41 protein-coding genes are annotated in these 57,671 nt (G+C 41.4%); 30 read left to right on the forward strand and 11 right to left on the reverse strand.

From position 1 onward, the window contains the following. Positions 1-538 precede the first annotated feature (538 nt). The 25 genes from ACYQ2C_RS04170 to ACYQ2C_RS04290 all read left to right on the forward strand — a co-directional run bounded on the left by ACYQ2C_RS04170 (position 539) and on the right by ACYQ2C_RS04290 (position 36,726). Complete coding sequence (locus tag ACYQ2C_RS04170; protein WP_460099959.1) at positions 539-817, forward strand: STAS domain-containing protein; 279 nt, start codon at positions 539-541, stop codon at positions 815-817. Between the two features lie 56 nt (positions 818-873). Continuing rightward, positions 874-1,236 carry a response regulator gene (locus ACYQ2C_RS04175; protein ID WP_460051053.1) on the forward strand — a complete coding sequence of 121 codons (363 nt, stop codon included), beginning with the start codon at positions 874-876 and terminating at the stop codon, positions 1,234-1,236. 16 nt (positions 1,237-1,252) lie between these two features. Beyond that, positions 1,253-3,571 carry a chemotaxis protein CheA gene (locus tag ACYQ2C_RS04180; protein ID WP_460099955.1) on the forward strand — a complete coding sequence of 773 codons (2,319 nt, stop codon included), beginning with the start codon at positions 1,253-1,255 and terminating at the stop codon, positions 3,569-3,571. Positions 3,572-3,583: 12 nt separating this feature from the next. After that, positions 3,584-4,120, forward strand: coding sequence for a chemotaxis protein CheW (locus ACYQ2C_RS04185; RefSeq protein WP_460051057.1), 537 nt, complete (start codon positions 3,584-3,586; stop codon positions 4,118-4,120). Then, positions 4,113-4,613, forward strand: a complete 501-nt coding sequence (locus ACYQ2C_RS04190) for a chemotaxis protein CheW (protein ID WP_460099952.1) — start codon at positions 4,113-4,115, stop codon at positions 4,611-4,613. Before ACYQ2C_RS04185 ends, ACYQ2C_RS04190 begins: the two co-directional genes overlap by 8 nt. 347 nt (positions 4,614-4,960) lie before the next feature. After that, entirely contained in the window at positions 4,961-7,270 is a 2,310-nt protein-coding gene (locus ACYQ2C_RS04195; protein WP_460099949.1) for a methyl-accepting chemotaxis protein, read from the forward strand. A gap of 346 nt (positions 7,271-7,616) precedes the next feature. Further along, the gene (locus ACYQ2C_RS04200) at positions 7,617-10,487 is read left to right on the forward strand and encodes a methyl-accepting chemotaxis protein (protein ID WP_460099946.1); all 2,871 of its coding nucleotides are present in this window, start codon (positions 7,617-7,619) and stop codon (positions 10,485-10,487) included. A gap of 262 nt (positions 10,488-10,749) precedes the next feature. Next, on the forward strand, positions 10,750-11,595 hold the full coding sequence (locus tag ACYQ2C_RS04205; RefSeq protein WP_460099943.1) for a CheR family methyltransferase: 846 nt from the start codon (positions 10,750-10,752) through the stop codon (positions 11,593-11,595). A gap of 79 nt (positions 11,596-11,674) precedes the next feature. Continuing rightward, the gene (gene cheD / locus ACYQ2C_RS04210; protein ID WP_460051066.1) at positions 11,675-12,328 is read left to right on the forward strand and encodes a chemoreceptor glutamine deamidase CheD; all 654 of its coding nucleotides are present in this window, start codon (positions 11,675-11,677) and stop codon (positions 12,326-12,328) included. Between the two features lie 2 nt (positions 12,329-12,330). After that, positions 12,331-13,380 (forward strand): protein-glutamate methylesterase/protein-glutamine glutaminase, encoded by a 1,050-nt coding sequence (locus ACYQ2C_RS04215; protein ID WP_460099939.1) that lies wholly within the window; start codon positions 12,331-12,333, stop codon positions 13,378-13,380. A gap of 605 nt (positions 13,381-13,985) precedes the next feature. Further along, positions 13,986-15,200 (forward strand): methyl-accepting chemotaxis protein, encoded by a 1,215-nt coding sequence (locus ACYQ2C_RS04220; RefSeq protein ID WP_460099936.1) that lies wholly within the window; start codon positions 13,986-13,988, stop codon positions 15,198-15,200. A 65-nt stretch (positions 15,201-15,265) separates the two neighbouring features. After that, a complete protein-coding gene (locus ACYQ2C_RS04225) occupies positions 15,266-15,559 on the forward strand; it encodes an STAS domain-containing protein (RefSeq protein WP_460099934.1) in 294 nt (97 codons plus the stop codon). 1 nt (position 15,560) lies between these two features. Then, positions 15,561-17,204, forward strand: a complete 1,644-nt coding sequence (locus ACYQ2C_RS04230; protein ID WP_460099930.1) for a SpoIIE family protein phosphatase — start codon at positions 15,561-15,563, stop codon at positions 17,202-17,204. Positions 17,205-18,700: 1,496 nt separating this feature from the next. After that, positions 18,701-21,352, forward strand: coding sequence for a TonB-dependent receptor plug domain-containing protein (locus ACYQ2C_RS04235; protein WP_460099927.1), 2,652 nt, complete (start codon positions 18,701-18,703; stop codon positions 21,350-21,352). 842 nt (positions 21,353-22,194) lie between these two features. Further along, entirely contained in the window at positions 22,195-23,334 is a 1,140-nt protein-coding gene (locus ACYQ2C_RS04240; protein ID WP_460051077.1) for an efflux RND transporter periplasmic adaptor subunit, read from the forward strand. A 104-nt stretch (positions 23,335-23,438) separates the two neighbouring features. Beyond that, the gene (locus tag ACYQ2C_RS04245; protein ID WP_460099923.1) at positions 23,439-26,555 is read left to right on the forward strand and encodes an efflux RND transporter permease subunit; all 3,117 of its coding nucleotides are present in this window, start codon (positions 23,439-23,441) and stop codon (positions 26,553-26,555) included. A 424-nt stretch (positions 26,556-26,979) separates the two neighbouring features. Then, complete coding sequence (gene ggt / locus ACYQ2C_RS04250; RefSeq protein WP_460051081.1) at positions 26,980-28,773, forward strand: gamma-glutamyltransferase; 1,794 nt, start codon at positions 26,980-26,982, stop codon at positions 28,771-28,773. Between the two features lie 281 nt (positions 28,774-29,054). Further along, complete coding sequence (locus ACYQ2C_RS04255) at positions 29,055-30,437, forward strand: dipeptidase (protein ID WP_460099919.1); 1,383 nt, start codon at positions 29,055-29,057, stop codon at positions 30,435-30,437. 104 nt (positions 30,438-30,541) lie between these two features. Then, positions 30,542-31,255, forward strand: coding sequence for a YebC/PmpR family DNA-binding transcriptional regulator (locus ACYQ2C_RS04260; protein WP_460051085.1), 714 nt, complete (start codon positions 30,542-30,544; stop codon positions 31,253-31,255). A 1,070-nt stretch (positions 31,256-32,325) separates the two neighbouring features. Continuing rightward, positions 32,326-33,093, forward strand: coding sequence for an oxygen-binding di-iron domain-containing protein (locus tag ACYQ2C_RS04265; protein ID WP_460051087.1), 768 nt, complete (start codon positions 32,326-32,328; stop codon positions 33,091-33,093). 1,039 nt (positions 33,094-34,132) lie between these two features. Then, entirely contained in the window at positions 34,133-34,423 is a 291-nt protein-coding gene (locus tag ACYQ2C_RS04270) for a hypothetical protein (RefSeq protein WP_460099915.1), read from the forward strand. Next, positions 34,420-34,887: a DUF3106 domain-containing protein gene (locus tag ACYQ2C_RS04275; RefSeq protein WP_460099912.1), complete on the forward strand. Its 468-nt coding sequence runs from the start codon at positions 34,420-34,422 to the stop codon at positions 34,885-34,887. Before ACYQ2C_RS04270 ends, ACYQ2C_RS04275 begins: the two co-directional genes overlap by 4 nt. 10 nt (positions 34,888-34,897) lie before the next feature. Beyond that, positions 34,898-35,746 (forward strand): hypothetical protein, encoded by an 849-nt coding sequence (locus ACYQ2C_RS04280; RefSeq protein WP_460099909.1) that lies wholly within the window; start codon positions 34,898-34,900, stop codon positions 35,744-35,746. Positions 35,747-35,758: 12 nt separating this feature from the next. After that, positions 35,759-36,301 (forward strand): RNA polymerase sigma factor, encoded by a 543-nt coding sequence (locus ACYQ2C_RS04285; protein ID WP_460099906.1) that lies wholly within the window; start codon positions 35,759-35,761, stop codon positions 36,299-36,301. Beyond that, on the forward strand, positions 36,298-36,726 hold the full coding sequence (locus tag ACYQ2C_RS04290) for a DUF3619 family protein (RefSeq protein WP_460099903.1): 429 nt from the start codon (positions 36,298-36,300) through the stop codon (positions 36,724-36,726). Before ACYQ2C_RS04285 ends, ACYQ2C_RS04290 begins: the two co-directional genes overlap by 4 nt. 599 nt (positions 36,727-37,325) lie before the next feature. Here ACYQ2C_RS04290 and ACYQ2C_RS04295 read toward each other — a convergent pair. The 4 genes from ACYQ2C_RS04295 to ACYQ2C_RS04310 form a co-directional block, all read right to left on the reverse strand. Continuing rightward, complete coding sequence (locus ACYQ2C_RS04295; protein ID WP_460051098.1) at positions 37,326-37,640, reverse strand: ArsR/SmtB family transcription factor; 315 nt, start codon at positions 37,638-37,640, stop codon at positions 37,326-37,328. Positions 37,641-37,902: 262 nt separating this feature from the next. Then, on the reverse strand, positions 37,903-39,216 hold the full coding sequence (locus tag ACYQ2C_RS04300; protein WP_460051100.1) for a hypothetical protein: 1,314 nt from the start codon (positions 39,214-39,216) through the stop codon (positions 37,903-37,905). Positions 39,217-39,228: 12 nt separating this feature from the next. Continuing rightward, on the reverse strand, positions 39,229-40,053 hold the full coding sequence (locus ACYQ2C_RS04305; RefSeq protein ID WP_460099898.1) for an outer membrane lipoprotein-sorting protein: 825 nt from the start codon (positions 40,051-40,053) through the stop codon (positions 39,229-39,231). A 52-nt stretch (positions 40,054-40,105) separates the two neighbouring features. After that, positions 40,106-42,715, reverse strand: coding sequence for an efflux RND transporter permease subunit (locus ACYQ2C_RS04310; protein ID WP_460099895.1), 2,610 nt, complete (start codon positions 42,713-42,715; stop codon positions 40,106-40,108). 324 nt (positions 42,716-43,039) lie between these two features. Here ACYQ2C_RS04310 and ACYQ2C_RS04315 point away from each other — a divergent pair, with 324 nt between their 5' ends. Together ACYQ2C_RS04315 and ACYQ2C_RS04320 are read left to right on the forward strand one after the other, a co-directional pair. Then, complete coding sequence (locus ACYQ2C_RS04315; RefSeq protein ID WP_460099892.1) at positions 43,040-43,369, forward strand: low molecular weight protein tyrosine phosphatase family protein; 330 nt, start codon at positions 43,040-43,042, stop codon at positions 43,367-43,369. Between the two features lie 135 nt (positions 43,370-43,504). Further along, entirely contained in the window at positions 43,505-44,155 is a 651-nt protein-coding gene (locus ACYQ2C_RS04320) for a hypothetical protein (RefSeq protein WP_460099889.1), read from the forward strand. Between the two features lie 175 nt (positions 44,156-44,330). Here the strand turns inward: ACYQ2C_RS04320 and ACYQ2C_RS04325 are convergent, their stop codons facing one another. After that, a complete protein-coding gene (locus ACYQ2C_RS04325) occupies positions 44,331-46,511 on the reverse strand; it encodes a TonB-dependent receptor (protein WP_460099885.1) in 2,181 nt (726 codons plus the stop codon). A 541-nt stretch (positions 46,512-47,052) separates the two neighbouring features. Then, positions 47,053-47,676: a CGNR zinc finger domain-containing protein gene (locus ACYQ2C_RS04330; protein ID WP_460051111.1), complete on the reverse strand. Its 624-nt coding sequence runs from the start codon at positions 47,674-47,676 to the stop codon at positions 47,053-47,055. Between the two features lie 205 nt (positions 47,677-47,881). On the opposite strand from ACYQ2C_RS04330, the gene ACYQ2C_RS04335 reads away from it, so the two are divergent. Then, complete coding sequence (locus ACYQ2C_RS04335) at positions 47,882-48,505, forward strand: FMN-dependent NADH-azoreductase (protein ID WP_460051113.1); 624 nt, start codon at positions 47,882-47,884, stop codon at positions 48,503-48,505. A 183-nt stretch (positions 48,506-48,688) separates the two neighbouring features. On the opposite strand, the gene ACYQ2C_RS04340 is transcribed toward ACYQ2C_RS04335, so the two are convergent. Together ACYQ2C_RS04340 and ACYQ2C_RS04345 are read right to left on the reverse strand one after the other, a co-directional pair. Continuing rightward, complete coding sequence (locus tag ACYQ2C_RS04340) at positions 48,689-49,099, reverse strand: DUF2750 domain-containing protein (protein WP_460051115.1); 411 nt, start codon at positions 49,097-49,099, stop codon at positions 48,689-48,691. 352 nt (positions 49,100-49,451) lie between these two features. Then, positions 49,452-50,318 (reverse strand): alpha/beta hydrolase family protein, encoded by an 867-nt coding sequence (locus ACYQ2C_RS04345; RefSeq protein ID WP_460099881.1) that lies wholly within the window; start codon positions 50,316-50,318, stop codon positions 49,452-49,454. Positions 50,319-50,594: 276 nt separating this feature from the next. Between ACYQ2C_RS04345 and ACYQ2C_RS04350 the strand changes: the two genes are divergently transcribed. Further along, positions 50,595-52,550: a CocE/NonD family hydrolase gene (locus ACYQ2C_RS04350; protein WP_460099879.1), complete on the forward strand. Its 1,956-nt coding sequence runs from the start codon at positions 50,595-50,597 to the stop codon at positions 52,548-52,550. Positions 52,551-52,669: 119 nt separating this feature from the next. On the opposite strand, the gene ACYQ2C_RS04355 is transcribed toward ACYQ2C_RS04350, so the two are convergent. Both ACYQ2C_RS04355 and ACYQ2C_RS04360 read right to left on the reverse strand, forming a co-directional pair. Next, positions 52,670-54,256 (reverse strand): protein adenylyltransferase SelO, encoded by a 1,587-nt coding sequence (locus ACYQ2C_RS04355; RefSeq protein WP_460099876.1) that lies wholly within the window; start codon positions 54,254-54,256, stop codon positions 52,670-52,672. Positions 54,257-54,554: 298 nt separating this feature from the next. Further along, complete coding sequence (locus tag ACYQ2C_RS04360) at positions 54,555-54,869, reverse strand: hypothetical protein (protein ID WP_460099874.1); 315 nt, start codon at positions 54,867-54,869, stop codon at positions 54,555-54,557. A gap of 339 nt (positions 54,870-55,208) precedes the next feature. On the opposite strand from ACYQ2C_RS04360, the gene cysK reads away from it, so the two are divergent. Then, positions 55,209-56,171 carry a cysteine synthase A gene (cysK, locus tag ACYQ2C_RS04365; RefSeq protein WP_460051125.1) on the forward strand — a complete coding sequence of 321 codons (963 nt, stop codon included), beginning with the start codon at positions 55,209-55,211 and terminating at the stop codon, positions 56,169-56,171. 280 nt (positions 56,172-56,451) lie between these two features. Here the strand turns inward: cysK and ACYQ2C_RS04370 are convergent, their stop codons facing one another. Continuing rightward, on the reverse strand, positions 56,452-57,405 hold the full coding sequence (locus ACYQ2C_RS04370) for a bifunctional helix-turn-helix transcriptional regulator/GNAT family N-acetyltransferase (RefSeq protein ID WP_460099871.1): 954 nt from the start codon (positions 57,403-57,405) through the stop codon (positions 56,452-56,454). Positions 57,406-57,671 lie beyond the last annotated feature (266 nt).

Raw genomic sequence — 57,671 nt, forward strand, 5'->3', positions numbered from 1 at the left:
ATATATCGATTAAACAAAAAAACTTATGTAAGTATGAATTGAGAGTCTAACCGCAAGAAATTATTCATAGACATATTTCTGTTTTAATCTAAGCACAGAAAGTTAAAGATACGATTTGCAATTTAATAACGTTTTAGTCACAAATGGTTTGTAAGTCAGCAAGACCGCTTAGATTCCCACGGCTAATCCGAGTTGATGCGCAGTTAATTTATAGCAGAATATACTGATGTAAATAATTATCTTTTTTACTCTAACACTTAGTTATAAGCATTATCGTAAGTCAAATTTTTTAAGATTTAGTTTCATCCTTTTTAGGCAAAATAGCTTAGTTGAGACTAACATTAGTCTACGAGAAAACAGCGGGTTTACCTCTTGTTTCTCGGTAGGATAGACCTTGTCTTAGAGGACTGTGGAAAACCACCATAATCTAAAGCTTTTCTTTTATGCGTCGATAGCTGTAACTCAAAACGTCAGGGTCCAGCAGAAATTGTGCTGATATTAAGGCATTTTTAGTAGATTTCAAATTTTCGGAATTACGATGAGCGAGAAAACCTCCTTTTCTTGTGGTGAGCATTTAGACATTACACAAGTCGCATCTTTGCACGCTAGGTTATCAAAGGCGATAGCGAAGGCTTCTGTTATTGAGTTAAAAGCAGACAAGGTTGTTAAAGCTGATACGGCCGGACTGCAATTATTTGTTAGCTTGCAAAAAGAAATCTCTGGTAACGGCGGAAAAATTATATGGCGATCACCGAGTGATGCACTCATCAACGCAGCAAAATTGCTTGGTTTATCAAAAGTTTTAGACATTAATTAATTTACCATCCGATAAATTTTACATTTTCAACACCGAATTGCTTCAAGGAGTATTTAATGGCTCGCATTTTAATCGTTGATGATTCGGCATCTATGCGCAACATGGTTGCCGCTACGCTGCAATCGGCCGGTCACCAAATTAAAGACGCGGCAGATGGCCAGCAAGCATTAGCTGTTGCTAAAGCTGATCGCTTCGATGCTGTAGTTACCGATCTCAACATGCCCGTGATGAATGGTATTGATCTCACAAAACAGCTTCGAGCGATTCCTAATTACAAATACACACCAATCCTCCTGTTAACCACAGAATCTTCTATGGATAAGAAAAGCCTCGGAAAAACCGCTGGTGCTACAGGTTGGTTAGTTAAGCCTTTTAATCCAGAGAAATTATTAGAAACGATTAAAAAAGTTTTAGGATAGACATTGGCGGAAAATAATGAGCATCGACCTAAAGCAATTCCATCAAGCCTTTTTTGACGAAAGCTACGAAGGCTTAGACTCAATGGAGCAATCACTGCTTGCACTCAGTGATGAAGACGAAACCGATCCGGAATTAATTAATACAATTTTTCGAGCCGCACACTCCATAAAAGGTGGCAGTGCAACTTTAGGTTTTGGTGAAATCGCCAGTTTTACTCACGTACTCGAAACTCTGTTAGACGAGGTGCGTGAAGGTCAAAGAAAGTTGACAGCCGAATCCATTGATTTGTTATTGCAGTCGTGCGACGCACTTCGAGCCATGGTGCATTGCCTAGAGCAAGAGACGCCGATCGATGTTAACGACAGTAAACCGCTGCTAGACGCCTTCGAGGCGATGTTAAACGATAGTGGTCAAAGTGCTGTCTCCGAACCGCAGCAGAAAGAAGTTCAAAAAAATCCTGATGATTCCGACGCAACAGTGATCAGCTCTGCACAAGATGCTATTACCCAAACATTTTTCTCGGGTGATGACGGTGAGCAGAATGATGATCATGGCGAAAAACGCTGGAAAATCGTATTTAAACCGGAACCACAAATATTATTAACCGGGAACGAACCACTTAGAATTTTTCGCGAATTAGAAAGCATGGGCGATCTCGAGGTTCATGCGCACACCGATCAAGTTCCAAATTTTGATCAGATCACTCTCGATGAATGCTTTATTCATTGGACGTTATTTTTAACCAGCAATGTTGATCAAGACGAGATTAAATCGGCGTTTGATTGGGTTCTTGATGAGTGTGATTTAGACATCACACTTTCAGAAAGCGGTGGCGATGATACGGTCGATACCGATGACAATGTTAATACTGAGACTCGTCTACAGCAGGATCACATTAACCTCGATAACCGCGGTGATGAAATTACCGCCGAAGACGACTACGACGAATCTGTAAGTGATGATCTGGAGTTTGTTCGTGCATCGGCAAGTGTTGTTGCAGCCAAGGTTATCCCCGAAAAAACTACCACTAAAAAACCAGAGCCCAGTGCTGCCAAATCTACATCTGCAAAAACAATCTCTGAAAGCAAAGCGATTGCTGACAAAAAAGTATCCGCACCCGAATCTGCACAAAGTAGCACCACTTCCATTCGCGTGGGAATCGACAAGGTTGATAATCTCATCAATTTAGTCGGCGAGCTGGTCATTACGCAATCGATGCTTTCGGAACTGGGCAATAATTTTGATTTAGAAAAATTAGAGCGGCTTTCACACGGACTAGAACAGCTCAAACAAAATACGCGCGAATTGCAAGAAAATGTAATGCGAATTCGCATGCTACCCATCAGTTTCGCATTTAATCGATTTCCGCGCATGATTCGCGATTTGTCCAATAAAACCGGTAAAAAAGTCGATTTAATCATGTCAGGTGAGCAGACCGAACTTGATAAAACCGTTATGGAACAAATTGGCGATCCTTTGGTGCACCTTGTTCGTAATGCCATAGATCACGGTTTAGAAATGCCCGAAGAACGACGTGCCGCAGGAAAAAATGAAACCGGTAAAATTCATTTAAATGCCGAGCATAAAGGTGGAAACATCGTTATAAAAATTTCTGACGATGGCCGCGGTATGGACCCCGAAAAAATTCGTGCAAAAGCGGTTGAGAAGGGTGTTATCGACGCAGAAGCGGAGCTTTCTGTAGCAGAAATTTACGACTTAATTTTTGAGCCAGGCTTTTCTACAGCCGCCGAAGTCAGCGATTTATCTGGGCGTGGTGTGGGCATGGATGTGGTGCGACGCAATATTAAAGCACTTGGTGGTCGTATAGAAATTGACTCTGAAGTAGGGCGTGGAACCAAAATTTATGTACATTTACCATTAACCTTAGCCATTTTGGATGGGCAGTTAGTTCGAGTCGGACGAGAAGTCTACATAATTCCCTTGGTTGCAATCGTTGAATCGTTGCAAATTAAATCCGAATTAGTTAATCGCGTCTCCGGTAACATGGTTTTATATCGCCTGCGAGAAGATAACGTACCGATTATTCCCATTCACAAAGAATTTAATATTCAAGCCGATAATACTGCTTTAGATAATGCTTTGCTCGTGGTTGTTGAAGGTGAGGGATGTAAAATTGGTTTACTGGTTGATGATTTACTGGCTCAGCAACAAGTCGTTATTAAAAGCTTAGAGACAAATTATAAACGTGTTGACGGTATATCTGGCGCGACGATTCTTGGTGATGGCTCGGTGGCATTGATTCTTGATATTCCCGGTATAATTACCAACGCCTCGCGTTCGCGTCGAAGAAATGTAAGTCCGCGTGCAGCATAAACGGTGAGTTAAATGGATGCCATAATAGAAGTTGCAGAGATTAATCGACTCGATAAAAACGATATCTCATTAGAAGGAATCGATTTTATCTCCGGCGGTAATCAATACCTAACATTTCGTTTGTGCGAAGAACACTACGGTGTGGATATTTTATCGGTGACCGAAATTAGAGGATGGGATGAACCTACACTGATTCCCAATTCTCCGAACTATGTTAAAGGTGTGATTAATTTACGCGGCGTTATCGTGCCAATTTTAGATCTTCGTATTCGATTTCAAATTGGTGAGGCCAGTTATACACCCACAACCGTTGTTATTGTTTTAGCGGTAAAAAATGATCGCATGAAATGCACAATGGGTTTTGTGGTAGATGCCGTTTCCGATGTGCTCAATGCTAATTCGCAAGATATTAAATCTGCCCCAAGCTTTGGTGGCTTAGTTGCTCCTCAATACATTCAGGGTTTGGTGAATGTCGGAGCAGATGTAGTGACACTGCTAAATGTCGAGCAGCTATTAAAGTTAGATGATGAAGGTTTGCATTATGAGTAATCAATCTCAAGAATATTTAACATTCTTGCTGGATGGCGAAGAGTTCGGAGTCGATATTTTACGTGTCCAAGAAATTATGGTTTGGGCACCGGTAACAGCGATTCCCGGAACACCTGAATATTTGCGAGGTGTGATTAATTTGCGCGGCGTCATAGTCCCTATTGTTGATATGCGTCAGAGATTCAACCGCGCTCCGGTAGAATATACCGATACTACCGTTGTTATTGTGTTGCGAACCAGCGAAAGCGATTCTGGTGTAGTTGTTGGTATCGTGGTAGATGCGGTATCGGAAGTCTACAAAGTGGATCCCATTAATATCAAAAAAGCACCGGATTTTGGTAATCAAATAGACAGTCGCTTTATTTTTGGAATGGCAACTGTGGACGACAAAATTATTATTTTGCTTGATGCAAAGAAACTGCTAAATGTGAATGATTTATACAGTGTAGTTTCTCATGTTCGTCCCAAAATTGGTGAGCCTATCGCGAGCTAATTTAATGTCTTTATAACTAATTTAATGTTTCTATAAAAAGTTATTGCCAAGCAGCGCTCATTTATTAAAGTTAATTAGTAAATGATCGACATAATTAAGGCAAGGGTCTGTAAAAGTTGTTGTAAAAAACGGTTGTAAATCGGGTTTTAAAGTTTTGGTTGTTTCTTGAAGTTTGAGATCATAAGTCAACGTCTGATTTTCGATTCTTATCAATTCCGATAGTTTTTTACAAAAACTGGTAGCGCATCGTTGTAGTGTTGAAAGCTCTAGAGTGTTCAGGGTTTTCTAAGAAAAATATTTTATAATAATTTCACTGAGCTTGAGTTTAAAACTCAGGAGCCATATTTATGCAAACAGAGCAAAGCCCAGAAGTGTTAGATCAATTAAAAGAACGCTGCGTTAATGCGCTGGATAACATGATTACCGCTATCATGATGGTGGATAGAGATTTTAATGTAACGTACATTAATAAAGCAACACTCAATTTGCTCGGTGGTATAGAAGATAAATTAAAAACGGTCTGGTCGGATTTTTCTGCGTCCGAAGATTATCTGATGGGAAAATGCATTGACGGTTTCCACAAAGATCCCAGTTATCAACGCAAAATGCTAAGTGACCCATCCAAGTTGCCATTGCGAACCGATATAAAAATAGCTGACTTAACGATTGAGCTTAATGTCTCGGCAATTGTAGACGCTAATAATAACTACGTTGGTAATACGCTTGAATGGTATGATGTTACCGAAAACAGAAGTTTCAAAAATAGCGCAGTGCAAATGGCCGGGGCTATTGAGCAGTCATTAACTGCTTCCATTATGATTGATCGCGATTTTATGATTACTCATGCTAACAAGGCGACCTTCGAATTATTAAAAAAGCATGAATCTACATTTCAGAGAAAATGGCCAAGCTTTCGGGCCGATCCCGAGAAATTAATTGGCACCTGTGTGGATATGTTTCATAAAAATCCGCAGCATCAACGCCAATTTTTAGCCAACAAAAATAATCTACCCTATAAAACCGATATTAAAATAGAGCACTTAGCCTTCGAGCTCAACGTTACCGCTATCAATGACTCAAGGGGCGAATATATTGGCAACGCACTAGAGTGGCAGGATGTTACCGAGATACGCAATCGAGAAATAGAAGTAGGTCGCTTAAATTCCGCTGTTGAAGGCATGACGACCAATTTAATGATGGCAGACGAACACGGAATTATTGTTTATTTAAATCCTTCCGTAAGAGCTATGTTAGAACGGCGTGAAGCCGAAATTAAAAAAATACTTCCTGCGTTTGATACACGCACCATTGTTGGCGCAAATATAGATATCTTCCATAAAAATCCATCTCATCAGCGTAACCTGCTCGCTGATACCAGTAAATTCCCTTTAAATACCGAAATATCGGTAGGTGATTTGCGGTTTAATCTCACCGCGGTGGCTCTAAAGAATAAAGAGGGTAAAAGTTTGGGAATAGCCGTGCAATGGATCGATGTCAGCGACGAGAGAACTGCACAACGTCAAATCGAAAAATTAATAAATTCGGCAATCAATGGCGATTTGTCACACCGAATCGATGTCAGTGGTTATCAAGGGTTTATTCGCAATCTGGGTGAAGGTATAAACACTCTAATGAACGAGATTGTAAAACCATTCGATGAAGCCATATCGGTTATCAAAGGCCTGGCAGAAGGTAATTTGGAAGAAAAAATGAATGGTGAATATCGTGGACAATTTTCTGAATTGTCTGAAGCGATAAACGATTCGTTAACCAATTTGGCGTCAATGGTTGAGGCCATTCGCTCGGCATCAGGCAACGTATTTAATGCAGCTCGTGAAATTGCACAAGGTAATAATGACTTAAGCCAACGCACAGAAAGTCAAGCGTCGAGCTTAGAACAAACTGCGTCGGCGATGGAAGAATTAACGTCAACTGTGCAGCAGAACGCAAAATCAGCCACCGAGGCAACTGAGAAGGCCAACAGCGCCATGGCCCGTGCCAGAAGCGGTGGGGAGGTCGTGGGTAACGCTGTAGCGTCGATGGATGAGATTAATAAATCCAGCAAAAAAATCGCCGATATTATTGGTGTCATCGACGAGATTGCCTTCCAAACTAATTTGTTGGCTTTAAACGCGGCGGTAGAAGCTGCGCGGGCTGGAGAGCAAGGGCGTGGTTTTGCGGTAGTGGCCGCTGAGGTTAGAAATCTGGCCCAACGCAGTGCGACTGCTGCTAAAGAAATTAAAGGTTTAATTAACGATAGCGTTGAAGCGGTAACTCGCGGAGCAAAATTGGTTGATGATACCGGTGTAACCTTCAATGATTTGATTAACGTGGTGCAAGAAGTAGTGGTTATGGTATCGAATATTGATACCGCAGGTCGCGAACAATCCGCTGGCATTACTGAAGTCAGTAAAGCTGTCTCACAAATGGATGAAATGACCCAGCAAAATGCCGCATTAGTTGAAGAGGCCTCGGCATCCAGCAAATCAATGGAAGAGCAAGCCGAAGAGTTATTAAAACAGATGAGCTTCTTTAAATTAGCTGGCAACAGTGATATGCCCACAATGACAAGGAGACCTCGCCAAGGTTCACCGGCACCGGCAAAACGTGCAACAGCTCGTCCGGTAAGAAGCTCTGATGAATGGGAAGAGTTTTAATTACGACGTTTGTATATGCATTTAGCTTCGAATTGTCGTAAAACGAAGAGTTATTTTCAGAATAAACACGTTAGATTTAAGGAAACTCTGATTAACCTAGAGTTTCTCGCGACACAAGGATGTGTCGCCAATTTCAAGAACGGTAAGTGATTGAAATTGTGAAGAAATTGGAAATCACATTTTCAATTTCTGTCCTCTGATTAAATCATGGATGAGTTAATCAGAGGTTCCTTAAGTATTTTTTACTATGTACAGTATCGACCATTGATTAATCTGAACGGTTTAAACGGAAGTCGATATTTTTTCATGATGTTCAATTTTCTAAATTTTATTTTGAGTTTTCGCCATGACTACACAAGAAGTTATCGATAAACAAGATCAACTTTCTGAAATTGCCAATAACTTGCGTTCCGGTGTCATAGTGACGGATGCAAATGGAACCGTTGACTATGCTAATCGAAGCGCAGAGAAATTATTTTTTAAAAACAAAAAATTATTTCAGTCATTAGATGAAAATTTCGATGGTACTGCCCTGCAAGGTCAAAATCTCAAGAAAATTATTGATCATGAAAAAAATCTCGGGCAACTGTTTTCCTCAGCTAATGAAGAATCTGTAGTCGCAGATGTCAATTTCGGAAATCGAATATTTTCGGTCTCTGTATGTAAGCTACCAGACTCTGATCAGGTCTCCATGGAATGGTTGGATGTTACCGACCTTAGATTTGCGGATAACGATAGTCAAAGCATTGTTAACGCTGCTTCTCGATCATTCGCAACCATCGAATTCGACTTGGAAGGTAATATTTTATCGGCCAACGATAATTTTTTAACGACAATGGATTATAAAATCGATGAAATTAAGGGTAAACATCATCGTATTTTTGTTTCCGAAGATTACGCCGAGAGTAATGAATACAAAACGTTTTGGAAACAACTGGCCAAGGGTGAATTTAAATCTGGACGGTTTTTACGCCACAATAAATCGGGAGATGATATATGGATTCAAGCCTCTTATAACCCTATTTTCGACGCCAACGGTGTGCCTTATAAAGTAGTCAAATACGCTATCGACATTACTGAAGAGCAGGTCAAACTTGCAGATCTATCGGGGCAATTAAACGCGATAAATCGCTCGTTGGCGGTTATCGAGTTTGATTTAGACGGTAATATTCTTACGGCCAACCCCAATTTTTTAACGACAATGGGGTATTCTTTGCCGGAAATCCAAGGGAAACATCATCGCTTATTTGTCGATAAAGACTATGCCATATCTTCTGAATACAATGATTTTTGGAAACGATTAAGGTCAGGGGAGTTTTTTTCCACTGAATTTAAACGATTGAAAAAATCCGGCGAAGAGGTCTGGATTCAAGCCTCATACAACCCTATTCTCGATCTAAACGGTAAACCGTATAAAGTTGTAAAATACGCATCTGATATTACTCAACAAAAGCAGAAAAATGCTGATTATGGCGGCCAAGTAGAAGCCATTGGTAAGTCTTATGCTGTCATTGAGTTTGAGCTCGACGGTACAATAATTCGCGCTAACGAAAATTTTTTAACGACCTTGGGCTATCGTGCAGAGGAAATAGTTGGTAAGCACCATCGTATTCTTGTTGATCCGAATTATGCCAATAGTGCTGAATACACTCAGTTTTGGGATAAATTAGGTCGTGGTAAATACGACTCTGGCGAATACAAACGTATTGGCAAAAATGGTAAAGAGGTTTGGATTCAGGCTTCTTATAATCCAATTCTTGATTCTAATGGTGAGCCTTTTAAAGTGGTCAAATACGCCGCAGATATCACCGAGCAGAAATTATTAAACGCAGACTTTAGCGGTCAAATAGAAGCCATTGGCTTGTCTCAGGCCGTGATTGAATTTGGGTTAGATGGGACAATTATTACTGCCAATGAAAACTTTCTAAAAACATTGGGCTATGAATTAAATGAAATTCAAGGTCGGCATCATCGTATATTTGTAGAGCCAAGCTATGCAAGTTCTGCCGAATATCGTGAATTTTGGGATAAACTTAATTCAGGAAAGTACGACGCTGGGGAATACAAACGCATTGATAAACACGGTCATGATGTTTGGATTTCTGCCTCTTATAACCCAATTCTCGATCTAAACGGACGGCCTTTTAAAGTTGTTAAATACGCAACCGATATTACCGGTAAAAAACGTGCTGTTGCGAAAATTAGATCGGTATTGAATACCCTATCGGAAGGAAATTTAAACAATTACGTTGACGAAAAGCTTGAAGGTGAATTTAACTTGCTGGCAGATTCGCTCAATGATGTTATTGATCGTTTAAATAATTTGGTCACTGAAATTCGCACTGCCTCAAGTAATGTATTTTCGGCCGCGCGAGAAATTGCTCAAGGTAATGACGATCTCAGTCAACGCACCGAGTCCCAGGCGTCAAACTTGGAAGAAACCGCCTCTGCAATGGAAGAGTTAACGGCAACGGTACAACAAAATGCGAATTCTGCTACCGAGGCTCGAAACAAAGCCGGCGAAGCAATGGTAAAAGCAACCAATGGTGGCGAAGTTGTGCAAAGCGCCGTGACAGCCATGGAAGACATTAATAAATCCAGTAAAAAAATCGCCGACATTATTGGTGTGATTGACGAGATTGCCTTCCAAACTAACTTATTGGCCCTCAATGCTGCTGTTGAAGCGGCCCGCGCCGGTGAACAAGGACGCGGCTTCGCCGTTGTCGCCGCAGAAGTCCGTAATCTTGCGCAGCGCAGTGCTTCGGCAGCTAAAGAAATTAAAGGTTTAATTAACGACAGTGTTGATGCGGTGACTAAAGGCGCGAAATTAGTGGATGATACCGGCCATACATTTGGCGAATTAGTCGGCGCAGTTAAAGAAGTTGTTGCCATGGTTTCAAGTATCGATAATGCCAGTCGCGAACAATCAGCTGGGATTACCGAGGTCAGCAAAGCCGTCTCGCAAATGGATGAAATGACACAGCAAAATGCGGCACTTGTTGAAGAAGCTTCGGCGTCCAGTCGCTCTATGGAAGAGCAGGCGCAAACACTGCTAAAACAGGTCAGTTACTTCCAAATTTCCGGTGGTGATACCGGCCAGGTTGCAAATGCCAGCTATGGAGCCAGTTCTGGACCGAGTCGCTCCAACGCGCGACCTAAATCAGTACCAGTTAAAGCCCAAAAAACTCGCTCAACAGATGAGTGGGAAGAGTTTTAGAAGCATGTAAAGAGCGCTCGGTATTTCTGTTAATGCATTAATGTGTGATCAGAAATATCGAGGTCGTTAAGACTACATCAGCGAAGACTGAATAAAATAACCGGCTTGGGTGCGTGATTTATTCACAGATTTAATTGAGCACCGCTCATTAATACACAATTAGAGCAACAAATAACGGAATCGATTTATCCGTTACACCCAGGCTCAGATCGATACCGCTGTTACTAAAAAAAATCGGTAACGCCTTTTTTGAGGGTATTGTGTGGAAACCGCAAGAGCCGATCAACATAGCTTAAATAAACGGGAGTTCGAAGACCTTTGTTCAATGGTATACGACTATACCGGTATTGTTCTTGTCGAGAGTAAACGCGAAATGGTGTATCGACGAATAATGCGTAGAGTAAGAGCCATTGGAATTGGTAGTTTTTCGGAATATTTTCGGTTAATTTCTGATCCGAATAGCGAAGAATTACCTAATTTTTTAAATGCAATTACAACAAATCTCACTAGTTTCTTTCGAGAAAATCACCATTTTGATTATTTAAAAACGGATTTTTTACCGGAGCATGAACGCGACTACGGACAAGACAAGCGTCTGCGAATCTGGTCAACTGCCTCATCTACAGGTGAAGAACCTTATAGCCTTGCTATTACCTTACGAGAATATTTTGGCTCACGTATAAATAATTGGGATTGCAAAATATTGGCGACGGATCTTGATACCACAGTGCTAGAAACAGCCATCAACGGTATCTACAAATTCGAACGTGTTGAAAATATTCCCGAAAAAATTCAGAAAAAATGGTTTTTACGTGGCAGTGGTGATAACAGTGAATATGTTAAGGTTTCACAAGATCTTCAAGATTTAATTACCTTTAAGCAATTGAATTTGATGCACGATTGGCCAATGAGAGGCCCGTTCGACGTTATTATGTGCCGCAATGTTCTTATTTATTTTGATAAGCCAACGCAAGCGAAGTTGTTGGGTAAGTTTATGGGTTTATTACGTGTAAATGGTGTACTAATGTTGGGGCACAGTGAGAGCATCGCCAAAGGTTACGATGAGCTTGAGTGTCGTGGGAAAACCATATATGTAAGGCGTCGTTAAAAAATAAGGTAAGCGCAGCTATCTAGATCGGCAATTGTGCATTCATCAGAAATTTATGCAGAGAAGAATTAGTACGACTATGCAAAATAAACATTACGAACCTGCATTAGAGCTGTACCCAGCGTTAGACGGATTTGAGTCTATTCGTCGTTACTTGGATAAAAGTGAAAAGCGATTTATTGCCAAAATTTTACCGGGTGAATTTTATGTCTCGAAATACGACAACGAATTGATTGCTACAACATTGGGTTCTTGCGTGTCGGCCTGTATTTGGGATGAGAATAACGGCGTTGGTGGTATGAATCATTTTATGCTGCCGGTTTCAGATGTTGAAGCCAGTAAAGTGACTTGGGGTAATGTTGCAAGCGATGCAACTCGCTACGGTAACTACGCTATGGAGCATCTTATCAACGAAATTTTAAAAAATGGCGGTATTCGCCGTAATCTGCGCGCTAAGGTATTTGGTGGCGGTTGCGTGCTTAATCAGAGTAACGATGTTGGCGCGCGCAATGCCGAATTTGTACGGCTCTATTTGCATCAAGAAAATATAACCTTATTAAGTGAAGATCTTGGGGATATATATCCACGAAAAGTGCTTTTTGATCCTTTAACAGGTCGGGCACGAATGAAGAAAATTCGTACTCTCGATAACGATAATATTGTTGCGCGTGAACAAAGTTATCGCTACGACATCGAGCATACACCTATTGAAGGCAATATCGAGTTATTTTAATAATGAAAAAAATTAAAGTTATTATTGTTGATGACTCACAATTAATTACCCGTATACTCTCGGAGATTCTCTCTCAAGATCCTAATATTGATGTGGTGGGAGTTGCTTACGACCCTTATGAAGCGCGGGAAAAAATCCGGCAGCTAAACCCGGATGTGATCACACTTGATGTCGAAATGCCTAAAATGGACGGCATTACGTTTTTGAAAAATATCATGCGTTTACGTCCATTGCCGGTTGTCATGATTTCTACACTCACTCAATCGGGTGCCGGTATTACTTTAGAAGCACTCGAAATTGGCGCTGTAGATTTTATTCCCAAGCCCAAATCTATGCCTGGTGAGCGCCTTGGTGCTATGGCGGCAACCATCTGTCTGAAAATAAAACAAGCTGCGCGCGTTAATTCGGCAATCTTTGAAAACTATATTGATGCAGAACCGGTTAAAAGAGCCGTGATAAAAGGTAGTTCAAATAAATCGGGTCATATCAAACTCATTGTAATAGGCGCTTCTACCGGTGGTACCTTAGCGCTAAAACAGGTATTTACCGCACTGCCGAAAGGTATGCCGCCTATTGCCGTTGTTCAACATATGCCCGAAGGATTTACGGCGTCGTTTGCGCAAAGGCTAGATAATTGTTGTGAGCTTTCTGTAGAAGAATTTAGTGAAGACGGATGCGATTTGGAGCCAGACCACATTTATATCGCACGCGGTAATCAGCACTTTACGGTGAAAAATATTGCTGGTCGATTAAAAGGCTCAGCGGTTGATACTGAACCGGTAAATCGCCATAAACCGTCGGTGGATGTTCTGTTCGATTCGGTTGCCAGTTGGTGCAATGATCAAGTTATTGGTGTGATTTTGACAGGAATGGGCGCCGATGGCGCTATGGGTATGTTGCGTCTCAAGAAAAAAGGTGTGATGACGATAGCGCAAGATGAGGCAAGCTCTGTTGTATGGGGTATGCCTAGAGTTGCTGTTGAAAATGATGCTGTCGATTATGTTTTACCGCTGAATAAAATTGCACAGTTTCTGGTAGACCGGTGTGCGTAGCGTATGTTTTGTTAAAAGCAAATTAATCGTGCAAGTTTATAATACGTTGCATAATTTAGGTTCTGCTTCTAAAGTTTTTGATAAGTGTGCCAGAAAATTTTTTATTCGTTTTTGTTGTAAATAAAAAATTGGTCTATTACTTCAGTGGTGAAGCTTAGGATAACAGCTTTGTTCTGTAGGCGGGCTCTAGGAGTTTTTTATTTAGGTATCTTAGATCTATGTATCTTAGGTTTAAGTATCTTAGGTTTAAGTATCATAAACAAAACGACAGATCGGAATTTTTCGGCGTAGCTCCAATGTTATACAAACTAGAGCATTTGTGGTTAACGTAAAAGACATTTTTTATTGAGTTATGGAAGACTCTAAAAATCTAAGATTAGCTCTACCATGATTTAATCTGGGTGAACGCATTGAAAACGTGATTTTTAATGTTGGTACAATTTCAATCACTTACTGTTCTTGAAATTGGCGACACATCCTTGTGTCGCGAGAAACTCTAGGTTAATCAGAGTTTCCATTATTTTATTTGGAGTTTTTCATAGTTATATCGTTGTTGTTATTACGGTATTTATTAATACGAAAATGAGGTTGGTTTAGGAGAGACGATGTTGTCTTCGAAAATAGTCAAACAGGTCGCAATACCCGCGATCTTGAGCATCGTGTTTCTTGGACTGTTGATGATTGATTTGACTCAATGGTTGTTGATTGGCGGTTTTATTGTTACAACCTTTTCTTGGTTTCTCGCGATCTATTTTATCAATGCATCTGGGCGAAATAATTTATCGGATACTGATTTTGAGGCCGATATGAATGTTGCCTTTCAATCTGAAATGAAAAAAATCGGCGATGCAATTGAAAGTATCTTAAATGAAGAATCCGCTCATGTGCACGAACATATCAATCGTATTCGCGGCTTGATTCAGGACTCCACGCTTCTTCTCCAGGAAAGTTTTGCCAATGTAGTAAGCCAAACAAAATCACAATCGAATATGGCTTTGAGTTTTGTTGAGGGCTTAGGTAAAAATCAAGAGATTGAAGCGGCAAATGACGCTGAAAAATCGTTTAATTTTAAAAACTTTGTCAACCATGTTGACGAAATTCTCCAGGGCTATGTCGAGCTATTAGTGGATATTAGCGATAAAAGTATCTCGGCTATTCACAAAATTAATGATATGACTCGGCATATGGAGAGCATGTTTTCGATTCTTGATAGTGTTCAAAAACTTGCTGAGCAGACTAATCTTTTAGCCTTAAATGCTGCGATCGAAGCAGCGCGTGCGGGTGAAGTAGGGCGCGGCTTTGCGGTAGTTGCCGACGAAGTTCGATCTTTATCGGTGACCTCGGCATCATTAAATCATGAAATACGGATTAAAATTCAAATGGCTAAAACCAGCATGGCAGATGTAAATGCTGAGGTTGGGGCCATTGCATCTCTTGATATTAACTCTGCCATTGAAGGATGGCTTAATATCGATAGTATGCTGACAAAAATAGAAGCGTTTAACCGTAAAACAGAGGCAATGTTAGGTAATCTTACCCAGGCGACGTCTTCAATTGAAGTTGAAATCAATAATTCCATTCGCGCATTACAGTTTGAGGATATTATCAGTCAGCTCTCTGATCATATTCAACAACGTTTGGGCCACATTAGAGAGGTTGCTTCGGTCAGTCACGTTGACATGGCGCAAGCCCAAGATATACCACAATTGCACAGCGTTGCCGAACGATTGGATAAAATGCGACAAGATTTTCGGGCGCAGAATCTTGCTCAGAAAGTCGAGCAAAACAGTATGGACGAGGGTGAAGTCGAGCTGTTTTAAGGTAGATCAAAATTTCAATAAGTGTTTTTGGTTAATGATAGAAGTCACCGGTAAAGGTAATTATAATGACAATTTCTGTCCGTAACGACAATGGTGTTGTTACCATCACATTGGGTAATAGCTTTGATTTTGAGTCAATTGACTCATTTCGTAGTGCTTATGTCAATAATCCAAGCGTTAATTATCAAGTTGATTTTCGCAATACAGACTATATGGAAAGTTCTGGTTTAGGCATGTTGTTAAATATGCTTAGATACTTCGGTGATGGTAACGTCTCTATTAAATTGATTAACTGTCGGCCACAAATTCTTAAAGTCTTAAAAATCTCGAATTTTCAACGTAAATTTGAAATAAAATAACATGTCAATTTTTTTGGTGGATAGTAACGAACAATCACGCTGTCGTTCGTTGGAGCTACTGTCTCATCTAGAAGCGGCCGTTAATGTTGCGGCTACCGGTGCTGAGCTATTACAATTTTTAGATCAAGATAAAGATTGGCCGACTCTAGTTGTTATTGCCGATAATGTAACCGATGTTGATTGTATTGAATTAGCCAAAGAGGTTCGCAGCCGTGCTGATGAACGTTATGTAATCATTAATTTTGTTATTGAGCAGCACTGTGAGTCTAACTGTTTGGATCGCTTTTTGTCGGTGGGTGATGACATATTTTTGCGCTCGCAATATCCGGATTTATTAAAGGCACGATTGGCAGCGCAAAATAGATTAATAAAACGATTTGTTAATACCAACAAAGATCTTAATTCTTATGAAGAATATCGTCAAAACATTATTTTAGAGCAGGATATTGTCGAAAAAATATTTGATACTCACTGTGCTCGGCATTTAATTGAGCAGGGTAACATTTTTACCAATGTGTCTGCTAAAGCTATGTTAAATGGCGAAATCCTTATTACGCAAACCGGGCCAACCGGAAGTATTTATATTGTCATTGGTGATGTTTCTGGAAGAGGTTTACCGGCGGCGCTTGGCGGGTTACCGACATTTACAACGTTTCGTACCATGGCGAAAAAAGGTTTACCGGTCGGTAAAATTGCTGCCGAGATGAATCGCAATTTGCTGACAATGTTGCCGGACAATATGTTAATGGCGGTGTGTATAGTAGAATTAAGCTGCCATCGCGATAGGCTTACGGTTTGGTCTGGTGGAATGCCTCCTGGATTAATTGTTTCGAGAACCGGTGAATTTCGTGAAAAAATTGTTCCTAAACATGCGCCTCTAACCGTTGTGTCGGAAATCGATTTTAGCCAAGACGTTAATGTTTATTCTTTAAAGTCGGGTGATCGCGTATACCTTTATACTGATAGCTTAGATCAAACCAATATCGACGGTGGTATCTCATTTACCGAAAACGATCTACTGGATGTCATTAAATCGGATATTCGTACCGCATTTTCGCGTATGTGTCAGGTAATCGCTCAGCGTTCAGATCACACTGATTCGGTCTTTGTTGAATTGGTATGTGACGACACGGATTCTGAGCTGGAATCTGAGCAGCGAGACAAACAAGCCGTTGCCCTGCCTTGGAGTTTAGATATTTATCTAACGGCAAAAGAGTTACGGTCTTTAAATCCTACTCCGCAAATTATTCGCCTACTATCTAATGCGATTGGGTTAGATGTTCATCAGGATTTTTTATCAACGATTATTTCTGAGCTTTACAGCAATGCGCTTGAGCATGGCGTGCTCGGATTGGATTCGCAGCTTAAGAAAACCGACGAAGGCTTTTTGGAGTACTACAGCGCAAGGGCCGAGCGTTTAGAAATGCTCACTGACGGTTGGATACGAATAAAAATTGCGTTTGTCGATGGTAACGTGGACATCCTAATTCATGACAGTGGTGCGGGTTTTAATACTGATGAATCCAAGGACGTTGACGAGTCTGAAAGCTTTGGTCGAGGGCTCGATATTATTCGCTCTTTATGTACACGTTTAGAATATTCTTATGGCGGTAGTTGTGTTCAGGTGAGCTACCCTGTTGTCTGAGGCAATTACTGTGTCGTTGTTTTACTGATCTGACCGATATGTCTGCGACTTTTTTTGCTTGCAAAGTTTTGGATGTATCTAAATTAGGTTAATTGGAAATTAACTTCTATTTTCTAGTTAGTGCTGTCTGCAAGCTGGGCTAGTTCAAGTTGACATTCATAGATACCTGTTGCGCTTAATTCACCTATATAAAGTATATCAATAAGCTTAATCGATATTGTCACTAGTTTGAGTTTCTCGGCGAACCTTCTGAGTCTATGCTCTTCGGCAATTTCCGATCTCCTGGACGGTTTCCGAGTCCATTCAAAGTCTACAACTCTGGTCTTTTCTAATAAAAAGTATTTTCATTGGTTAGAGAGTTTTATCTTTCAATACTGAAAATAATTTCCGTAATTTGGTAAAAGATTATTTTCCAAAAACTCATCGTTAAATTTTACAACTGAATAAATCCTCGATGTATCCGTTAGTTTTCTTCCAAGTCATTTACCGATCATAAATACAACCGCAAAAAGTATCAGGCAATTATAGAGTTGAGATTTTTATTCCTTCACTTTAATTTATCGCCCAGTTTTCTCAATCAATTTCTCTCCGTGACATATAAGATCGAATAATAGGAAATTGTATCTTGCGGCGATTGGCGGTTTATTCCTCCTCGCTTGTTGAATTCTTTAAAAGTGTTTTCAGACTCCGATCAAGTTTTACGGTCCTGTAGAATTAGCACTTTGATTAAAATAGGTGGCTTTTTGCTTTTTTTTAATAGGTGCTTAGTGTGCATGAAATTACCGAAATAAATAGTTTGTTTAAGTTTTGTTATCACAAAAAACTTTTTTCGGCATTGTAGAATGGTTTAAATTGGGTCATGGTAAGCGGCTGGTGCACGATTATTTATAAAAATAAAATTCGTTATTTACCGTCGTTGATGTGCGCTAAGTGTTGGATTTTAGAAGATAAATTCAATAAATAATTTTGTGTCGATCTTTTTTATAGGGCTTTGTGAATAATTTTGCTGGGTGATTTATTTTTATTCACCATAAGGAATTATTTAAGAAAATAGAATTTCTGAATAAGATTATTTCTCTGCACTTGTATAGTGCGTACCTTACTTTAGCGTACTGTGTGATGTGTTTTTTGAGAGCACAATTTTAATTTGAACGAAATATTGAGAAAAATATTTCTGCTTATTTCCAAAAAAACCGTTTTTTTTCTGGCCGGGTTGATCTGAATTTACCCGGTATAAGGAACTTTTTTAATTATAACTAACTGGCTAATAAAAATTAGTCAGGAAATGGTATGCGCTTTGCTCCCTACGTTTTCAGAACGCGTAGCAAAGCATTAGTTCCTTAGTAAATTTCTAAGGCGACTTAATGCATGATGTGTTCATGCTACCAAATCAAGATTAACACTTTATGAATGTATTGGTGTTGCCGTGATTTCGGCGATCCGTATCGCTTTTATTTGAATTTGTAGACCTTAGGTGAATAAGCTTTGGAGATTATATGAAGCATTTTAAGACAAAATTACTTTCTGTTGCTGTAGCAGCAATTTGTGCAGAAAGTGCTTTAATCACAAACGTTGCGTACGCGCAAAGTTCGGATTTGGAGGAAGTGGTAGTAACGGGTGTGCGTGGTAAGCCTCGCTCAGTTTCAGATTCTCCAGTACCGGTCGATGTTTTTAACGCTGAAACCATCCAGTCAATCTCCTACAGCGATACCAACGACATTCTCCAAACTCTTGTTCCTTCTTACTCTGCCGACCGTAGCCCAATTGCCGACGGTGCAACCTTTATTCGTCCAGCAAGCTTACGTGGCCTGCCAACCGATAAAACCTTGGTATTGGTTAACTCTAAGCGTCGTCACCGTGCGTCTTTGGTTGAAATTGGCGGTTCTGGTACTCAAGGTCCAGACGTTGCAACCATTCCTGCTGAAGCGTTGAAAAACATTGAAGTTTTACGTGACGGTGCTGCTGCACAGTACGGTTCAGATGCGATCGCGGGCGTAATTAACTTCATCTTAAAAGACAACAGTGAAGGCGGTTCTTTCTCTGTTAACTACGGTGAATACTACGAAGGCGACGGTGAGCAGGCTACCTTCTCGGGTAACATTGGTTTTGCACTGGGCGAAAACGGCTTCTTAAGTATTTCAGGTGAATACACCGATAACGAAGCGACTTCTCGTGGTGAGCAATACTGTGAGTTATTCTTCTGTTTAGATCCTTCTAACCCTCTGTACGAAACGTTTATTAACCAAGACACAACGAATGATCCAGTTTTAGAAGCTCGTATTGCTCTAGCTCAAGATCCAGACTTTCTTGCTGCATCACGCAACGCGTCTTTGGAAGGCGATGTTGTACAGCCTTGGGGGCAGCCAAACTTTGAAGGCACTAAGTTGTTCTTCAACTCTGGTTATGACGTAAGTGATAGCACTCAGGTATATGCGTTTGGTAACTACACCCAGAGTGAAGGTGACGGCAGCTTCTTCTACCGTTTCCCATTCAACGGCACTGTTGAAGATTTGCGTACCGAAAACGGTGATATTTACAACCCGTTAGATATCTTCCCGGGCGGTTTCACTCCTCGCTTCTTCGGTGAGATTGAAGACTACTCTTTGGCTGGCGGTATTAAAGGTGAATTCGACTCTACCTTTACCTACGATCTTAGCGCTCGTTACGGTTACAACGAAATTGAGTACACCCTTCGCAACACCATTAACCCATCTTTGGGCCCAGATTCTCCAACTTCTTTTAAACCCGGTTCTTTAAGTAACGAAGAATTCCAAATCCAAGCGGATTTTGTTAAAGAATTCGATAGCGGCTTAGTGGTTGCGTTCGGTGCTACCTACTTAGATGAAGAATACGATATTTCTACCGGTGAGCTAAGCTCGTACGAAGCGGGTCCCTACGCAAGTGCCGACCCTTTCGGTTTCTGTGATGACAATGGTAACGAAACTGCTGCAGGTCTTGCAGTTATTGCCAATGGTTCAACTCTAGATTGTGACAACCCAGAGGATGCTGTTTACAATATCGTAGGTGTTGGTTCTAACGGCTTCCCAGGTTTCTCTCCGGACTTCTCTGATACCTACAGCCGTGACTCTTACGGCGTGTATGTTGATGTGAGCAAAGACGTCACCGACAAGCTATTCCTACAAGGTGCTTTACGTTACGAAGACTACTCTGACTTCGGTGACGAGCTTGTTGGTAAGATCGCTGCGCAATACGACATTAACGACGTATGGGGCTTCCGTGCTTCTATCGGTACCGGTTTCCGTGCACCAACTCCTGGTCAGCAAGGTACCACCAACGTATCAACTCGTTTGCCAAACGGTTTCCCAGTTGCCACGGGTCTGTTCCCAGCTAGCAGTGACGTAGCACAAGCATTGGGTGCTTCTCCGTTAGATGCTGAGACCTCTTTGAACTACACCTTCGGTTTCACCGCTAACTACGATGCATTCAGCTTAACTGTTGACTTCTACCGTATCGAAATCGAAGACCGTACCTTCGCGGTATCAACTCGTAACGTTTCTACCGATCCAACTGATGCTGACGCTTTTGCAAACTTCCAAGCGTTACAAAACGCAGGCGTTGTTGGTGCTGAATCAATCGGCGGCGTATTCTTCTTTGCAAACGCTTTCGACACGATTACTTCGGGTGTTGATATCGTAGCAACTGCGCCTTACGAGTGGAGCAACGGTCAATCTACCGATTTCACTGCGTCTATTAACTTCAACAAAACCGAATTCGATTCTGACCCAAGCGAATTCTTAAACCCAGAAGACCAGTTCGACTTCGAGAACTTCGATCCAGAATGGCGTGCAACCTTGACGGCTGTTCATCACATCGGTGACTTGTCTCTACTTGCTCGTGCTAACTACTATGGTGAATCTGAAAACTCAAACAACAATGGTGAAGTTACTGCGGATAATCCTAACGGTTTAACTTATCAAGACTTTGATCCAGTTGTTTTCGTGGACTTGGAAGCTAGCTACCGCGTAAACGATAACTTCACGGTTTCTTTGGGTGGTCGTAACATCTTTGATGAATTCCCAGATGAAGACGAAATCGGTGACTACGGTAACGGTCGTATCTACCCATCTGACACCATCGTTGATTGGCAAGGTGGCTACTACTACCTACGCTTGAAAGCAGACTTCTAATTTCTGCTTAAGCAGGGTTAGTGCTTAACCCTGCTGACTGATCTTAATCTCAATGCGTGACTGTTAAGCCTTTCCTCTGGAAAGGCTTTTTTATATCTAACGAATAAAAAGCTCGTATGGGTTAGAAAGGTTTTCTATCTATCGTTGCTTAGATCGTTAATATTTGCACTATAGGAAGCTCTGATTAACCTAGAGTTTCCAGCGACACAAGGATGTGTCGCCAATTTCAAGAACGGTAAGTGATTGAAATTGTCAAGAAATTGGAAATCGCATTTTCAATTTCTGTCCTCTGATTAAATCAGGGATGAGTTAATCAGAGGTTCCTATAGCCATAATGTCTTAATTTGGAGCAAAATTTTCCAATGTGTAATTCATCTGGAGCTTTTGTCGAGGCGTATTTTAATTCCATTCAGCATTTTAAAATTTTCATACAAGATATCTTTAGCGGCGACCGCGAAAATAATTCGAGAACGGTGAGTGTATGTGATTAACTGCTGGATGATTTAATCAAAGGAGAGCAATTGGTAATACAATTTTTAATTTCTTCACAATTTCAATCACTTACAGCTCTTGAAATGAGCGGCACATCTTTGTATCACTAGAAGCTCTGCTAATTAGAGTTCTTATACACTCAGGGAATTTAGTTACTGTTCGTTGTGTAACTTACCGGTGGTGTTTTTGCTGGTCTTGCATGTTAAATACTGTAAGTATTTACTTGGGCGGGAATTATTTTTTAACTGAGAAATCAAGATTATTATTTATAATTACCCAATTTGATTTTGTGGTTTAGATCGAATTGTTTCGTTGATACCACCTTCCGATTTTAATGCGAGTGTCTATCCATGTTAGTGCAGGGCTTAGCCCGTATCGTTAATTCTTTATGTTCCCAACATATCCGTAAGATCATTTTGGTGGGCTGTATAACGGCTTTGTCGGCGTGTTCAAAAGAAGGTCCAGAGACCGGTTTACGTCCAGGTGCTGGTGACCGCCCTCCAACGCCAGTGGTGTTGGGTGAAATCAAAGAGCAATTTTTAGTTGATGAGATTGAAGTCATTGGCACCATGGAGGCCTTTGAATCAGTCATGATCAGCTCGTCGGTGACCGATAATGTTTCATCGGTCAATTTTAAAGACGGTCAATTGGTGAAAGAGGGTGATGTTCTGGTCACCTTAACCAGTGACGAGCAAGTAGCAGAATTAGACGAAGCTCGTGCCAATTTAAAAGACTCTGTTCGCCAGCTTGAGCGCTTAGAAAGCATTGGCAAAAATTTAGCATCGCAGTCTGACATCGATCTTGCCCACGCCGCGGTTGATGCCAATCGTGGACGACTACAAGCGATAGAGGCACGTTTAGACGACCGTATTATCCGCGCGCCATTTTCTGGCGTACTCGGGTTTCGCCAGGTCAGTGTTGGTGCCTTGGTGACTCCGGGGACTGAAATCACTACTCTTGATGATATTCAAACCCTTAAACTCGATTTTACGGTTCCCGAAGTGTATCTGGCTCAGGTTCAACCCGGAAACCTCGTCACTGGTATTAGCCCGGCTTGGCCAGACCAAGAGTTTTCTGGTCGTGTAGTCACCTTGGGCTCTCGCGTTGATCCTGTTACCCGTGCCATCTCTGTTCGTGCAGAAATTCCCAATCCCGAACTTAAATTGCGTCCCGGCATGCTGATGAATGTCACGCTCTATTCGGGTCAATATTTGGGTTTGGTGGTAGAAGAGAGTGCGCTGGTACAAACCGGTAGTCGTGCCTCAGTATTTATTATTGACCAAGACAATAATGCACAACAAACACCGGTGACCTTAGTAAAGCGCATTCCCGGACAGGTAGTGATTTCTGGCGACGCGGTTAAAGCCGGCGATCGTGTTGTGGTCGATGGTACTCTTAACTTAAGGCACGGCGCCAAAGTGCACGCTGTCGAAGATGAGCAATCATCAGTATCGGGAAATTCGCTAGGTCCCAATCGGGATAAATCCTAAACAAATCTTCTTACGCGGTGAGCCGATAAATTTTAATTTGGCTCATCGAATATTTATTCCTGTCTGCGTATTTGTCGCAGATTCTTCAGTCGCTTGAGTAGGTTATGACGCTATCTGATATTTGTATCAAACGACCGGTATTTGCCTCCGTTATTGCATTGTTGATGGCTGTTTTCGGTGTCTTTTCTTTTCAGCAATTATCAACTCGCGAATACCCAGATATTTCACCGGCACAGATTTCAATTAGTACAGAATACCCCGGTGCTGCCGCCGACATCGTTGAAAATCGTATTACTCAGGTTATTGAAGACGAAGTGAGTGGTATCGAAGGAATTAAATCGATTCGCTCGACCAGTATCGACGGCCGCTCGACCATCAACATGGAGTTCGATCTTAATCGCGATATTGATCAGGCTGCCAACGATGTTCGTGATTTCGTCTCACGGGTTGAGCGGCGACTTCCAGAAGAAGCCGAAGATCCTGTGATTAACAAAGCCGATGGCGATGCGCGTCCGATTATTTTTATCAGCTTGGTTTCCGATACTTGGTCGATCATGGAATTGACCGACTATGCCGAGCGTTATCTTAAAGATCGCTTCAGCGTTGTGCCCGGTGTTTCTTCGGTCAATATTTTTGGTGGTGGTAATCCATCCATGCGTATTTGGATTGATCGCCAAGAACTCGCCGCCCGTGACTTAACGGTATTGGATATTGTCGATGCGTTGCGACGCGAGAACGTAGAGTTACCCGCGGGTCGCATCGAATCCTTCTCGCGTGAGTTTCCGGTGCGAATTATCCGTAACTACCAAAACCCTGAAGACTTTAAGCAACTGGTTATTCGTCGCGGTGAAAACGGCCACTTGGTTCGTTTAGGCGAAGTTGCCGATGTGGTAATTGATCGCGAAAATCTCCGTCGAATCTTTTTGACCAATGGCAGCGACAGTATGGCTATTGGTATTGTTAAGCAATCCAACGCCAATACTGTTGAAGTGCTTGAAGGTGTCCACGAAGAGCTGCGCAAAATTGCCGAAAGCTTGCCGCCGGAGGTACAGATCACTGCTTCGGGTGACGCCTCTGAATTTATTCAAGCCGCCATTGATGGCGTTTACTGGACCATCGGTGCCACAGTTTTACTTGTGGCATTTGTGTTGTGGTTATTCCTTGGCAGTTTGCGGGCACTGTTAATTCCTGTGGTGTGTATTCCTCTATCTCTACTGGGATCTTTCGTTGCTCTCTATGCGTTTGGTTATTCCATCAACTTGATTACCTTGTTGGCAATGGTGCTGGCCATTGGTTTGGTGGTTGATGACGCGATTGTTGTTCTCGAAAACATTCACCGCCGTGTTGAAGAAGGTGAACCGCCTTTGGTTGCTGCCTATTATGGTGCTCGACAAGTAGGCTTTGCGGTCATTGCCACTACCGTGGTTTTAGTGGCGGTATTTGTGCCTATTAGCTTTTTGGGCGATAACACCGGTCAAATTTTCTCGGAACTCGCCGTTGCGATTTCGGCGGCTGTTATCGCGTCAACGATTTTAGCGCTGACCATCGTGCCGATGATGTGCAGTAAATTATTGCATTCCAACGAAAAACAAATTGGTTTTATTCGTTGGATGAATTCGGCAATGGATCGCATGAGTAATCGCTACGAAAGCTCGCTGCGTGGCTCAATGAAGTTCGTTCTGCTGCCAGTTCTGTTGTGTATTATCGCGGGTGCTTCCGTGTACTTTTTTATGGGCGAAGTCGAACAAGAATATTCGCCTTCGGAAGATCAAGGCACCTTAATGGCCGTCGTGAGTGCTGAAGAAGGTACCAGTATCGAAAAAATGCGCTCAATCATTAATCAGCTCAATGGCAGTTTAGAAAGCCGGGTCGAGTCTGGGGAATTAACACGGGTTTTATTTGTTTCACCATCGTTTGGATCGTTAAATCCCATTTCGGCGTTTTCTCGAATTTCGTTTACCAACTGGGAAAATCGCGACAAGTCTGTATTTGAAACTCAAAGAGAATTAATGCAGGAATGGCGTGATATTCCCGGTATTCGCGCCGGTGTATTCGTACCCAATGGTTTAAGTCGTGGCGGCGGTAACAATCCCATCGAGTTTGTTATTCAAGGTGATAGCTACGAAAACCTAATTGCTTGGCGTGATATTGTCATGGAAGCGGCGCGTAAGAGTGGTATGTTTACCGGCCTTAATTCCGACTTAAAAGAAACACAGCAGCAGGTGCATTTATCGGTGGATAAAAACCGCGCCGCTGCGCTAGGTGTATCTATCGAAACCATTGGTGAAACTCTACAGGCATTAATGGCCGACCAAGAAGTTTCGCGTTACGTAAAAGACGGCTTGGAATATCCAGTTATTTTGCAGGTAAAAGCCAATCAGCGTGATAACAACGACGATATTTCTAACACCTATGTGCGTTCGTCAAACAGTGGTCAATTAATATCTTTGGCTAATTTGGTAAAAATTGAAAACACTGCCGACATTTCTAATTTACAGCGCTATAACCGCTTGCGTGCAGTAACCATTACCGCAGGTTTGTCTCCAGGCGTTACCTTGGAACAGGGTTTAAGCTTTTTAGAAGAAACCGTTAAATCGGCGCTGCCCTATCAGGCGCAAATTGATTACAAAGGTGAGTCTTTAGAATTTAAAGAATCCACCAACAGTTTGTTCTTTGTGTTTGGTTTTGCACTGTTAGTTTTATTTTTGGTAATGGCTGCACAATTTGAAAGCTTTGTGCATCCAACGGTAATTATGTTTACCGTACCTCTAGCCATTGCCGGTGGTTTACTGGGTTTGTATGTAACCAATTCGACCTTTAATATTTTTAGCCAAATTGGCTTTTTAATGTTAATTGGTATTGCAACCAAAAACGGTATTTTGCTGGTAGAGTTTATTAATCAGCTGCGCGACGAAGGTATAGCGTTCAAAGATGCTATAACCCAAGCCTGCCGTTTGCGATTGCGCCCAGTATTAATGACAACAGTGTCTACCGTGGTTGGCGCAATTCCATTGGTAATGGCAGCGGGTCCCGGCTCGGCGAGTCGTAATGTACTTGGCATTGTGGTTTTATTTGGTGTTGCCTTCGCTGCGCTGTTAACGCTTTATGTGGTGCCAGGTTTTTATCAGTTGCTCGCCAAAAAAACAACGTCGCCGGAACACGTTGCTCGTGAGCTAGATCGATTGGAAAAACTAAACACTAAAACTTCTCAACATTTCTAGGAATAGCATTTGCTACTGGTTTCTTCGTTCGAAACTCTAGGTTAATCAGAGTTTCCTATACTCTGCGTTAAAAGTTCTGCAATGACAGTAGTGCAATTTCTGAAAAGTTAAATTGCGTATTGTTACGGTTGCACAAAGAACAAAGTTTTTTTAACGTCTGAGCTGATAAAAATGTCCAGGTCGGATGAAGTCGAGCGAATATGTCAGCAAATAAATGTGTTAGCAAATAATCAATGCATCAGTGTTTAATGAAATATTTTTTATTTTGAAACCTACTTCGGCTACATATTCTTACCTGATTGCAGCTGCTTCTTAGACAAAATCTGTTTTAACGGTAGTTTTTTTGGCGTTAAAAACGGTCTCAATTTTTTAATTTCTATTTTTAAATGGTACCCAAAGCGAAATTCGCCCAGGAAATACATTAATGACAAATCTTAAGTTACCTCTACTGTGCTCCTTGTTCGTGGCAATAACTGCCTGTAGTGACGATCAAGCAAAAACGCCTCCCGTTGAAACCAGCTCCACAGAAACTTCTTCAAGTGTTACCGAGATTGTCGAATCATCTTCTGTTTCATCAGGCTCTAGCTTTGTTTATGCAAAACCTACCGGTCTTATAGCGAATGAAGCCGCTGTGGTGTCTGCACGCATTGAAGCTTCAGAAGTTGGCCTAGAAATTCTTAAAAAAGGCGGTACTGCCTTTGATGCCATGGTCGCGGTTGAAATGGCGTTAGCGGTTGCTTATCCATTTGCCGGTAGTCCCGGTGGCGGCGGTTTTGTGGTGTATCGTCAGGCAGATGGTTCGGTAGGTGCTTTGGATTTTCGTGAAAAAGCGCCTCTAGCAGCACACAGAGATATGTATCTCGATGAGAACGGCGAAGTTATCTCGGGCATGAGCCGTAATGGCGCAACAGCAGCAGGTGTACCTGGCACAATCGCCGGTATTTTTGCGATGCATGAACGCTTTGGAACTAAACCCATTGCCGAGCTTTTACAGCCCGTTATCGATTTGGCCGAAAAAGGTGTGGTGGTTACCGAATATCAAAAAAGCCGTTTGGATAGCAGTCGTCCTTTGATTGCGGAAATCAGTGGCAGCGATTCTAAATTTGCCCGTGAATATCAAGTGGGTGAAATAGTTAAGCGTGATGCGCTCGCAGAAACCTTGAAAAAAATCGTCGCCAACGGACGTGATGAATTTTATAAAGGCGAGACGGCCAAAAAGATCGCCCAATTTATTCAAGAAAAAGGTGGATATATTACCGAAGAAGATTTGGCGCAATATAAAGCCGTTTGGCGCGAACCCGTGCGTTTTTCTTACAACGGCTTCGACATTATTTCGATGAGCCCACCAAGCAGCGGTGGTGTGACCTTACAGCAAATTTTAACCATGATCGAACCCTACGACGTGGGTCAATACGATCACAATAGTCTGCCTTCTACGCAAATTATTGTTGAAGCAGAGCGCCGCGCTTATGCCGATCGCAACGAATATTTGGGCGACCCGGATTTTGTCGATATTCCTAAAGACAAATTGCTGAATCCTAATTATCTTAAAAATCGCATGGCCGATTTTAGTTTTGATCAAGCGACAAAATCTTCTGACATTAGCGCCGGGGATATTAATTTTGCCGAAAGCATGGAAACGACCCATTACTCCATCGTCGATAAATACGGTAACGCTATTGCTGCCACCATCACCATTAACGGTGGTTTTGGTTCAAAACTGTTTAGCGATGAACTCGGTTTCTTCTTTAATAATGAAATGGATGACTTCAGTGTAAAACCCGGTGTGCCGAATATGTTTGGTTTAATTGGTAACGAAGCCAACAGCATTCAACCCGGTAAACGTATGCTGAGTTCCATGACACCAACCATCGTCGAAAAAGACGGCGAGTTTTTTATGGCCTTGGGTGCGCCGGGTGGTTCAACCATTATTACCTCTGTGTTACAAACATTTTTAAACGTCACGGCTTTTGAGATGAGTATGCAAGAAGCGGTTAACGCGCCGCGTTTCCATCATCAATGGTTGCCCGATTTAGTGTTGTTTGAAAACGAGGGTTTTAGCGAGGAGCTTTTAGAAGGCTTAAAAGCAAAAGGTTACCAAGTGAACCGCGGTCGAGCACCGGTTATTGGTAAGGTTGATGCGATTTTGCGTCTACCCGATGGCACCTATGAAACCGGCGCCGACAAGCGTGGTGATGATGCCGCAGCGGTTTTTTAAGGCCAGCGGCGCGCGATCACATTAGAACCTCTGATTAACTCATCCATGATTTAATCAGAGGCCAGAAATTGACAATGTAATTATTAATTTCTTTATAATTTCAATCACTTATAGTTTCTTCAATTGGCAACACATTCTTGTCTTGCTGGAAATTCTAGGTTAGCCAGAGTTTCCTGTTCTCAACGTGGTTGTGCAAATTTGGTTTAAACATACTTGAGTGCATAGGCACTAGGTGTTTTGGCGATCAATAAATGTTTGTTAAGCAATAAAAAGAGGCTTTGATGAAATCTACATCGGTTATTTTCCCCCAGTTTTTAGCCTCAAATCCGCTTTCGGGCTCGAAGAAATTATTAGGCCCAAAAAAGTTGTTGGCGATGTGCATTGTTGGCGCGGCATTATTGGGTTGTGATGCCAAACAACCGGCGTCTGAAGAAAATGTCCAACAAACGAATTCATCTGAACAAACTGTTTCTGAACCAAAAAGTGTTTCTGAATCGGCCGCTGATGCTGCCGACATTTCACAACTGCACCAGTCTTTACTGACTATTGATACGCACATTGATATTCCCATTACCCTTGGACTTGATGACGCAGATCCTCGCGAACTAAGCCCCATGCAGGTTGATCTGCCTAAGGCGCGGTCTGGTGGTTTGGATGCGGGCTTTTTGATTGTGTATGTGGCCCAAGGGCCGGTGTCTGAACAAGGTTATGCAACCGCGTACGAAGAAGCCCAGCAGAAGTTTACCGCGATTGAGCGCATGGTTGCGAACAGCCCCAACGATGTCGCTTTGGTGAGAAATCCAGAGGAGCTAAAAGCGGCCGTGGCCGACGGTAAGTTTGCGGTTGCCGTTGGTGTTGAGAATGCGTTTTCTCTTGGTTCTAACTACGAGCATTTAAAAGAATTCTACGATCGCGGCGCCAGATACATCTCTTTAACACATTTCGGTCACAACGATTTTGGCGATAGTTCTGGCCCCAAAGGCGAACAAGAAGGTGTTGCCGAACCTGTTAACCACGGTTTGAGTGAGAAGGGTAGAGCGCTTATTGCGGCGATGAATCGCTGGAGAATTATGGTGGATGTTTCCCATACTTCAAAAGAAAGTACGCTTGCAGCGGCGGAATTCTCACGCACTCCGGTCATTGCTTCGCACTCTGGCGTAAAAGCTCTGTTTGATCATCCGCGCAATCTATCCGATGAAGAAATTAAAACCATCGCTAAGTACGATGGCGTAATTCAGCTGGTAGCTTTTGATAGCTATTTACGCGCGCTTCCCGATGAAGCCAAAGCAGAGATCGAAGCTATTAAAGCCAAAATGGGTTTTGAGGGTGCCGATTGGTACAAAAAAGTCACCCAAACCCAAATGGGTGAATTCCGAAACGCGGTAGCGGCTTTAAACGCGCAATGGCCAAGAGCTACCATAAAAACCTTTGTTGATCACATTGAGTACGTTATTAAGCTTGTTGGCATTGATCACGCCGGTATTGCCTCTGATTTTGGTGGTGGTGGCGGTATTGAAGGTTGGGACGACATCAGCCAAAGCGCGGCAATCACCGAAGAGCTTGTCAACCGTGGTTACAGCAAAGAAGACATCGAAAAAATCTGGAGCGGCAACCTATTACGAGTGTGGAGTAAGGTCGAGGCCTACGGTAAAGCTCAACAATAATCCATAAAATCGCTATTGATTTAAAATCTGACTAATAAGATGGGTTCACTAATTTGCGGCCTGAAGTTAAAATCGCCAACTTTTAGAAGATCGACGAGGACGCAATGGGCAGAGCCTATCAAAACCGAAAAGAGTCAATGGCGAAAACCTCCGATGCGAAAGCGAAGGTTTACAGTAAATACGGCCGTGAAATCTATGTGTGCGCAAAAGCGGGCGGCGTTGAGCCAGACGGGAACCTAACACTTCGCGGCCTAATTGATCGCGCAAAAAAAGACCAAGTACCCGGTCACGTTATTGAAAAAGCACTGGACAAAGCCCGAGGTGGGGCTGGCGAAGACTTTTCATCGGCTCGCTACGAAGGTTTTGGTCCCGGTGGCATCATGGTAATCGTTGACTGCCTAACCGATAACCCCAATCGAACCTTTGGTGATGTGCGCCAATGCTTTACCAAGTGCAAAGCAAAAATCGGTACCCAAGGTACTGTTGGTCACAGTTTTGATCACAGTGGCGTTTTTGTGTTTTCCGGTGAAGAAGAAGCAACCCTAGAAGCGTTGATGGAAGCCGATGTAGAAGTTACAGACATCGAATCCGAAGACGGAAAAGTTAGTGTGTTTGTTCCTCATACCGAGTACGCCAAAGCGCGCTCCGCGTTAACCGAAGCGTTTGGTGACATCGATTTTGATGTCGACGAAATCCAATTCGTACCGCACGAGCGTTCCGCCATCGAAGGCGAAGATTTGGAAATGTTCGAGAAGTTTATCGATATGCTGAACTTCGTTGACGACGTCCAAAACGTTTATCACAACGCGGAATATTAAGACGCCTTGTAATCTCGCTAAATTGAATCAACAATAGATTCTGTTTAGAAACCTCTGATTAACTCAGCTTTGATTTAATCAGAGGCGGATTCTGTAAGCTCAGATCTGCCCGGCAATTACAATCGTTTATCAACGTTGACGACATGTCTTTGTATTGATGGCGACTTTCAGGAAACTCAGAGTTTCCGTAAGAATCCTCCTCGTATAATTCGAATAAATTTTTATATCTCCTATCTCAATTACACTTCTTTGCTATATTTATATTGTTAAATTAATTTTTTCTAATTCACTAGTCTTTGCATTAATAACTAGATTATTAAATGTATCTATAATTTAAAATTATTCAGTCTAAATAAGATAAGATAAATCTTTAACGTTACATTGAATTTAATTTAACAAGCCCAGTTTCTATTACGTAATTGATTATTTTAGAGTTTTCTTGATAGCGAACTTAAATCGGTTTAAAAGTTTTTGTAGTCAAGTTTTTGAGCAAAAATTGACGTTAATCGTATTTTTCAAAAAATTTGATTAATTTGGCGGAAAAATTATCAGTTAGTATTCACTTTGATTAAATCGGTTCCAAAAAGCAGTAAAGTTTTGACGATAATTCGATCACATTTGTTTTAAATCAAAAAAATGGTGAGTTTGTACAACAAACAATAATTCGCACGTATTATTTTAATCGAGACAAATATTTGCCTTAATTAAATGTGTACACCTGAGTTTATGTTGGTGTTTAAGAAAATTTTTGTCACATTTCTTTTTCTAATGTTCTACAATTCCAACCCCGAAAAAATAGGCTGTTATATTTTCGGGCTATCGGTAATGTTCGCGGGTTGATTTTATTTACAACAATGAGCAAGCTTTTAAATACATAATTAACATCGTTTTTAGCGGTTTTATGTATTTGTTTTTCCGCCGATGTTTAAATTCTTAAATGCCTAACCTTTGTAGAAAGGTCGAGCAAATAGCAAGAATCGTTTTTATGCATCCTTCCTTTAAGATGCTTCTATTTATATTTTTTCTATCAAATTGGCAGGCTGTGTTTTTGAAACAGGTGGTGGAGAGTTATGTCTGAACGAGTGGTTAGAGTTTATGATCAAGACGAGCATGTATGCTTGTTCGTTACTGGCCTCGTTGACGGTGAGGGAATTCCAAGTAACCAGTTAGTGATTGTGGATCATGGCGAAGCGTCTTTATTTGATCCAGGTGGTGATTTAACTTATACCCCGTTATCTATTGAGTTAAGCAAACATATTTCACTGAAAACCTTGAAGTTAATTTTTGCGTCTCACCAAGATCCCGATATTATTTCGTCTTTGCCACGTTGGTTAATGCACACAGACTGCCAGGTGGTAACCTCGCGTTTGTGGGCACGATTCTTACCACACTTGGTGTCTGGTTTCGTATCTGGAAAAATGAATAAATCTTTAATCGATAGAATGATTGAGCTTCCAGACAAAGGCGCCAAAATTCCATTAGGAAAAACCCACATACAAGCGGTTCCAGCGCATTTTCTACATTCTGTGGGTAATTTCCATTTTTACGATCCTATCTCTAAGATTTTATTCTCGGGCGATGTGGGTGCTGCGGTAACACCGGGACAAGATCATATGGCGGTGACTAATTTCGCAGAGCATGTACCGTTAATGGAAGGATTTCATCGACGTTATATGGCCTCTAACAAAGCCTGTCGAGCATGGGTAGATCGTGTTAGAAATCTAGACATCGAAATGATTTTGCCTCAACACGGCAAGCCTTTTGTTGGTAAAGACCAAGTCAGACAATTCTTGAATTGGTTTGAGCAGCTTGAGTGCGGCGTTGATTTAATGATGTAAGTTTCTGGTTTTATGCGTATTCGAACCTCTGATTAATTCCTTCACGATTTAATCAGAGGACAGAAATCGAAAAATGCGAATTTTAATTTCTTCAAAATTCCAATTACTTATCGTTCTTGAAATTGACGACACATCTTTTTCGCATTGAACTTAATGTATTGAACGAGTTGCATTGAAAATTCTAGGTTTGTCGGAGTTTTCTATTTTTAAGACGATCAACCAACAACTGCTGTTTTAATCGTCTTGTTTTCAAGTTTCCTCTCCTGTTATTTTTCCGATCTCATTATTAGAAAAACCTCATATTTAATCTTTATCATCAGATTGATTCTATTGATCTCGTTGGCATTCGCCTACCGCCAACGCTGATTTGCCCGAGCTTTATGGTATACAAGAACGGATACGTTGACGTCGATTCCTGCGAGTCATTAAGAGATTGAGCAAATCAGAAAGCGTATTTTCCAAAGCCCTGCTATGAGCTCTTCAGTTAGACGTGGATCATGGTGTAGATGTGGCTGATTGCCTTTCAAGCCGCCGCTCATCATCCCACTGATAATTGTGAGGCTATGTTGCTGGTCGTGTGGCTGTATTACTTACTGGTTGAGTGACTGTATTGCCGATTGCGTGATTGGCATGGTTAACTGTCTGACAGGTAGATGACCTGCATTTACAATAAAAATGCATTTTAAATAAATCATTAGGGGTTTTTAACGCAAATGGTTTTTGGGTAAAAGCGTCAGAATTATTTGAAGCAGAGAAAACGGTCGCTTACTAAAGCTTTAGGAAACTCTGATTAACCTAGAGTTTCTCGCGACACAAGGATGTGTCGCCAACTTCAAGAACTGTAAGTGATTGAAATTGTGAAGAAATTGGAAATCACATTTTCAATTTCTGCCCTCTGATTAAATCAAGGATGAGTTAATCAGAGGTTCCTTTAAGTTACGAACACGGAAAGACTGCAAGAGTCGACCATCAAAACAGTCCATTTCCAGTAGGTTATTCAGGTGCATATCATCTTAGATTGGATCGCTAGGTTTTATACATGACAGACAGAAAAAAACGGCACATGCAGGTAGTTAACGCACTCTTGTGCTTGTCGCTGACACCATTACCCGTATGGGCGGATGATTCTGACAGTGAGGTAAAAACTTCAGAGTCTTTGTCAACCAAGGCGCCGTCGCAGGCGTTATTGGAGTTTTTAGCAGACTTCTCCGGTACCGACGACCTAACTTTCAACGTAATTTTGTACCACGGCTTGGAAGACTACGAAAAGCAACAAGCTGAGCCTCAAGCTGAGGCAGACTCGACACCGCAGGGCAGTAAAGAACCATGACTATTTATCGTTTATTGCAACCGTTGTATGGCTTATGTTTGTGTGCCTTAGTGTTCACCGCAAACCAAGCACAGGCGCAGAGCTGGGCCGAGCTCAACGAGCAACAACAGACCGCTCTCGCGGCAGTACAAGAGCAGTGGCAGAGTTTTTCACCGGAACAAAAGCAGCGCCTTTTAAAAGGAGCATCTATTTGGCAGCAAATGACGCCACAGGAGCGTACACAAGCGCAAGAACGACGCGAATTGTGGCAAAGCTTGAGCGAACCGCAACGGCAAGCCGTGCGCGAACGCTTTGAAAAATTTCAAGCATTACCCGAGCGCGATCGAGAAAAAATTCGCAAGCAGTTTCATCGATTTCAATCGCTACCACCCGAAAAACGTGAAGCACTTAAACAGCGTTTTAAAAGCTTGTCGCCACAACAACGACAAGAGCTTTTTCAGAAACTAAAGAATCGTCGTCAATAGGAATTGTATTATGCGCTACCGCCTTTTATGGCTGTGTTTATTGCCGGGGTTGTGCTGGGCCGACGACGAATGGTTGGGTTCGGACGCAAAACACAACGATATTACCCTGCGAATTGGCTCAGACTCCGAAGACCAGCGCTTGTATGCCGCAGATTTAGTCCTTGAATTGCCCGGTTATCACTTATTTGAGGCGAGCTACAGTGAGTCTGAATTCGACCTTGCTCAGCAATCCGAACACAGCGAAAGAACCTACCTCAGATTTAGCACCGACCCCTTAAAAACTTGGGGATTTGGCCTCGACTACACAACAACCAAGTCCGACAGTTCGGTTGAAACGGAAGATGTTGGTGTTAGCCTTCGTTATTTTCCCGGTTCTTGGTCTGCCGAGCTCGGCGTTTCAATTGGAACTGTCACCAGTGAGGGTGTGCTGCGACGATTCCAGCGCTCACCCAGTCGCAGTCGAGAATTTGATCGCACCGGTTATCAATTGCGCTTTGTTCGCTATTGGAATAATTTCAGTGCGAGTATTGACGGTATTGTTTACGACTACGACGAAGAGTTTCCAGAGAATCTAGCACAGCGACAATTTGTGTTGCTGGTTGCTCAGCAAAACCTTTCTGGACTGTTTGATTTAGTCGACTGGCAAGTGAGCGCTGGTGCTCAATACGTATTGGGTGATTGGGGCTTATTTTCACAGGTTTCCCAATATCAATTTGCCATCGTCGAAGAACAAGAAACCAGCATTACTCTTGGCGCTGACTACGCGCTGTCAGATGCCTGGACTATGGGTGCATTGGGTTCGTCGTCAATTGATGAATCCATTGTGTATGGAGAACTATCACTGCGTTATCAATGGTAAAGGACTGATATCGTGAGTGCTCGCCATAGCCCCTTAGATGCTTTTTTCCAAGCCGTACAAAGCCGTGCCTTTGTTACGGCAAAACTTGCCGTCAGTAACGAAGATGATGCGTTAGATATCGTGCAAGAATCGATGCTAAAAATGGTAAAAAGTTATCGCGATACTGATCCAGAACTCTGGGGTGGTCTTTTCCAACGTATATTGCAAAACACCATTCGCGATTGGTATCGACGTCAAAAGGTTCGTAAAGTGATGTTCTGGTGGCAGCAGCACGAGGTAAGTGAAGAAGAGTTAGATATAGATGAAGGTTCAACTCAGCAAAGCACACCGGTTCAATCTTTGGCAGATACACAATATAAAAAGCACATTTTAACCGCGTTGAAAAAACTGCCCAAACGTCAGCAACAAGCCTTTGTTTTGAGAGCCTGGTGGGAACATAACACCGAAGAAACTGCCGAAATTATGGGCTGTAGTCAAGGCAGCGTAAAAACACACTTCTCTAGAGCCTTATCGGCATTACAAGATCAGCTCGCGCACTTAGGGAGCGACTTATGAAATCTCCAAAAAATCCGTTTGATAAAACTTCTGACGCGGAAAAAGAATTAACTAAAAAAGTTTCTAGCGTACTTGATCAAGAAGCAGAGGCTCTTCCAGCACACATTCAGGTGCGACTTAATGTCGCACGTAATGCGGCGTTGAACTTTAAACAGGATAAATCCAGCCGTGAGTTTTTTGGATTTCTATCAAACAACTCTTGGGCAGTCGGTGTAACAGCTTTTGCGGCTATGTTTGTGGTTGCCGTGGCTGCGGTATTTAACTCATCAAGCAGTCTAGACGACTCCAGCCAGCTAGTGGATGAATTGAATTTAGTGGTTGTAAATGAGGATCTTCCTTTATTACAAGAAGATTTAGAGTTTTACGTATGGCTGCAAGAACAGGACGTAAGTGATCTTGACGATAGTTCAAAAAATTCCGGTTAATTAAAATAGAAACGTTAAGTCATTTTTATAATTATTGAAAAATGCTATTAGAAGACGTTAAAAAAACAATTTATGTCGGGCAAAGTTTGTTCAAATATAAAGCTAATTATTACAAACTGCTTACCGAAAAGAATTTTTTTGTGGTTTTTTGTGAAGTTTAATCTATTGCGAAAAACCGAAATTAGAAAATTACTTGTTGTTCGATTTATTGCAGGCTAATAAATGTTGGTGTTCGTTAATTTAAGATAAGTTAAAGCACGAGTAGGTTTGTTGCTGCTGTGAGAATAACTGTTTTTAAACATAAATAAATTATGTGAATCAGCAACCGATCTATTTTTAGGCAATCGCGCAACGTTAAAATAAAGAGTGTTAAAAACTTCTATTTTTACCTTAAAAATCAATCAGGTGTTATTTCTTTCAGTAAAAATAGAAGCTGCGAATTTATTAAAGAAGACTCGGAGCAACCCTGAGTTTCTAGCAATGTAAGGACGTGCCGCCAACTTCAATAACAATAAGTGATTGAAGTTGCGAAGAAATTGAAAGTTATGTTTGCAATTTCTGCCCTCTGATTAAATCGCAGAAGAGTTAATCAACTGTTCTTATAGATCCGGACAGAACTTGTCCTTTAAGATCATCATGATTTTTTCGATATCGGGATCATTAAGAGAATAATAAACGGTTTGGGCAACTTTACGATTTTTAACAAGGCCTTGTTTTCTAAGCACGGACAAATGCTGTGAAAACGACGACTGACTTAAATCGAAGGGTTCATGTAGTTGACCGACGTTCATTTCTCCCTCTGCCAAGCGGCATAAAATGAGCAGTCGATATTCGTTAGCCAAAGATCGTAGAAATTCGGCAGCTTTTGCCGCATCTTCCTCAGGTAGTTTTGGCATTTCTTTTGGCATTTCCATCACACTTTACCTGTCTGGTATTGAGTTTAACAAGCTTCCTATATTTTATGGGTTATATGAAGACCGTTATATTTTTATATTGATTTTAGCCCTTGCTTTTTGTTCATTTTTTGCAGCTATCAATGCGCAATAAAAGATATTTATTAAGTTAAGCTAGTGTTTAAATCAATAATTGTCTATCTTCACTCTAATATAGTCCCCGAAGTTATATTAACACCATTTTCATAAAAATCATCATTGTGGCGCCAATTTTAACCCTTTGTTAAAAGCTCAATCTCAATCTTAGATACGCATTTTTATTGTCCGTGAGTTGACCAAAAAAAGTATCTTCAGCTGCGCCATCAAACCAATTCATTCCTAGAGTAAAAAGCCAGCGATCATTCGGTCGATAACTGGATTGAATTCGCCAGTAAGTGTCTTCATCTGAGGGAGAATAGAAGGTAAAAAGTGAAAAACGAAGTTTTTCATTGGCGTTACGCCAGCTCAAACGAACTGTTGTCAGTGTGCGATTTTCTTCGGGTTCAAATTGTGGCTGTGCAGAAAAACGAATCAAATTATCGTAATTTAATGTTCGTTCTAGATAAATCTGAGCCGAGCCGGTTAGACGAGTAAATAACTCCCGTTCATAGCCCAGTAAAAATCGCCATTGACTGTTACTGATGAGCGGATTTCTTCCCGAGGAATCGTCAAGACTTCTTAAATAAGAGGTTTCAATATTCACCAAACCATTTTGCCAGGGAGACCTTGCAGAAAACCCAACGCTTCTAAGACGAGAAAACGTCAGTTCACCGTCGTCATCAACGGCATTGGGGCTTTTAAAAAAACCGTCGTAGAAATAGGCTGCAAGTTCGGTACTGTTCAGAGTTTTATAGATACGAACAGCGATTTCATCGTCATTGGGGGCGTCTGCTAGAAACTTCGGCGCGTCTATATTACCAATTTGCGGATTAAAAAAAGAATAATAATCACCTGTTAGGTAATTGTCAGAATCGAACTCAGGTACCCAGACGAGATCAATATTTAATGCAGAAAAGTAGCCTGACAACTTCACCGAGTCAGACGGAGCTTTTAAATATTCGTCGTCGCGTCCCGAAAAAAACGACTGCCAATCCTTTGGAAAAAAATCATTCAAAAATAGAAAATCGCCGGTGCCCCACGTTAATATTTGTCGTCCCGCCTTTAGATCAAAACTATTGAATGAATAGCTAGCCGTTAAATCACGAAAGTCACCGCGAAGATCACCTAAAACATGATCGTAGTAACTATCTGATTTAACCGAAAAAAGTACATCATTAAAATCAAACTTAGTTTCTAAACGCAAACGTATATCGGCGGCGCTGGTATCCGAATGAAACTCCGATTCGGTGATTCTCTGTCCAGCAAGTATTTCTCCAAATCCGGTAATTCTAAATGCGTTCGAATTTGCCTCTGGAGTTTCTTCGAGCCAATCATCGTCGTTCCATAAATCGTCTGTTTCGGTTGCTTGTTGAGCATTCACCGAAAAAGATAAAGACGAAATAAAAAAAATGAGCGTCCTTGCTCGATAGGACGCCTTTGTCAGCGTTAGAGGAAGCATAGTATTTAAATCCTAATTGGTAATTTTTAACCAATCTCTAGGTGGTGTACGTAAACTGCGTTCAGAAAAAATATCGTTAGGCAAGCCAAGGTTGTAATCGACAAATCGAAATTGCATTTCAGTAGCGCCGCCGTTTAACACATCTTCAACACGTGAGTGAACAACGGTTGGTATGCCTTCGATTTCTTCTACTTTAACGGCGCTTACTTTTCGGTACAGGCGATCTTTGGAATCGTAAAAATCTACTTCTAAGGGAATTTTCGTTGCTTTATCGATGTTCACAAAATAATGATCAAACTCCACCGTAGACGGATCTTTGGGTGTGCCTTTAATACGATAGCTAGATTCTAATTCTTCCACCAATTCATAGTCGTCGAGTTCAGTGTTTCGGCCAGAGACATCTTCGTAAAAAAAGTGCGAACCCACAAAAGACGTTCTCTTATCTCCGGCAGAAATTCGTTTCACTAAATCGAGACCCGGCAAATACAACCAACGATCGTCGTCGGTCTGGGTATGCTTTACGACTCTAAAAACGGTATCGCGGACATCGGCAGGGCGTGAAAAAAAAACCATGAGTTCTTGGTCTTTACCATCTTCAATATCTTTTCTTAAGATAATAAATTGTCGAATTTGCGAATTACCGTTGGCATCAACGATCACCATGCGCGCCATTGATCGACCGTCATCGCCGGCGTAATAGGAGGCGAGTTCAGACTCTTTAACAATTTTACGTACGTCGATATCGGATTGAGCGTACACAGGTGATAATGCGAGAGACGACAAATAAATTCCGGTACTCAATGCCAATGCTTTTTTTACAGTATTTATGAATTGCATATTGATACACCTATAAAACGTTATTCTTACAGTGAATGTATGGACGAGCTTTTTAAGAAAGAACTCGTTTATGTATGGGTGCCACTAAATTGGGAATCATAATTAGGGTGACGACAGCCGAAATTGTCATAATGCTTGCCAATAAAACGCCCACCGTAATGTAAGGAACCAGCGGTGCGAATAACAACGGTGTAAAACCAATGGCAATGACAATGGCATTTCTGGTTATGGCTCGTCCGGGTTCTTCGAACATGGCTTTTAAGGTTTCTTGCCAATCTTGTTTGATCGCATAAATGGCTTTTAGGCGCTCGATAAAGTGAATGGCGAAATCCACTGAAATACCTAAGGTAAGCGCTGATAAAACGGCAATTGGCATGTCGTAGTCTTTACCGATAATTCCTATTACACCGTAAATTAATGCAATGGATAACGTCAGAGGCATCATGGCAATCACACCGAAAATAATCGAGCGGAATAAAATCGCCATAATAATAAATACAGTTACAAACGCACTGGCAAGACTGGCAAACATGCCAGAGACCATTTTTTCTTGCCAAATTAAATTGATGTACGCCTTACCCGCCCACTGATAACTCATTCCTTCGGGCAAAGGATTTTTGGCAATGTAATTTTTAACCTCAGCAACAACAGCGCTCATGTCTTTGTTATCGCCACTGGTTAATTGCAACCACACCAAACTTTGATCATAGCTTTTATTCACAAAGTGCCATAGATCCTGAGGGCGATGGGACGATTGATACTGTAATAAGGTTTGGGCTACAGCGTTTGCACTGTTGGGTATGGTAAAGTCTTCGTCGTTACCAGAACGTAATTCGCGATTTACCGTCATCACCACATCGCTTAGGCTGTTGGACTTGCCAACCAATCCCGTTGTTTGTAGATGTTCTTGCAAGGTTTTTAAATAATTAAGCGATTCTGGTTGCAAAAATAATTGACCAGAACTGTTCAGAGTTTCTAATTGCGACAGTAAATCTGCCGCTTGGGCCGAAGATTCTGCATCAGAACTGGTAAAACTGTAATCATCCAACGCAATCATTAAACTATTGGTAATGTTTTGAATGTTATTTGCATCCAGGCTCGAATATTCACCCAACGATTTTTCAATAATTGCTCTTAATTCTCCATCAGCAGTAGTTTGAGTTAAAGCGGAATTCAGTATGGTTGTTATTTTTTGGTCAGATGCATTGGATTTTTCAAAAATTAAATAAGCGTCGTAGGTTCCGGCAAAATGATTGTTTAGTACCTTGTCGGCTATTCGAATTTCGTGCGACGGCTTAAACCATCGCACAGGATTGTCGTTAATCTGAATTTTGCTAATGCCATACGCTGACACACCGCCGAGTACTATTAAGGTCAACAACCAAAACGGACGATGTGACACGGCCATCTGACCAAATTTTCTTACCGAGTTAGCAACTGCGGAGTTTTCGGAGTCGGTATGGGTTTCGGCAAGATTTTGTAGAGTTTTATTGCTTAGGCTGCAAAGGTAAGCGGGTAAAAATAAAATAGTCAGTGCAAATGCTACCAATATTCCAGAACCAATAAACACACCGAATACTTGTACTGGGGGAATTGGGGTTAAATACAGAGAGTAAAAACCGACCGCTGACGTTACCGAAGTATAAAGCATGGGTTGAAATAATTTACCGATTACCTCAGAAATTACCTCGGACGGATTTTTTCCTGGTCTGAAGCTGTCGGAGAATTCCGACAACACGTGTACCGAGTCAACAACCGCAATTGGCATTAAAAAGATCGCAATCATCGACGACATGATATGCACAGAGAATCCACAAGCGATCAAAGCACCCATGGTAATAATCACTGTCGCCATGGCAATAATCATGGGTGCAGTAATAAAGGCGATATTTCTAAAAAATACCCACAATAAAATAAAAATAACTAAACCCGCTAAAGGCGCAGAAATTGCCATTTGCACAAACATTTCGTGGCCGAATTGATCTTCAGCAACCGGTAGACCGGTAATGTGCCATTGATCGTTGGCATTACTGTTTACATTATTATTGATGTATTCTTTTATTTTCTCTGAAACTTGATAACTAAAATCTTTTTCAGTTAGAGGAACATAAATTATTGCCGCCTGACCGTCGTTTGAAACTAGCGTGTTTTTAAGAGTTGGTAATCTATTTACCGATGCTTGAATTTTTTGTGCTTGCTCAAGAGAGTCTGGTGGTGTTGCCATCATCCATTCGAAGCGAATGGTACCCGGCCCGGCTTGGGTAATATTATCTGCGGTCGACAGAGATAAGATATCTTCGTGAACAACTTCATCCAAACCATCGATAAAATCGGTAACGGCGGCTAATTTCGCCAAAGTGTCCGGCTGATATATCGATTGCTCATTTACCAACCCAACCACTAACGAATCATGCATGGCAAAGGTTTGTTTTACCTGATTATGGAACATGCGCGCAGGATCGGATGCTGGCAACATGTTTTCTGGGTCGGTATCGGTCATAATTTTGGGGAACTGTGCCAGAAAAACAATGACAACTACCGCTAATATCCAAAAAATTGACTTTTTGCGGGCGATAGAAAATTTTGCTATCGATAACGCCCGAGATTGTTCGTGTGGCGGCGTCGAGTTGGGTGTGGGCAGGTCGTTTTGAATGTGATTCACGGTAGCTCTCTCTTATCGGTAAAAGCTAATTAAGATAAAAACGATTATATGTGGTGAGACAGAGACTGTCACCTAAAAGTTTCATAAAGGAGAGGGCGGTCACAAGGTAGAGATTATGCGTTTTTTAAAACAAAATGGACGATAGTGAGATTAATAGGTCGATCAACAAACCTAATATGAAAACCTCTAATTAGCTTATTCTTGTGTGTAATAAATTCTGGGTTTGGCAAAATTTTCTTTAAAACAACCGAAACATAAAGATGATCTGTTCATGAATCAGTAACAGATACGGAAAAATTTTGAGTGTTAAATGAGTATTCTTAAATGACAAATTTTTTATTTATTTGCAGTCGCAATCAATGGCGAAGCCCAACCGCCGAAACGATTTTTAAAAAACGTTCTGGAGTTCAAGTTCGATCGGCCGGTACCAGCCCAAAAGCAAAAAGAACGGTAAATGCATCGGATATCGGCTGGGCGGATATTATCTTTGTTATGGAGAAGAAACATAAAAATAGATTAGTCGCGCAATTTCCAAAAATGCTTAATCACAAGCCACTTTATATTCTCGATATTCCAGACGAATACCAATATATGAATGCTGAATTAATTATTGAGTTAGAAGATAAGGTTAATACTGTTCTCGGAAATATCTAAATTACCGAGGTTTGTTATCGAGTGAAATATATAAGCAATTAAATGCCCTAGTATTTCGTAATGCGTTAGGGATATTATGTGGCGTCATATAAGTGACTCTTGATAACACTTTAGTTTATAGGAAATAGATTAGGTATGTTAAAAGTTTCTAAATATTACGCTGTTGCAATTGGTTTGTTGATTGCAGGGTGTGCGCCGATGGATGAAAAGCGTAAAGCGCTTGAAAATAGCCTTGCTCCTGAAGAGCGTGCTTATTTAATAGGAAAGTTTTCTACGCAATGCTTTAGTAATTCAACGAAAACAAAATGTACACAAACATTTAACTTGATAGATGTTCATTACAAGAGTACTAACGGTGATGGTTTTATTGATAGTTTGTCTTCTACTCACGGTGGTATCAGAAATAACTCTATTTACGACGAAATAAAACCCGAGTTTGAAGAGAAAAGCTTTTATTTTTGCCGAGTTTTGCCTGAGGGAGAGTATGCATTTTATGACCTTCGTTATTGGAATTTTGCTGGTGGTGGTAGTGGTTATTCCATGAAGAAGGCAGATCATTACAATGTCTCATTTAATTTAAAATCACAAACGGTAACCAATATCGATCAGCTAAAAGTAACTACAAATCAAGGTCTTCCAGGGTATTTAGAGTTAAGGCCGCTCAGTGAAGAGGAAGTGCAGCTGGCTTTAGATAAATGTCCAGCAGAGGCAAAAAATAAACCTTTGGTTAATGCGCAGTTATGGTCTAAAACTTATCCGTCATCTTTTGTCAAAAGCGTTCCTTGAAAATTAATCGGAACTTATTTTTTAAAGTAAACTCGGGTCATATTCTTCCTGAATTGGTCCGAGAGAGATCTCAACGTTATAATTACCAATATTTCTGCAGTTTTTATTTTCTAGAATTACTGGAGTTGCTAACACATCCTTGTGTCGCTGGAAACTCTAGGTATATCCGAGTCTTTTATAAATTAAACGAAGCAGAAAGCAAAACGGTTCTTGGATTTCCCAGCACTAGGTAGTTTGCACCGGGAAAACCTCCAACAGATGCCCAATAATCTTCGTTAAATACGTTTTCTATACGTAAGCTGAATTGGGTATTTTTACCGAGAATATTGGTTTGATATCGGGTGCCTAAATCCAAACGATTCCAGCCGTCTACCTCTAGGGTGTTGGCTGCATCGGCGTATTGGCTGGAGGTATAAACAAATCGGCCATCAATACTGAGTTGATTATTTAGCGCATGTTCTAAATTAATATTAAATTGATGGTTAGGAATACCAACGGCGTCTTTACCTTCTACACTTGAGTCTTGAGTATCTTTTTGATCGGCATCGGTGTAGGTGTATCCGCCGACAATTTTTGTATTGGCATTTAATTGACCAAAAATACTTAACTCAACACCGGTATTGACTTGCTTACCGTTTTCACCAAAGCGATTATTTTCAACAAAAAATACAGGTTGATCGATTTGGTAAAGGCTTACAGATCCGCCAATGGTTTGGTAATCAAATTTAAAACCAATTTCGAATTGTTCCGATACTGAAGGCTCAAACACTTCGCCAGAATTGATAACGGCTTCGCCGCCACTCACGGTAGGTGCCGTTTCTCCTGCCGATAAGCTTTCTGCGTAATTAGCGTATAAAGAAATTTCGGGTAACGCTTTATACACAATACCTACAACCGGCGTGGTTTTGCTTTCGTCGTAGCTAGATGTACGAGCACCGGTGGTATTATCAAAAGCGTTTACTTTTAATGTTTGACTACGCAAACCCAAGGTTAACAGCGTTTTTTCATCGGGTAGGGTAATAATATCGGCAATCGCATAGCTGAAGGTATCGTTATCTTCGGTAACTCGTGGGTTTTTTAAATCACCACCCAAAAAGAAATCCGCTGGTGGTATTTCTACGGTAAATGGATTATTTAAATCGCCACTAAAACCGGCAAAATTTGAAAATGCAAATGCATTTTTTGATTCCAGTGAATAGCGACTCACTGAGGTAATTAAACGATGTGCAACATCGCCGGTATTAAATTCAAAACGAATACCAGCATCGGAAGAAATAATAGTATCTTCACGGGTGTTATCAAATCGGAAGAAAGTTGTTGAACCGTCGGCAAAAGCGCTTGGGTTTGCTAATACATTTTCTTCTTCACCGTCGCGGCCACCAATGGCTGCCCATGCGGTAATATTGTCTTGAATATCAAACTCGCCTCTGAATACACCGAATAATTGTTTCTCGTCGGTGAAAGTCCAGGGTTGGGCAAAATTGCTGTCGGCATCGGGTGTATCAGGAATTTCACCCAATGGCGTAACGCTTGGGCGTGGCGCATCAATATGATGATCTTGATAACCCAAATCCGCGGTAAAACGATAGCGATCACCAGAGTGATCAAAACTGATCGACAGCGCATTCAACTCTCTTTCTTGATCTTCTATAGACGTTTCGCCATCGCGACGCACACCGCTAATGCGTAAGCCGCTGTTTTCGTTATTGCCAAATCGCACGCTGGTATCAAAGGCCGCTGAGTATTGGCTCGGAGCTTCCAGTCCTAGGCTGATTCGAGAGCTGTTATCGCTGGCGCGTTTGGGTACCAGATTTACCGCGCCGCCGGTCGCGCTGCCACCGGGTGCAGCACCGTTGATGAATGAGTTAGCACCGCGAAAGACTTCGACACGCTCAACCAGTTCGGCAGCGACAAACTGACGAGGCAAGACACCGTACAGGCCGTTAAAGGTCATATCGTCGGAGAACACCGGAAACCCGCGAATAATGTATACCTCTTGAAAGTTGCCGAAACCGCGGGCCGGACGCACGCTGGGATCGTTTTGCACAACATCGGCGATACTGCGAGATTGTTGGTTGTGAATAAGCTCTTCTGTGTAGGCCGTAGAGCTGAATGGTGCGTTAAGTAGATCAAGGTTACCTAAGATGCCTGCGCGGCTGCCGCGGGCGACTTGTCCGCCTGCGTAGGGACGTGTTTGGTAGATCTGTGAGCCATCGGCCTCAACAATAACTTCTTCGATGATCTTCGAGTCTTGTTCGGCAAACGATAGCGGTGCTAGGGCGACACCGACAGCGAATGCCAGCAGATTGAAGGGGAGAGAGAGCGTTGTGCCTAAAACCGATGGCGACCGTGTCATTACTTGCACCTAAATTTGCATAGTTTGAAATTAGGCGGGATCTTATGACAACTTGTATCAAATAAAAAGACTTCTCATTTGTATTTGATATTTATTTACACTAACAATAGAGACAAATTACAAGAGACTCTGATTAGCCTAGAGTTTCCAACAACACCAGAATGTGTCGCCAATTTCAAGAACGGTAAGTGATTAAAATTGTGAAAAAATTGGAAATCGTATTTTACGTTTCTGTCGTCTGATTAAATCATGGCTGAGTTAATCAGAGATTCTTAGAGAATTTATGCGTGCTTGAAACCGGTTTTCTGAATTTAAACGAGCATGTAATTAGAAATTAATGACTAAAAATAGATAGGAGTGAGCTTTTAAAGACAATTTTGAAGATAGTTATAAGAAGAGGAGCTCAGTGTTCGAATATTGAATTCGATATTGAAAATTTATGGATGCAATTAGTTTTTGGAAAATCTCGACTGAACTCCTAGTATCAGCGAGTTCCAGTCGGGGAATTAATTCGCAGAACCAAAATGGTTTTGGCGCGAATTTATGGCTGTTGCTTTTTAGCTCTGTAAGCGGCGGCTTTGGCGCGGTTGCCGCAAACGGCCATAGAGCACCAGCGGCGTTTATGGTTTTTACTGATGTCTAAAAACCACAAGGTGCAGGTTGGGCCTTCACAATTTTTAATTAAGCCAAAATCAGACTCGCAAATTAAGCGACCCATTTCGCTGGCAACAGCGGCAAGTAGATCGTCAGCCTTATGCCAGTGGCGAATCTCATGGAATTCAAAACCACTGTGGGCGTCTTCGCTAATGCCTACCTGATGATATAAACGATCGCCGCGCAGTAAATCGTTTAAGGGTTTTAACTCTTTCAACACGTTGGCAGTTACTTCTTTACCTGCGTATTTTTTAATAAAACCCCGAAACCATTCACGCATATTGCGCGCACGTTCGGCCGCGTCATCAAGCTCCGCGTTAGAGAGTTTGTTATAGATCGTGTCGCGCTCTTCATCCGAAATTAATTCGGCGTGATGGAGCCAACTTACCAAATCATCCCCGTTTTCGAGCCATTCGATATCGTCACCCCATGGCGCGCAAATCGAGTTTAAAAAATCCAAAGCTGTGTTATCGGCGACAAGAAACGGATCTGGGCGTTGTAATTCGTTCAAGACCTTGTCCTCACATTTATACGATCTTGTAAACATAACCTGTCAATTGCGTATTGACAAGTTATCTTTTGTTTGGGTAACCTTTCAAGTTAAGTATTGATAGTTACTATATCGACGTTGGCTTTTCCAAGAAATGCCCAACAATGCTTTGATGTCTGTATAAAACCTAAAATTGCTGAATAGCTCTCATTGGAGAATTCGAACCATGGCTAAGTTGTTACACATTGTTGCGTCACCGCGCTCAGAATCATCACAATCTAACAAAATCGCAAACGCATACGTTGCTGCTCGTAAAGCACAAGATCCAAGTTTAGTAGTGCAAACTCTAGACCTTTGGGCATGTGATCTTCCTGAATTTGATGGCGATAAAGCTGCTGCGAAGATGACTTTCTTCGGTGTTGGCGAGATGGACGGTCAGCGTCAAACTGCCTGGGATAAAGTCGTTGAAGTAACGCAAAACTTCATTGATGCTGATGAATATGTATTTGCAGTTCCAATGTGGAACGGCGGCGTTCCATACAAACTCAAGCAATACATCGATATCATTACTCAACCAGGTTTAACCTTCGGTTTCACTCCAGATGACGGTTACTTCGGTTTATTAAGCAACAAAAAAGCCGCAGTATTTTATAGTTCTGGTGTATTTGCTCCTGGTGTTGATGCTAAATACGGTAGCGACTATCACTCAACCTACCTAAACTGGTGGTTAAACGTTGTTGGTATTACCGATATCGGTACCGTTCGTTTCCAACCTTCTTTGGTAACTGCTGATCCGCAAGGCGATTTAGAGCAAGCCATTGAGCGTGCCAAAGAATTAGCGGCGTCTTAATCGTTTTCATCTCTAACGATTAATGCCATAAAAATACCACCTTCGGGTGGTATTTTTTTGTCGTTAAACAGGCATTAATATTTTTGGTAATTTTCTATAACTGTGAGTTTGCAAAAGTGGTACAGGTGTCTCTGATTAATTCAGGCAAAAACTAAGCAAATACTTTCGTGTTCGGTCATCTCTTTAACCATCCATCCGGTACTCACCGGCGTCGATCATTCCGGTTAAAATACTCAACAACTGATGAGGTGAAATAATACAGCCTGCTTTTGTCGCGCTTGGCATAATTTCAACAGAAACATCTTCTTCTATTAGCATTTCAAGCGTGTGATACAAAAAGTCTTCCAAAGACTCAGCCTGAGGCTTTATGTCGGTATCGCTAGTATTTAACGCTTCTGTCGCAAATTTGTTGTAGGGCCACACCGGCATAACTTGGCTGCCGTCGGCGAGGGTTTTAAAAATCCATTCTGTGCCGTCGTCTAAACCCCAAACTTCTTCCGTTTCAAATACCCGCGTTAAAAAATATTCCAACTGTTGCTGATCGCTAAATTCAACACTACCCAAGTATTCATTCTGATAAGGCGCATAACGCATAACATTCTCCTAAGAACCTGTACGGATAGATCACAAGCCAGACTATTTTGAAAACGATAGTTGTCGTCGTATTGAATTCATTCAATTACCTACAATCAGCAAGAAGCGATCCATTCAATGACGCTGATAAATCAATTACTTAGGGTCTGTATTTCAGAAGAATATCGTTCAAAAAGGGATCTGATTGTCGGATTTACGACAAGAGAAAATGATTTTATAAAAAGATCTATAGACGGTTTTTAACGGTTTAAAACCGATTGATTGATAAGAAGGGTTGCAGATGAGAATGTAGAATGATATCAAAAAATTCTGATTAAACGGTGGTAGTGTTGATTAAAACTTTATAGGGTCTTTATTTTTGAATAAATCGCTCGATTTCTTCCAATACAGACGACCAAAAAAAATCTTTCAGTTTGGGTTTGAAGTAATCGAAGTGATCAATTTTGCCTAACGCTTTGTTTTCCACTTTAACGATATTAATGGCCTTTGAGCTTTTAACATGCTTCCAAAAGTTATGTGTATTTGTCTCGTTCGAGATAGGATCGTCCGGTGAATAAAAAACGGTAATGGGAAAATCGATATTTTTATAACAATCGTTGGGAATCGTTTTTCCGTAAAATTCGTCGTCAAAAAAATAATCTTCTTTTGAACACCAGTCACGCCACTCTATGGCGACACCTTTGGGTAGATCTTCCATCAAGCCAAATTGTTTATTGGCTAAATAGCCTTTTAACAAAATGCTAATTGGGCCAAATAAATAAAAAAAGAAATAGGCTTTTATTCGGTAAGCCAAAGGCATGTTGAGAAGATAACCGGACGAGACTGCAATATTTATCGCACCGTCAACATTATTTAAATTATTCATTAAGCCGATTTGTTGTCCACCAGTGCTGTGCGCAACAAAGATAAACGGTAAAGCTGGGTATTGAGATTTCAAAAAACGTTTTATGGCATCCATATCTTTTGAGCCATAATCGGAATACCGATAATCACAGGTATTTAATCGGCTGGGTGCAGACTCACCACTGTCGCGATAATTCCAGAGGCAAACAATGTGATTGTGCTCGGCTAAAAATGTTAAAAATCGTAAATAAAACTCTTTTTTTACCGCAGTTCCGCAATTAAATTGAATGATAGACTTGGGGTTTTCGGGTATTAGAAGAATACCTTTAAGCACCACGCCATCATCACAGGTGGTTTCAAACTCTTGTTTTGTCATGGCGTATTTCTTTGTTTATTATTGGCGAGTATTTCTTCGCAATTATTTTAAGGGACAAGTCTACACCTTGTTTTGTGTCTTTTTCTTGTACGTTTTCGTGCAACTTTAATAACAAAAAAATTCTTTTAGTGTGTTTGCGAACAACACAATTTTTTGTTGTTAATTTATTGTTTTTTCGCTTTCAAAAATAACAAATGTTATTTACATTTAAAGGGCACTTCAAAATAACCTTCCCAAAATCCGAACTCAAACACACTAATAATAAAGGATAGTTTTATGTTTGGTTTTCTAAACTTACGTTTCTGGGCGACGTTTGTTGTACTCGTATTATTTCCAATACAAGAATTACTCGCTGATAATAACTGGACTACATCTGGTACTCGATCCTTATTGTCTGAACCTAATCAGATTATTTCTAACGGATCACGAACCTGGCAAGACTACGATAGACCCGAGGAATATCCTAATACGGTAAGATTACCTACCGAAACGATCTTGCTCGATGACGGTGTTGAACTGGCTGCATTTATTACTTTACCTGCTGACGAATTGGGTAATCCTATTGATCAAGATTTTCCGACGGTTATCGTAATTAGTGATTACAACGTTACGCTGGGTAATATATTCAGCGATTTAGGCTCAAATTTAGGCGTTTTTTTAGGGGCTGCTGATCCCTACATAGTGAAGCGCGGTTATGCTGTTGTGTCTGTAGACGGGCGCGGCACCGGAAAATCCACCGGCGTATGGGATGCTTGGGGTTCAAGCCAAGGCGATTACCAACAAATTATCGATTGGGTTCTTGCGCAGCCTTGGACAAACGGAGACCTAGCTTTACGAGGTGTTTCTGATCTTGGTATTCAAGCTTTATTTGCAGGCGCTACTGGTGATCCTGCGGTAAAAGCCATTTTTTCCATAGTACCGGCTGCCGATACCTATCGTGATACGGTATTTACCGGCGGTTCGGGTAATTTGTTATTTATTTCGTTGTGGCTTTCTTTAACCACATTAGCAAGCGTTGCCAACCCGGATATTATTCTAAATCCCGAAGAAGGTATTCCGGAGGTAATTGATGTGCTTTCGGATGCGTTACTGGAGTTTCAGTTACCAATTTTTACTCAAGCCTTATTAGGAGATGACGAATTACTTTACGACGGCCCATTTTGGCAACCACGTTCACCTATAGAGCGCATTGATCAAATTCAGGCGCCTACGTTTATTATTGGTTCTGTGCACGATATTTTTCAGCGCGGTGAACTCAATTTATACGAGCAATTAAAACGCAATGTAGACAGCCGACTTTTGGTCTTGCCAGGCAATCACATTGAGGCGGCTTTGGCGACCAGCGCATCACAAGGTCAGTTAGGACTGCCACCAACTAATCATTTCGAATTACAGTGGTACGATCAACACTTGCGTGGATTTAACGCCGGCGTTGAGCAAATTCCACAGGTTACGCAATACATGATTGGTCTCGATCGTTTTGCTACCAGCGACGATTGGCCGGTACCACAGGCAGAACCAAAGCGATTGTATTTCCATCCTTTTGGTAAATTAAAAGAAGATAGTGCAGGGATTTTTGGTGGCAGTAAAACTGTGTACGCATTTCCTGCCAGCGGCTTGTGCTCGATCAGCAGTGCGCAGTGGTCTTTAGGTATTCTGGGTTTTGTGCCTTTAGAGTGTTTTGAAGACAACAGTTTTACCGAGTTATTTTTTAACGTAATTTACGAAACCGACGTGCTAACGGAAGACCTCGCAATTAACGGCCCAATTCAGGCGGATATTTTTGCGGCGACCACCAATTTTGTGGGTTTAGTTTCGGTTCGCGTTGATGATGTTGCGCCGGATGGACGAGTAACTCCTTTAACCAACGGATTATTAAATATGAAGCATCGCGCGGTTGATGAATCACGGACACGTACTTTAGCCGGTGAAAATATTCAATCCTGGCATCCGTACACCGAAGCGGCAGAACAATCGGTGTATCCCAACATTACCATGAAATTACCGGTAAATATTCAACCCACCAGTGCCGTTATTAAAAAAGGCCATAAATTACGTGTTGCTGTTGGGCCAAGTAATTTACCGCAGGGAACCATTTTGGGTGAAGAAGGATTATTGCAACTGCTGCCAACATGGTTAACTGTTGAAAATAATTACTGGTATCCATCAAGTATTGTGTTACCGGTAGTGCCTAATAACAGTTTTAATATTGTGCCTACTGGCGGTGAATAACGACAATTAACAAGGTTGTTTATCAGCTAGATCTTTGATTAAAAAACCTCTGATTAACACGTACGTGATGTATTCAGAGGTTCCTGTAATGAATCATTCAATAAAATTAATATCAACCACTAGGTTCCGCAAAAGGTTCTAAGCACAACTTCAGACTCTGTAGGTGGTTGCGTAAAAGGTTTAACGGCTTCTCTATATTCGAAAGGCTTTTCTAACACATCGGCCAAGGTATGAAAGAGACTAAAATCGTTATTTTCTTTTGCGTGTTCAATGGCTCGATTAACCCAGTGATTTCTGGGAATAATTGCCGGATTTACCGAACGAATTTGCTCGACGTTTTTCAGGACTTGATCTTTATTCGCAAGTGCATGGGCGCTTGTTAATTCTGCGAGCCAGCGAGTTATCCACGATTGTAATTCATCGGGTATTTTGTCCCACAAAAACTCGCGTTCAATAATTATCTTTGGTGTTTCTGTATTTTCGGATTTCTCAGATTGATCTTTAGCTTGCCGTAATTGCCCTTCTAAAAGTGTCTCACCCGGAATATTGCCAAGGTTCCTAAATGAGTTGGTAAAATCCAATCGATGACGTTCAAGAATATCTAAAAATTCTTGCGTTAGCGATTGGCTCGCCGAAGACGCGTTATTAAAACCCAGTTTTTCGGCAAAAATCCGGTCGTAATGTTGATTGTATTCTACATCAAAGTTATCGAGCGATTGCTGGGCCGTCGCTAAGGCTTCCTGTTCTTCGCCCATTAATGGCAGCAACGCTTGCCCTAACCAACTTAAATTCCATTTCGCAACGGTCGGTTGATTGCAATAGGCGTAACGGCCACCACGATCAATAGAGCTGAATACTTTTTTAGAATTGAATTCGTCTAAAAATGCACAGGGCCCAAAATCAATGGTATCGCCACTGACCAACATGTTATCGGTATTCATGACGCCGTGAATAAAACCAACCGACATCCAGCGTGCTATTAATAAGGCTTGTCTTTTTACCGCGCAATCAAATAAAGCTGCGTAAGGATTTTTTAAGCCGTGTTGCGCAACATCTTGGGCGTAGTGACGATCAATCACGTAGTCGGCCAAATGTTGTATCGATTCTAGATCACCACGTGCCGAAAAGTATTGAAACGTACCCACTCGCACATGACTGGCCGCAACCCGCGTTAAAATTGCGCCGGGTTCCAGTTGGTCGCGAACTACGCGTTCACCGGTGGTGACCGCAGCCAAGGCGCGTGTTGTAGGAATGCCCAGAGCAAACATGGTTTCACTAAGAAGATATTCGCGTAACACCGGGCCAACCGGTGAGCGACCGTCGCCCATGCGTGAAAAGCGCGTAGTGCCGCTGCCTTTGAGTTGCACATCCAATAATTGATTGCGATGATTTTTCAGTTCGCCCAAATAAATAGCGCGACCGTCACCCAGTTGTGGATTCCAGTGACCAAACTGATGTCCGGCATAAACCGAGGCGATGGTTGTTACCGGAAGGTCTTCATCATTACCGGCAAGAACTTGCAGAGTTTCGTTGGATTCTAAGGTTTTGCTGTCTAACCCTAATTCACTTGCGAGTGTTTTATTAACACGAATAAATTCCGGCTTTTTTACCAGCGTCGGTACTGTGCTGGAATAAAATTGTTCGCCCAGAGTTTGCAGGCTGTGCTCCAATAAACGGTATTTTAATGGACTATTATTGGTTGCCATTTACGACTCGATCTTCGTTGATAAAATAAAGGAAACGCTAATTAACCCAGAGTTTCCTGCGCTACAAGGATGTGTCGCCAATTTCAGGAACAGTAACCCACTGAAATTGTGAAGAAATTGAAAATCGCATTGTCAATTTCTGCTCTTTGATTAAATCACGGATGGGTTAATCAAAGGTTCCTAAGGCTAAACTGTAACTGAGGCTCAAATAACTTTCATCCACACAAAAACCGTGTGAATTCATTTGTTAGGGCCTTGCGTGAGATTCTTAAAATTTTTAGTGATCAGTTTTTAGCTGTTATTCAACAACATCACCACCGGCGATAAAATCCTCGATTTTGAATAAAATGTAATCATTGTGGCGAATGTTCTTGGCAATCTCTCGGGCTTCTTCCGGTGAATGCCCATGCAGCAAAAAACTTAAGGTTGCTAGATATTCGTTTTCATAAAAAATCGCGGTTTTTAGTTCAATAGCATCCTCAATAGATTCCGATAAGTGCAGGCTCGAAACTACTTTTAAATTCCGATCAATTCGGTTGATATAACTAAAACCTATTATATCAGCCTTACCGGACGATTCTGTGGCGCTCTCTTGTGTCGAATTCGAATGCATATGCTGCCCTAGATTTTTGACATTTAATTTGAGTCGCTTGTATTACCGATCCAATTCATTCTATTCATTGATACTAATGTTTGTTTCTGCAAAGACTAAGCCGATATTTGCTAATCTTAGTCATAAAGGGCGCTGTATTACTTGCTTTTAACTGTTTGTAACTTATCCACAATTACGCGCATTTATTGCAGTATATGATGCACAATTACGCATATTATCAACTATGCAACTTAATCTGCTCGGTATACTCTAGGCTCTAGCTTCATAAAACTAACAACCGAACTCGGCTGAGATGAAATACTCGTCGTAAGTCAGCCGACCGAATAAGGGGGAATTTGTATGTTTGATAACAATTCACAAAGCATTGGTAATACACCAATGGTACGTGTAAAAAATCTTTGGCCTGCCGGTAATGTTTACGCAAAAATTGAATCCCGAAACCCCGCCGGGTCGGTAAAGTGTCGCATTGGCGCGAACATGATTTGGGCCGCAGAAGAGAGCGGTGTATTAAAACCCGGCATGACCCTTGTTGAGCCTACCAGCGGTAATACCGGAATCGCGCTGGCATTTGTTGCGGCCAGTAAAGGTTATAAGCTTATTCTAACCATGCCTGCGAGCATGTCGATTGAGCGTCGCAAGTTGATGAAAGCTCTGGGTGCAGAAATTGTTCTGACCGAGCCACCAAAAGGTATGAAAGGTGCTATCGAAAAAGCCAAAGAACTAGTGGCGAGTAATCCCGATACGCATTTGATGTTGCAGCAATTTGAAAACCCAGCAAATCCTGCCATTCACGAAAAAACCACAGGCCCCGAAATTTGGACCGATACTGAAGGTCAAATCGACGTATTTGTTGCCGGCGTTGGAACTGGCGGTACTATCACAGGTGTTTCTCGTTACATTAAAAATCAGCAAGGTAAAGCCATTACCTCTATTGCCGTTGAACCGACTGATTCACCAGTAATTTCTCAAACGCTCAATGGCGAAGACCCAACACCGTCACCGCATAAAATTCAAGGTATTGGCGCAGGTTTTGTACCGCAGAATTTAGATTTAAGTGTGGTTGATGCTGTAGAAAAAGTCTCTAACGATGAAGCCATTGCTACCGCACGTTTACTGATGCAAAAAGAAGGTATTCTTGCGGGCATTTCGTGCGGTGCTGCTATGTCTGCGGCGCTAAGAATTGCGGGTAAACCAGAATATAAAGACAAAATGATTGTGGTCATATTACCTGACTCAGGTGAACGTTATCTAAGTACTGCATTATTTGATGGTATGTTTACCGATAACGAAAACGTGCAATAGATATCGATATTAATCCCGTTTTTGTCAATTAAATCTGGGTTAATTCTTTTGTAGCATTAACAATAAATTCGTAGTACGGATTTATTGTTAATCTCTTCAGTTTTTGCAATTTTCTCTATTTTAATCATCCAGAATAAGAAAATTATATCACTGTGACCGTGGCTTTATCGTTCATCAGCGACTAATTTATATTTTTCAACGGTCACTCCGCTATTAATAAAGATAAAAAATCAAGACATTAGATGACGATGATTATCTACAATCACAGCATTTTTACCGGTTAAATTTCGTCTAAAAAGAGTTCCATTTGTACATCACAGCGTTGATAGGGTGAGCTGTAGCCGCTGACCCGTTTAAAACCCAGTTTACGGTACAGTTCCAAAGCGGGTGTTAACGCGGAATTACTCTCCAAATACAGTCGTTTGGCATTCAGAGCTTTTGCTTTCTCGATGACAAAATTCCCTAACATAAAACCAATTCCATAACCGCGGTACGCATCTGCCACTGTCATTTTTGCAAGCTCAAAAGAAGAATCATCCATTTTTAATAACGCACAGGTACCAACGGGTTTGTTATTAAACAGAGCAATAGCAATGTAGCCACCTCGATTAATAATGTATTCGAAAGGGTTTTCTAAGGCTTTTATATCGGCATCTTCGAGCGTGAAATATTTATTGATCCACGCTTCGTTTAACATTTTGTAGGCCTGTTGATGATCTTCTGTAAAGTCCACAATAGAAATGCTCGAAGTTTTACTCCGTTTATGAATTTTTTTTACACGCTCAAACAAACTCTCACGATTTAATTCGTAACCGAAAGCATTTAAGTCGTTCCATAAATTGCAATTAATATTTTTAAAAATGTCGTCCAGTGCTGTATTAATATCGTCACACTGAGCGTTAAGATTAGCAGACATTTTTCGTGCTTTTGCCGTAAGCGAGGCCACGGTTACCCGTGCATCTTGCTTTGATTTCCCGGTTTTAATCAGGCCATGTTTGGTCATATCTTTAACAATTTGGCTTACCGAAGCATGGGTTTGGCCAATATCTTCGGCGAGTTCACTGATGCTGGCGCTGTCTTTTTGGAGCAACATAAACAGTATTGGAAACCAACGCGCGTCAATCTCCACTCCGTACAAATCGTAGATCTTCTGTGCATCGGTGGTCACCACCTCTGCTAGGTGTCGTAAGCGGCTGCCTAGAGCCATTTGGCCTGCTATGGCGAAGAATGACATGATATACCTCATATATTTACGTAAGTACTTACATAAATATATTGATATCGTCTAACTAATGCAAGAGGTTTCGACTAGAGGCCGTTGTGGTTGGAAGTGAATCGGTGTTTTGCGGGCATAATGATGTTGATGAGTGTTGATGAGTGCGAGTAATCGCGGAATTCATTGGGGGAAACACCGATTAACCTAGAATTTCCAGTAACACAAAGATGCATCACCAATTTTAAGAACGATAAGCGATTGAAATTGTGGAGAGATTAGAAATT

The organism is Sessilibacter sp. MAH3 (assembly GCF_054658275.1).

Bases quoted from the DNA above. Each gene is read 5' to 3' on its own strand.
- ACYQ2C_RS04170 (WP_460099959.1), top strand. From the start codon at position 539: ATGAGCGAGAAAACCTCCTTTTCTTGTGGTGAGCATTTAGACATTACA.
- ACYQ2C_RS04175 (WP_460051053.1), top strand. From the start codon at position 874: ATGGCTCGCATTTTAATCGTTGATGATTCGGCATCTATGCGCAACATG.
- ACYQ2C_RS04180 (WP_460099955.1), top strand. From the start codon at position 1,253: ATGAGCATCGACCTAAAGCAATTCCATCAAGCCTTTTTTGACGAAAGC.
- ACYQ2C_RS04185 (WP_460051057.1), top strand. From the start codon at position 3,584: ATGGATGCCATAATAGAAGTTGCAGAGATTAATCGACTCGATAAAAAC.
- ACYQ2C_RS04190 (WP_460099952.1), top strand. From the start codon at position 4,113: ATGAGTAATCAATCTCAAGAATATTTAACATTCTTGCTGGATGGCGAA.
- ACYQ2C_RS04195 (WP_460099949.1), top strand. From the start codon at position 4,961: ATGCAAACAGAGCAAAGCCCAGAAGTGTTAGATCAATTAAAAGAACGC.
- ACYQ2C_RS04200 (WP_460099946.1), top strand. From the start codon at position 7,617: ATGACTACACAAGAAGTTATCGATAAACAAGATCAACTTTCTGAAATT.
- cheD (WP_460051066.1), top strand. From the start codon at position 11,675: ATGCAAAATAAACATTACGAACCTGCATTAGAGCTGTACCCAGCGTTA.
- ACYQ2C_RS04215 (WP_460099939.1), top strand. From the start codon at position 12,331: ATGAAAAAAATTAAAGTTATTATTGTTGATGACTCACAATTAATTACC.
- ACYQ2C_RS04220 (WP_460099936.1), top strand. From the start codon at position 13,986: ATGTTGTCTTCGAAAATAGTCAAACAGGTCGCAATACCCGCGATCTTG.
- ACYQ2C_RS04225 (WP_460099934.1), top strand. From the start codon at position 15,266: ATGACAATTTCTGTCCGTAACGACAATGGTGTTGTTACCATCACATTG.
- ACYQ2C_RS04230 (WP_460099930.1), top strand. From the start codon at position 15,561: ATGTCAATTTTTTTGGTGGATAGTAACGAACAATCACGCTGTCGTTCG.
- ACYQ2C_RS04235 (WP_460099927.1), top strand. From the start codon at position 18,701: ATGAAGCATTTTAAGACAAAATTACTTTCTGTTGCTGTAGCAGCAATT.
- ACYQ2C_RS04240 (WP_460051077.1), top strand. From the start codon at position 22,195: ATGTTAGTGCAGGGCTTAGCCCGTATCGTTAATTCTTTATGTTCCCAA.
- ACYQ2C_RS04245 (WP_460099923.1), top strand. From the start codon at position 23,439: ATGACGCTATCTGATATTTGTATCAAACGACCGGTATTTGCCTCCGTT.
- ggt (WP_460051081.1), top strand. From the start codon at position 26,980: ATGACAAATCTTAAGTTACCTCTACTGTGCTCCTTGTTCGTGGCAATA.
- ACYQ2C_RS04255 (WP_460099919.1), top strand. From the start codon at position 29,055: ATGAAATCTACATCGGTTATTTTCCCCCAGTTTTTAGCCTCAAATCCG.
- ACYQ2C_RS04260 (WP_460051085.1), top strand. From the start codon at position 30,542: ATGGGCAGAGCCTATCAAAACCGAAAAGAGTCAATGGCGAAAACCTCC.
- ACYQ2C_RS04265 (WP_460051087.1), top strand. From the start codon at position 32,326: ATGTCTGAACGAGTGGTTAGAGTTTATGATCAAGACGAGCATGTATGC.
- ACYQ2C_RS04270 (WP_460099915.1), top strand. From the start codon at position 34,133: ATGACAGACAGAAAAAAACGGCACATGCAGGTAGTTAACGCACTCTTG.
- ACYQ2C_RS04275 (WP_460099912.1), top strand. From the start codon at position 34,420: ATGACTATTTATCGTTTATTGCAACCGTTGTATGGCTTATGTTTGTGT.
- ACYQ2C_RS04280 (WP_460099909.1), top strand. From the start codon at position 34,898: ATGCGCTACCGCCTTTTATGGCTGTGTTTATTGCCGGGGTTGTGCTGG.
- ACYQ2C_RS04290 (WP_460099903.1), top strand. From the start codon at position 36,298: ATGAAATCTCCAAAAAATCCGTTTGATAAAACTTCTGACGCGGAAAAA.
- ACYQ2C_RS04295 (WP_460051098.1), bottom strand. From the start codon at position 37,640: ATGGAAATGCCAAAAGAAATGCCAAAACTACCTGAGGAAGATGCGGCA.
- ACYQ2C_RS04300 (WP_460051100.1), bottom strand. From the start codon at position 39,216: ATGCTTCCTCTAACGCTGACAAAGGCGTCCTATCGAGCAAGGACGCTC.
- ACYQ2C_RS04305 (WP_460099898.1), bottom strand. From the start codon at position 40,053: ATGCAATTCATAAATACTGTAAAAAAAGCATTGGCATTGAGTACCGGA.
- ACYQ2C_RS04315 (WP_460099892.1), top strand. From the start codon at position 43,040: ATGACAAATTTTTTATTTATTTGCAGTCGCAATCAATGGCGAAGCCCA.
- ACYQ2C_RS04320 (WP_460099889.1), top strand. From the start codon at position 43,505: ATGTTAAAAGTTTCTAAATATTACGCTGTTGCAATTGGTTTGTTGATT.
- ACYQ2C_RS04325 (WP_460099885.1), bottom strand. From the start codon at position 46,511: ATGACACGGTCGCCATCGGTTTTAGGCACAACGCTCTCTCTCCCCTTC.
- ACYQ2C_RS04335 (WP_460051113.1), top strand. From the start codon at position 47,882: ATGGCTAAGTTGTTACACATTGTTGCGTCACCGCGCTCAGAATCATCA.
- ACYQ2C_RS04340 (WP_460051115.1), bottom strand. From the start codon at position 49,099: ATGCGTTATGCGCCTTATCAGAATGAATACTTGGGTAGTGTTGAATTT.
- ACYQ2C_RS04345 (WP_460099881.1), bottom strand. From the start codon at position 50,318: ATGACAAAACAAGAGTTTGAAACCACCTGTGATGATGGCGTGGTGCTT.
- ACYQ2C_RS04350 (WP_460099879.1), top strand. From the start codon at position 50,595: ATGTTTGGTTTTCTAAACTTACGTTTCTGGGCGACGTTTGTTGTACTC.
- ACYQ2C_RS04355 (WP_460099876.1), bottom strand. From the start codon at position 54,256: ATGGCAACCAATAATAGTCCATTAAAATACCGTTTATTGGAGCACAGC.
- ACYQ2C_RS04360 (WP_460099874.1), bottom strand. From the start codon at position 54,869: ATGCATTCGAATTCGACACAAGAGAGCGCCACAGAATCGTCCGGTAAG.
- cysK (WP_460051125.1), top strand. From the start codon at position 55,209: ATGTTTGATAACAATTCACAAAGCATTGGTAATACACCAATGGTACGT.
- ACYQ2C_RS04370 (WP_460099871.1), bottom strand. From the start codon at position 57,405: ATGTCATTCTTCGCCATAGCAGGCCAAATGGCTCTAGGCAGCCGCTTA.